Here is a 57,671-nt window from a genome sequence, read left to right as displayed (position 1 = left end):
TTGATTGGGTCATAATGTCGGGCGACGGATAAAGCGCAGAGCCTATTAATAAACGACTCTTTATTTGCTCTCCATAAATAGTTAAACAGTCTTTAGTTTGCATGAGCTTTATCCGCCTTGAATGGGTGACAGCAACTCAACACTGTCGCCTTCATTAAGTACATAGTTACTGTGCCGACTTTGTGGAATAAATTCGCCATTAACAGCCACAGCAAAAGGCGCGACTGCACCAAAACTTTGAAGTACCTCAACGAGTGCTTTGCTATTAACATTAAGTAGCTCGCCATTAATTGTAATGTTCATTTTTTCTCACTCTATTCGTGAAACTGCTTGCGCCACTAATGCCGGCGCCAACATATAACCATGTCGATACAAACCGTTAATACTAATTACATTACCAACTTGTGATACTTCTGGGCGGTTATCGCTAAATGCGGGGCGTAATCCAGTTTGAATACTAAGTAGTCGTGCTTCGGCAAACCCGCTGTGTACGGTATAAGCCGCTGAAAGTAACTCAAGAGTTGAGCGCACTGTTGCCGCGCCGCTGTCTTGTGACTCTATTTCAGTCGCACCAATTACATATTCACTGTTAGGTTTAGGCGCTATATAAATTGGATAACGCGGGTGCATTAAACGCACGGGCCGCGTTAAACTTACCTCTGGTGCGTATAACCTTGCTACTTCGCCGCGCACACCTCTAAGCGGTTTATCAACTTGAGTATTTTTAGCACCAAGCCCACGGCAATCAATAATGTAATCGAATGGTCGATTATTTATTTTGTTGTCGCTAATGGTTACGCGCTGATTAAATACAAACTTTACTTTGCGTTTGTTGAGCTGTGCAAAGCTGGCTTTATAAAATGCTTGGTTATCTATTTGCCCCTCGCAGGGTAAAAATAAACCTTGATTAAAGCGCCCTGCTGCAAGTTCAGGTTCAAGCATTGTAATTTGCTGAGCATTTATATGCTCGGCAGTATGATCAGCTAGCGGTTTTATACGCTGTGCAAAGCTTTGTAAATCGCCTTTGTCCTGTTGGTGCGCAATGACCAAAGTGCCTTGCTGCTGAAAAAAAACGTCACTTTCAAGTTCAGCAATAATACCCGGCCAGCGCTTCATTGAATCAAGACCCATTAAAGCTAAATCAGCCTCGCACAATACCGACTCAGCCAAGGGCGCAAGCATTGCTGCAGCCACTTTACCGGCGCTATTTGGGGTTTGCTCATCGTCAGCTTCAAACACCGTTACATGATGCAACTTACTTAGCTCAAGGGCAGCTAAGCGCCCTGCTAAACCAAAACCCACCACAGCAATGTTATAAAACATAAAACCTCCAAAGCAGTTATTAGTAGGTGCGAATTCACTCGCACTTCTTCAACTTTTAAAGAAGCGAGGTATAAAACCTCACCTACGTCTGCATCTAACTTTTAGCTATACCGCTTTGTGGTAAATCTCTGAGCCTGTTTGCTTAAACTCAGCTGATTTAGCTTTCATTTCGGCTTCTACATCAACCATTTTGATTTCAATAGCCTCGCCAGCATCATTTGGATCAATACCGCGTGTTTCTAAACCTTTAGCGTAATCGCGTACTTCTTGGCTAATTTTCATAGAGCAAAATTTAGGACCACACATAGAGCAAAAGTGAGCTACTTTGCCTGATTCTTGCGGCAAGGTTTCATCGTGATATTCACGAGCACGGTCAGGGTCTAAACCAATATTAAATTGGTCATGCCATCTAAACTCAAAGCGTGCTTTTGATAAGGCGTTATCGCGCTCTTGCGCGCCTGGGTGCCCTTTTGCTAAATCAGCGGCATGCGCTGCAATTTTGTAGGTAATTAATCCTTCTTTAACATCTTCTTTATTTGGCAGACCTAAATGCTCTTTAGGTGTTACATAACACAGCATTGCACAGCCGTACCATGCTATTTGAGCCGCCCCAATACCCGAGGTAATATGGTCGTATCCTGGTGCAATATCGGTGGTTAACGGGCCTAATGTATAAAATGGCGCTTCGTCGCAATGCTTTAATTGCTCATCCATATTGGCTTTAATCATGTGCATTGGTACATGACCAGGGCCTTCAATAAATACCTGTACATCGTGCTTCCACGCAATTTTAGTCAGTTCTCCTAATGTGCGTAGCTCACTAAACTGCGCTTCATCGTTAGCATCAGCAATCGAACCTGGACGAAGGCCATCACCTAATGAAAAACACACATCGTATTGTTTTAAAATTTCACAAATGTCTTCAAAGTGTGTGTATAAAAAGTTCTCTTTGTGATGCGCTAAACACCATTTAGCCATAATTGAGCCACCGCGCGACACAATACCGGTTACACGTTTAGCCGTCATTGGTACATAACGAAGTAATACACCGGCGTGAATAGTAAAGTAATCAACGCCCTGCTCGGCTTGCTCTATAAGCGTATCGCGGAAAATTTCCCACGTTAAATCCTCAGCCACACCATTTACTTTTTCAAGTGCTTGATAAATCGGTACTGTGCCAATAGGTACAGGCGAGTTACGTACAACCCATTCACGCGTTTCGTGAATGTAACGTCCCGTTGATAAGTCCATCACGGTGTCTGCGCCCCAGCGGGTAGACCACACCATTTTTTCTACTTCTTCTTCAATAGATGAGCTAACCGATGAATTACCAATATTGGCATTAACTTTTACTAAAAAGTTACGGCCTACAATCATAGGTTCTGTTTCTGGATGGTTTATATTATTTGGTAAAATAGCGCGACCACGGGCTATTTCATCGCGTACAAATTCTGGGGTAATAAATTCAGGAATACTCGCGCCAAACGACTCGCCTTTATGCTGCGCTGCTAATAATTCTTTACGAATTTCTGCACGTCCCATATTTTCGCGAACGGCTACGTATTCCATTTCAGGAGTAATAATCCCTTGGCGTGCGTAGTGCATTTGCGTTACGTTTTTGCCTGTTTTACCACGGCGAATTTTTGGAAGGTGATCAAAGCGAATATGATCCAGCCCTTCATCCGCCATACGTTGCTGCGAAAATTGCGACGTCACTGATTCTAAAACCTCGGTGTCGCCACGGCTTTCAATCCATTGTTCACGAAATTTTGGTAAGCCTTTGCGTACGTCTAGTTCAAAATTAGGATCGGTATACGGGCCCGACGTATCGTAAACACGTAGCGGATCGTTTGACTCATAAACAGGGTTTTCATCTGTGCCGCCAATAAACGTATCACTTAACGTAATTTCACGCATACCAACGCGCACGCCAGGTTGAGTGCCTTCAACGTATACTTTATGAGAATTTGGAAACGGTTGACCCGTTAAGTTATAAATATATTCAGACGCGGCAGCACGAGTTTCTCGGCGTGACGCTTTATTTGTAGTATTTGACATGACTTGCCTCATTGCTTAAGGGTTGTCTTGTCAGATATTCCGAGGAATAGAGAAAGATCGTAAAGTAGCGTACATGCTACTTTGCAGCCTAAAATAAAAAAAATCACTTTATTGTGCGCATAAAAAAAGACGCACAAGCGTCCCATTTTAGGCAGCTTGTTCCCTACGCAGGTATTAACCTGATCAGGTTCACGGATCCCGCTTTCGCGATCTCAGCCAAAAACTAATTACTTAGCTTTGGCACTCCGACAAGTATTGATATATAAATTCTGTTCGTTAATTTGAAGGTGTTATCCATCAAATCTGCGCTGAGTGTACGTCAGTTAAAAACTGCCCGCAAGGGGCTGTTTTTCAAAAACTTAAAATTATTTAGGGATAAACACAAATGTTTGCTCGCCTTGCATGACTAATTGCTGGTCTTGCATTTTAAGCTCTGCACCTTGCTTTAAGGCTTGTAATAACTGCTGCTCAAACTCATCAAGGTCTTCGCCGCACGACTTGCGCGTCATTCCTAATTTACTTACGGTAAGGTTACTTTCTTCAAGCGAGCCTTCACCAAAAAATTTGTTACAGCCAGCAAAACCGTTTACTTGCAGTGCTTCAATAAAGCTCATTGATGCATTAAACGAAGGTGGAATTGCTAAACCATCAACACGTGATAATTGCCATTGGGTGTATTTAAGCTGCTCACTGGTAACCGTCCCTGTTGATGCGCAACCAACACATAAACCGACTATAAGCATCGGTATTGCTGCTAATTTCATGCTACTACTAACTAATTGTCTAATTAATGTAATTGTAACAATATTTATGCCCTTTATCCGTTAAAAATGCATGTTTTAAATGTAAATTTTTGTTCTATGATAGTTCAAAATTTATGCGATTAAGTACTAAGTTGTAGTTTTAAATACGTTATCTATTTGCTCAGGTAAAAACGGTCTACCTTTTTCATTAACAGACGTTCCTATAACCAGTGCATTGAGCATTACTTTTTCATCGCTTTTACGTATAACCGTTTGCTTAAACGCAAATTTTAAACGACTAATACGCTGCGGCTCCACAGCCACATAAAATTCATCACCTGGTAATAGTGAATGTTTATAGTCCATTTCGCTGCGCATCACGACTAGGTTAATTTTATCTTTCGCTAATTGAGCAAAATCAATACCGTGTGCGTACAAAAATTCATGGCGAGCATGCTCTAAATAATTAAAATAAACACTGTTATTTACGATACCTTGTAAGTCACATTCGTAATCACGTACTTTGAAGTCAACTTTAAAGGTCATATTAGTAATCCTGATTATTTAACGTATAATTGCCGCGTTTATAGCACATGTGTTTAAATAATTGCTACCATACGAGTCCCTAAAATGGAGTTAAGTAACCCAATGAACTTACGTTTGTCTTTAATTACTGCCGCACTTTTACCGCTGCTTGGTGCACCAATTGCAGCTAACGCTGATGATAGCGACCTAGAAAGAATTGTTGTAACCGGCGATTTTCAGCGCGAAAGCATTCAAACTTTAAGCGCGAGTGCGAGCTTATTCAGCGAAGATGAAATTAATCAACGTGGTGCAAGTTACTTAGACGAAATGTTAGGCAGTACCGCCAATGTAAATTTTGCATCTGGTGCGTCGCGCGGTCGTTATATTCAAATTCGTGGCGTGGGACTTCGTTCACAATTTGTAGATCCTATTAATCCATCTGTAGGCTTAGTAATTGATGGTATTAACTATTCTGGCCTTGGTGGCAGCTCATTATTATTTGATATAGACCAAGTAGAAATTTACCGTGGTCCACAAGGTACACGCTTTGGCGCAGACGGTATGGCCGGTATGATCCAAATGGGTTCAGCTAAAGCCACGAGCGATCCAAGTTTAAAATTACAAGTAGGTGCTGGCACATACAACACCCGCGAAGCAGGCATTGCAGCAAGCACAGGCTTAACAGATGACACTAGCGCACGCGTTAGCTACTTTCGCAGAAAGTCAGACGGTTACGTAGATAACTTGTACTTAAATGACGAAACACAAAATCAAGACGAACAAGTAGCCCGCTTTAAAATAAACAGTCAGCTTACAAAGCATTTAAATACTGAATTAAACCTTCACTATATTGACATAAACAATGGTTACGATGCGTTTACGCTTGATAACAGCCGCAATAGTGTTGCCGATGAACCAGGCCAAGATAATCAAGAAAGCTACGCTATAGGTGTCAAGAATACTTACACGGGTTTTGACGCTTTTGATGTAAATCTAAACCTGTCGGCTATTGATACCGAATTACTTTACAGCTTTGACGAAGACTGGGTATGTAACGATACAAGTGAGCCAAAGTTATGTGCTGCTGGCTTACATCCAGATGGATACAGCTCAACTGATTTATACAGCCGCGATCGCGACGATCAGTCTGTAGATTTACAGTTTAATTCTAAAACGGGTAACTGGGTTGCGGGTATTTATTACCAAAACCGTGACGTTGATTTAGAGCGCCAATACACATGGTTAGCAAGCCCGTTTTCTTCAACTTACGAAACGAGTAACGTTGCAGTATATGGTCAAGTAGCGACTCCAATTGGCCCTAAAACAACATTAATTACAGGTTTACGTGTAGAGCAATACCAAGGCGACTACACCGATAGCAATGGCTTTATACAAGACACCGACGACGTAATGGTTGGCGGTAAAATAGCACTTGAATATCAAGTGATTGATCGCACTATGATCTACACCAGCATTACGCGTGGCTACAAAGCTGGCGGTATTAACTCAGAAGCGCTTGCTAAAGCCAAAGATGAAGGCTTAAACCTAAGCGCTGATTTTTTCCAGCAACACACCAGTTTCGACCCTGAATATTTATGGAGTGGCGAATTTGGTGTTAAAGGCTCATCGCTTGATGACAAATTTACGCTTCGCTTAGCTGCATTTTACATGCACCGCGACGATATTCAGTTAAAAGCATGGCAAGTAGAAGGTCAGCAATTTACCGGTTATGTTGATAACGCAAGTTCTGGTAGCAACTACGGATTAGAAGTTGAAGGTAGTTACCAACTAACTGATAATCTATTTTTAACGGGTAGTGCTGGTTACTTAAACACTGAAATAGATGACTTTGTAACGCAGTCTGGCTTAAACCAAGACGGTCGTGAGCAAGCACAGTCACCTAAATACCAGTATGCGTTTACTGCTCGCTATAACTTTACAAGTGAGCTTTACGGTATGATTGGTGTTGAAGGTAAGGACGACTACTACTTCTCAGATAGTCATAACTCACAGGCACCAAGCAGCAACTTAGTTAACTTAAGCTTTGGCTACGAAGCAGACATGTGGGCAGTTCGCGCGTGGGCTCGTAACGTGTTTGACGAGACAGTCCCTACACGTGGTTTTGAGTTTGGTAACGATCCACAAGATGGTTACGCAACGCATACCTACACACAATTAGGTGAGCCTCGTGTTGCAGGTGTTACGTTTACACTTAATCTGTAAAGCACAGCCGTTGGCTTTCAAATGAAAGCTACAGCAAGCAAATAAAAACACCGCGTTTAAATTAAACGCGGTGTTTTTATTTGTAGGTGAGGTTTTATACCTCGCTTTTTATAAAGTTAAATTACACGAGCGCGAAATAAATTCGCACCTACAAATATTCCACCTACGCCTACAAGCCAAGCATCACGCTCTTTGAACATCAAACGCTATTACGTCTTTAATTTTTTCTTTATTTGTTGCGAGCATTACCAACCTATCAATCCCCAGAGCAACTCCTGCGCATTGTGGTAATCCATGTTCTAGCGCTTTAATTAAACGTGTATCCATTGGTACTTGCTTTAAACCGTTGTTAGCGCGGTATGTGTTATCTTCATTAAAACGTTTAGCTTGCTCACTGGCATTTGTGAGTTCGTTAAAGCCGTTAGCCAATTCCATATTTTTGTAATAAAGCTCAAAGCGCCCTGCTACGCGTGCATCATGTTCACAAATTTGTGCAAGTGCCGCTTGAGAAGCTGGAAAATGATAAACAAAACACGGTTTTTCTTGTCCTATTGTTGGCTCCACTTTCATACAAAATAATAATTGCAGTAAGGTATCTTTATGCGTTTCATTTTGGGCTATATCAGCAAACCCCTGCTTACACGCTAGTTGCTTTAATTGCTCTATGCTTGCTGTTAAAGGATCGAGGCCGAGTGCTTGTTCAAACGCTTGCTGATAAGTAAGTCTAGTTGCAGGCTCGACACCTAAAACAAGTTGCATTAACTCATCCATTTCATCCATAAGTGTAAATTCATCAAAGCCTGGGCGATACCATTCCAGCATAGTAAATTCAGGATTATGATGGCTACCCGCTTCTTCATTTCTAAATGCTTTACAAAGCTGAAAAATAGCGCCTGAGCCTGCTGCTAACAAGCGTTTCATGGCAAACTCTGGAGATGTTTGTAAAAACAGAGGAAGCCCACCAGCATGCCCTGGACCTACAAATTTGGTATTAAAACTAGCTAAGTGCACATCGGTTACACTGGCAGCACTTAAGCTTGGCGTTTCTACTTCTAAAACATCACGTACATAAAAAAAATCACGGATGCTACGTAATATCGATGCGCGTTGTTTTAGTGTTTCAATGCTTGCGCTTGGGGCCCAAAGATCTGCTGACATATTTTCTCCAAAAAAAAATCCCAGCGTAAGCTGGGATTTTATAAACAATGTTAAAGCTTACTTAACACGGCTTACATATTCACCGTTACGAGTGTCTACTTTAATTACTTCGCCAATTTGTACAAATAATGGAACTCGTACCACAGCGCCTGTGCTAAGCGTTGCTGGTTTACCACCAGTACCCGCTGTATCGCCTTTAAGGCCAGGATCTGTTTCAGTGATCTCAAGCTCAACAAAGTTAGGTGGTGTAACAGCAATAGGGCTGCCGTTCCATAATGTAATTGTGCATAAATCATTTTCAACTAACCATTTTACTGAATCGCCTAGTGCTTTTTCGTCAGCAGCAATTTGCTCAAATGTTTCATTGTTCATGAAATGCCAAAATTCGCCGTCTGTGTATAGATACGCTAAATCAGTATCCATTACATCAGCACCTTCAACTGATTCACCCGATTTAAAGGTTTTTTCAAGCACCTTACCAGAGATAAGTTTACGGATACGAACACGGTTAAACGCCTGGCCTTTACCAGGTTTTACCATTTCATTTTCTAAGATACTGCAAGGCTCGCCGTCCATCATAATTTTTAGGCCGCCCTTGAACTCGTTGGTGCTATAATTCGCCATCGTTTCCTCTATTTATATTTTTTCGAGTAATCTACATGCCAATGATACAAAGAAATGAAGCAAATTTGCATAAAAACTGGCAAAAAGAATTAGCAAATGTAGTTACCTGCCCAAAAACCTTGCTTGAAATGGTCGGTTTATCGAGCCAAGTCCATGAAAACGACCTAAAAGCCCGTAGTTTATTTCCGGTACGCGTGCCTATCCCTTTTATAAAAAAAATACGCAAAGGCGATCCAAACGATCCTCTTTTGCTACAAGTTATGCCACGCCATCAAGAATTTTTGACTAAATCGGGTTTTAATAAGGATCCCCTACTTGAGCAAGATAACGACCAACCAGGCGTTTTACATAAGTACAAATCGCGTGTTTTAGTGATGTTTAAAACCGGCTGTGCTGTAAATTGTCGTTATTGCTTTAGAAGGCATTTTCCGTATCAAGAAAACCAACTCAATAAAAAAAGTCTGCTAGAAACACTGAGCTATATAAAATCAGATACCAATATAAACGAAGTGATTTTAAGTGGTGGCGATCCACTGATGGCCAAAGACGATGCAATAAGCTGGTTTTTGGATGAGCTTGAGCAATTACCACAAATAAAACGAATGCGAATTCATAGCCGTCTGCCAGTAGTTATACCGGCGCGAGTTACCGATGAGTTATGTGAGAGATTAGCAAAATCGCCATTAAAAATTATTTTTATTAATCACATAAACCACGCCAACGAAATAGACGCTGATTTTAAAGCTGCCATGCAAAAGCTTAAACAAGCAAACGTAACGCTTCTAAACCAAGCTGTAATTTTAAAAGATGTGAACGATACGCTCGATGCGCAAATAAATTTAAGCGAAGCGTTATTTGACGCAGACGTATTGCCGTATTATTTGTATTTGCTAGATAAAGTTGAAGGGGCGAGCCACTTTGATATTAATGAAGCGCAAGCAATTGAAATAATGGCAGAGCTATTAAAAGCTCTGCCTGGATTTTTAGTGCCTAAATTAGTAAGAGAAATCGGTGGTCAAAAAAGCAAAACACCTATCGATCTTAAGCTAATTTAAAACAGCATTTAAACGTATATATTTACGTTGTTACCCAATGATGCTGTTACCGATTTAGCCGGTGTTTGCGCACTTGACGATTGTGCAGCACCTTCAATAAGTGCAAGAGCCGCCGCGCCATCTGCTAACTGCTGCTTTTTAGATAAAGCAGCGCTGTAAAGCTCACTGCCTTGGCCTGAGCCAGAAACAGCGGGTAAACTTGTGCCTGATATATTCATATAACAAACCTGACTTTTAAATGTAATCCAAGTATTATGTCGGCAATGCAGTGCAAAGCTTTAGGAAAACCATGGATTCTATTATTGAACAACTCAATGCCAACTTAAAAATTGTTTACCGTCAGGCACTTGATGCTGACAAAAAACTCGACGAGCTTCAACAGCAAGGTCACGGTAAGTTTAAAGCCTTATTTACTGCCGATTCAGGCTTTAGCTTTGAAGCTAAACGTTTTAAGCCTTACGTACTCGACGTAGCTGCTGATGTTGAAAGCTTATCTAACGATGGTTTTGAAGAAGAAAAACTGAAAACAACCGTTATTAAGTTACAACAAATACTCACGTTGTTAGCTACTTTTAAGTAAAGCTTAAAAATAAAAATGCCGCTATTTAGCGGCATTTTTATTTTCAGTTAATCTAAACTTGGTAATATTTGTTCACCAAACCACTCTGTTAGTAAGCGTTTTTCGTAATAAAATGATTCGTCGCGGCCCATTTTAATTTTATCCATAAAGCCCATATCTTTAAGCTCCACATCAGTATCTTTACTTAGCACTGTACCGTCGTTATCGGTTAACGAATAATTTAACTTAATGCGTGGAAAGTAAATTGGTTTTACTACACGAATTTCGTCCATACCGCCATAACGCACATCACCTGCTAAATCTAAATCTGTAAACTCTACGTTTAATTTATAATCTTTTGGCAATTGCTCGGCTAGTTTAGCCATATGCTTTTCGAAACTTGCTGCCACACTTTTGTGATATGAGCTCTTTGTTTGGTTTGACGCTCGCACATCACGATAATCATTAAAGTCATGCCATTTAACAACAGACTCACCAGCATGGGCAAGCGCAGGTAATGCAATACACATTGTTGTTGCTATTTTTTTAACTAAATTCATATCTTTCTCCAAAGAGGTAGACCAATCACAAAAGTGTAGATTGGAGTAAACCTAGCATTAGCTATTACTAGACTCATTTTAGCACTTGTTTATTAACTATAACTTAATCTTACGTATAAAGTGTTACTTCTACTGAGTGAAATGTAATCAAAAGTGATTAATTTACCGTTATTAAAAAAAGATGTTATTTAAACTATAGAAATTACAGATAAAGCATGTAAATCACCTCTATTTATGGTGAAATTAACTCAATTGATAAAAGGTACCCACGGAGCTTTCATGACTATTTTAGTAACCGGTGGCGCTGGCTATATTGGCTCGCACACTGTTTTAGAACTTTTACAGCAAGGTAACGATGTTGTTGTTATTGATAATTTAAGTAACTCATCACAAGAATCACTTGCGCGCGTAAAGAATATTACAGGCAAAGAGGCCACTTTTTACCAAGGCGATATTCTCGATAAATTCTTTTTAGATTCAGTATTTGCAAAACACACGGTTGATAGTGTTATACATTTTGCGGGCTTAAAATCAGTAGGCGAGTCGGTAGCAAAGCCCATTGAGTACTATCAAAACAATGTACAAGGTACGCTTACGCTTGTTGATGCAATGCGCGATGCTGGTGTATTTAAATTAGTATTTAGCTCGTCAGCCACAGTATACGGCGACCCTGCAAGCTTACCAATTAAAGAAGACTTTCCTGTAGGCGGTACTACTAACCCGTACGGCACATCTAAGCTGATGGTTGAGATGATGCTACAAGATATCGCCAAATCAGATGAGCGCTTTGCGTTTGCTATTTTGCGTTACTTTAACCCAGTGGGTGCACATGAGTCGGGCTTAATTGGTGAAGATCCTAATGGTATTCCAAACAACCTTTTACCGTTTATCGCACAAGTAGCGGTAGGTAAATTAAAGCAACTCGCTGTATTTGGTGATGACTACGACACAGTTGATGGCACAGGTGTACGCGACTATATACACGTTGTAGATTTAGCTATTGGTCATTTAAAAGCGCTTGATAAAATTGCCAGCAGTACGGGTGCATTAGTTTATAACCTAGGTACTGGTAATGGTTACTCTGTACTACAAATGGTTAATGCATTTATTAAAGCAAGTGATCAAGCTGTACCTTATCAGGTTTCACCTCGCCGCCCGGGTGATATTGCAGCGTGTTATGCAGCGCCAGAAAAAGCACTTAATGAACTTGGCTGGGAAGCTGTGCGCGGTATTGATGAAATGATGCAAGATACCTGGCGCTGGCAGTCAAATAACCCTAACGGTTATAAGGGTTAAGTAAAACAAGCTTTGCGCTTACAATAAGTGCGCGGCATCAAGCCGCGCATACCGAGCATACCGAGCATTTTAAACACCGAATTCAATTTTATGGCTGCGTCGTAGGCGTAGAGCTTACTCACGCGAAAAGCACAGCTTTTAATTACTTATATCTAATATCCAATATTTAATAACGAGTATCTTCGTTATGTCTGCGCCCACTGCCTTAGCAAGTTATGATAAACCCCTGTTAATTGAATAATCTCTGGGCTATCTTCTACTTTGCTGCGCAAACTTTGAATCGACATATCTAAATCAAAGAGTAAACCACGTTTTTCGTCGCTGTTTACCATGCTCTGTAACCAAAAGAATGAGGCTAATCTGCGCCCACTCGTTACTGGCATTACACGATGTAAACTCGTTGAAGGGTACAACACCATACTGCCTGCTGGCAGCTTTACGCTGTGTGAGCCATAAGTGTCTTCAATAACAAGTTCACCGCCCTCATAGTCTTCGGGGTCATTAATAAATAACGTCATTGATACATCTGTACGAATTTTTACTGGCGTACCCGGCACTTGTCTAATCGCATTATCTACATGCACACCAAACGATTGCCCACCTTGATAACAGTTAAAAAGCGGAGGAAAAATTTTTGCGGGGAGCGCTGCCGACATAAACAAATTACTACGCGCAAGTGCTGCCATAATAATGTCGCCAAGCTCTTGGCATTCAGGGCTATTTTCAGGTAGCTGTAAGTTATTTTTTGCTTTGGTTGATTGATGCCCTGCGGTAATACTGCCATCGGCCCACTGCGCTTTAAGCAAAACCTCATGACAATACGCCACTTCTTCTTTCGTTAGTAGCTCTGGAATTTTAACTAGCATGTGCGCCCTCTCACATTTTCATCAAATAATTAAGGGCAGAGTTAACTCTGCCCTTTTATGCCGTACTTATTTTACTCTTAGAAAGAGTAGCTCGCTGTTAAGCTAAACTTACGACCATCACCTGGTACAAAGTGTCCACCACCTAACTGATCAACGTAATCTTTATCACCTAGGTTTTCACCATTAAACTGCAGACTCAAATCTTTTGATATGTCATACGCAACCATCAGGTCAAAAATAGTATAACCTGGCGCACGAGAGCGTGTTGACGTAGTCCCGTTGTAACGCTCACCTACATATTGCGCACCTAAACCAAACGATAATTTATCCGACATATCGTACGTAGTCCAAACACTCGCGCTATTTTTAGGCGTACGTGCAAGCTCGTTACCAATTTGAGTTGCGTCGTCGCCTAATGCTTTAGTTACTTCGCTATCTTGGTAAGTGTATGAAGCAATTACAGTCCACTCTTTAGTAATTAGCCCAGTTGCTGAAAGCTCTAAACCTTGTACGCGCTGTTCACCACCGAGTATTTCATCACTTGAGCTATCTGCAAATGGGTCATCAGTACGGGCATTGGTTTTTTCAGTACGGAAAAGTGCAGCATTAGTTTGCAGGCGACCATCCATTAGGCTCCATTTAGTTCCTAATTCATAACTACGGCTTTCTTCTGCATCTAAATCAGCTGCATTTGAACGCGTAGATACCGTTAGGCTTTCAGCCGATGGGTTAAATGAATTACCTGCGCCTAAATATACACTGCCATTTTCTGTAGGTTTATAAACTACAGCTGCATTCCAGCTAAATAAGTCGTCACTTGTAGAAATTAAAGCGCTTGGGTCATTGTAATCGTTGTGATAATCCGTAGTGAAGCTATCAAAGCGAATTCCGCCTGTAACTTCCCATTGCTTGTTAAGTGTCACTGTATCAAATGCATAAATAGCTTGGTTTTTAGCTTTAGCCTCAATGCTTGTACCGTCACGGCCGTACACACCCGTAAATGCAATTGTTGCATCAGGGTTGTATAAGTCGTTGCGTATTCCATCTTCAATTAGGTTATCAGGCGTAGTGGCAACAAAGTTATGGCGTGTAAACGTTTCATTTGCAAGCTCAACACCCACTACAACATCGTGAGTAAAGCCAGCAAATTCATAGTTACCAATTAAATCAACTTGAAGTGCAGCAAGTGAATTTTCTGTATCACGTGTTTTTTCATCTGCAAAGGTAATGTCAGTGTCTGTTGTAACAGAGAAGTAACGCGGTGCAGTTGTTACTGATTCACGTTTTACTTTACCTAAACGACCTTGAACACGTAACGTAGTATTTTGAGAAAAATCATACTCATAACGAGCTGTTGTTGAGTAGGCTTCAATATCTTCGTAATCACGATAAATATTACCGTAAAAATTATCAAAATCGACAGGAGAAGGTGAGCGCGCGCTATCTGCAAGTTCAGCTACTGGCGTATCACTGTAAACCCACGGAATGCCGTAATCTGGTAAATTGTCTTGGCGTTGATACTCTAGGTTTAAATCAAAACGGCTGTTTGTACCAAGCCCTGTTGCAAATGCAAACGCAACAGCATTTGTTTCGTTTTCAATATGGTCACGACCTGCAACATCACCTTTATCAGTAAGAAGGTTTATACGTAGTGCGCTTGTGTCGTTTACTTGAATGTTAGTATCAAAACGACCACGGTAATCGTTTTCTGTACCTAAACGTAGCGAAACGTCGTTAAAGCTGTCTAACTTCGCCTTTTTACTTTCTAAATTAACACTACCACCTGTTGCGCCACGACCAGAAACTGCTGAGCCTGGGCCTTTTGCAACTTCAACGGCTTCAATGTTGTAAATATCACGTGTATAACCTGCAACATCACGAATACCATCTACAAAAATATCATTTGTAGCACTAAAACCACGAATCGACATGCTATCGCCAGTAGGTGAACCACCCTCACCTGCTGCTAAAGAAATACCTGAAACATTACGCAAAGCATCACGTAAGCTATCTACGTTTCTATCTTTCATTACCGCTTGGTTAATTACTGTTACAGTTTTAGCTGTATCAAGTAGCGGTTGAGTGTATTTATGCGACGTTGATTTTTCAACAACATAGCTAGACTCAGTTACCGTTTGTGCTTTTACTACAGCCAGCTCTTGAACATCTTGTGCACTTGCCCAAGTTGAAAGCGTTGCTGTAACAACCGCTGCAATTGGCTTCACGTAGGTATTTACTTTATTCGATGGCTTACTCATGGTTACTCCGTAATTTTTATTAAGCACTTAACTATTGTTAATTTAAGGTACATATTTAATTTCGGCGAAATCCTACCACTCAAACAACGCAATGTAAACGATAACTGTTATCAATTGCATTGTTATGTGAATTCCTATATTGTATACACACTCAAAAATTAACAGTAATTACGTCCCTGTAATTGCTTGTCGTAACTTTCAGGATTGTTGTTAAGTAATGCGAAGCTTAATTAAACCAATTAGCGTAGTTATCGCGCTTTGTAGCACCATGGCAGTAAAGGCCGACACTGTTAGTGAGCTAGAACAACTCGTTAATAAATGGCTACAAATAGAAAATCAAAACACAGAATTAAATACTCATTGGCTTGAACAAAAAAGCAGCATGGAGCAAACCTTAACGCTTCTAAATGCTGAGCAGCAGCAACTTAGCGAGCTTAATCAGCGTAGAAAAAAAAGCACCAGTGAGCTTGCCCAAAAACGCGAACAGCTTGTTACTAAGCAATCAGAACTTGAAAATGATCAACAGCAATTAAATGATCAACTAGCACGTATTTCTGGGCAATTACTTTCATTACAAGTGCAATTACCCCCGCCACTTTTAAGTAGTTGGAAAAACACTGGTGATTTAAGCGACTCACAGCTCAGTACAACTGACAAATTACAAACAGCGCTAAAAATGCTGACTCTACTTAATGATTTTCAACAACGTATTTCAATTCACGAAATGGCTATTAAGCATCCTGACGGGCAAGAAGTGTGGGTAAAGCAGCTTTATTTAGGTGCAGCACAAGCATGGTTTGTAAGCGAAGATTTAAGTTACGTAGGTATTGGTTTTCCAAGTGACTTAGGTTGGCAGTGGGAATTTGACCCAAGCATTAATGCTGAGCAAGTTGCACTGGGTATTGCTGTACAGCAAAAAAAGCGCGCTGCTGATTGGGTAACACTCCCAATATTAAGTTATGTAAATAAAAACCAGCAAGGGGCTAAATAATGGCTACTAACAGCATAATTAAAGTATTTAGCGCCACAGTTTTACTTTTAAGTGCAAACATTTCTTTTGCAGCTAGCAGTGATGATGCTAAACAAAGTATTTTAACTGATATTAAAACAGCGCAACGTACTCTAAGTAAAACTCAAAATAGTATTTCAAAAGAGCAAGCGACCCTTGCAAAGCAAATTTTTACCAAGCAGCAATCGCTCAGTAAATTACGCGAACAAGCCGCAGTTAATCGCCGCCTAGCTGACGAAAACACATTAAGCCTCGATCAGTTACAAACCCGATTAGACACTTGGCAACAGCAACAGCAATATCAATTAAACTTACTTAGCCGTTTTGTGCGCCAAAATACCAGCAATAGTACCGGTAATAATGCAGGCAATGGTTCAGGTAATAACAACGCGACTAATAATCAAAATGAGTTATTAAGCCGCGTTATATCGCAAATTAATAATCAAGAACAGGCACTTTATCCGCAGTTTAAAAAACAATCGATTGTGCTAAGTAATGGCGAATTAAGCCAAGCTAATACCCTTCAAGTAGGGCCTGTTGCATGGTTTAGTACGCAAAAACCTAAACTTATGGGCTTATTAAATTTGGATGATGAATCTAATGCATTAAAAGTAGCGTTAGTACAATCTACAAGTGACGATAACCCACTCGATAATACTTTAAAGCAAAACGGTGTAGGCTCAACATTACTTACTTTTGATCCTAGTTTAACGCACTTAGTAACTAGCCAAGCCCAACAAGAAAGTCCGCTTGAACACCTAGAGAAAGGCGGTTTATGGGCTATCCCTATTATTTTATTTGCCTGCTTTGCACTAACCATTGCGCTATTAAAAGCCGCGCAACTACTGCGTTTAAGTAAAATTAAAATGCACTCTCAAATGCAATTACAGCAACTTTTTAAAGCTGAAAATAGCAGTGAATTTGCAGGTATGCAGCAGCAGCTATTTAACTTAACGCTGCAAAGCGAAAAAGGCCAAGTACGAGACGATCAATTATTTAATCAGTTAATTCACGATAAGCATAAACTCGATAACTTTATTGGCGCTATTGCCGTTACAGCTGCAGTAGCTCCACTACTTGGCTTGTTAGGTACTGTTAGCGGCATGATTGAAACATTTAAAATGATGACCTTGTTTGGCTCAGGTGACCCAGAAGTTGTATCGGGCGGTATTGCACAAGCACTTATAACAACCGAATTGGGTTTAGTCGTTGCCATCCCTGCATTGGTATTAAATGCATTGCTATCACGTAAAGCAAAAGCGTACTACAGCCAACTAGAAGGCTTTGCATTACAGCTAAGTCAACTAGAAAAAGGAGAAACCAATGTTTGAAAAAATCGTTAGTAACCCTATTTGCTGGTGTATTCTTTTACTCGCTTTATTTGTATACCAGCTGATTTTTCATGACTTACTGCACCTTAAACAATACCAAGCGCAGCGCAAAGGCTACTGGCAAGAGGTAAGCTCTATTTTAACTGCCGCTCTTCCGCTACTTGGTTTATTAGGCACCATTGTTGGTTTGCTTGATACATTTAAAGTAATGGCGCTGGGCCATAACGAGTTAATGAGTGACGCCATTGGTGATGCATTGCTAACAACTCAATTGGGCCTTGTGTGCGCTATTCCCGCGTGGTTAATGCAAGCTTACTTAGCGTATTCGCAGCGTAATCCTAAATTACATACGTTAAGTAAACAGTTAGGGTAACACTATGCAATCACGATTAAAGCACAAGCTAGAGCAAGAAGCGGGGCAACATATCGATATGTCGCCACTACTTGATGTGGTATTTATATTGCTAATATTTTTTATTGTTACAACCGTATTTGTACGCGAAAGCGGTGTTGAGGTTGATAAACCACAAGCCGTATCGGCCAGCCGTCTTGAGCAGCAAGTTATATTTTTAGCAATAACCGACAACCAACAAGTATTTTTTGATGGTAGCCAAATTGGTGTTGCTGGCGTGCGTAGTAGTGTCGAGCAAATGTTAAAACAGCAACAACGCCCTGTGGTTATTCAAGCTGATAAAACAGTACCAACTGAATTACTTGTTCAAGTAATTGACGAAGCAAAGCTGGCAGGCGCGGCGCAAGTTAACTTAGCTACGAAGCAATAATATGCACACGATTAACTCGCTTCAAAAAACAAAAAACAATCGCCATCCACTGTTTGCATTTGGCCTTAGCCTCATTGTACTTAGTGCTGCATTACTGCTTTTATGGCTTGGGCAACTTGCCGAACATCATATACAAGACAAAGTGGTTGTACGTGAGGTTGCCATGGTGGCACTGCCACCGCCCCCTCCTCCATCAATATCGCAACAGCAAACAAGTGAGCCAATGCAAAGCTTGGCGGTAGAAGGTGCAGGCGCGTCTATTCAAGCCGTAAAAATTAAGATCAACAGCAATTTAAGTATTGTAAAACCCGATACACCTAACGTAAAAGTAAGCGCGCCACAATGGCAATCAATGAGTGTAAATTGGGATGCATTTAGCCTAAGCGACCTTGATAGGCCGCCCGTACCACTCACACCTGTAAAAGCGGTAATACCAAAAAGTTTAACCCGCCAAGGTGTCGATGTATTTATTGTAAAGCTCGATGTTTTTATAGATGAAAACGGTAAAGTTACTTTAATCGAAGTATTACAAAACCCATACCCTGAAATTAAACCCGTTGTCGACAGCATCATAAAAAAAATCCGCTTTAGTGTACCAAAAAAAGAAGGTAAAGCGGTTCGTACTCGCTTCACTTTACCAATCGAATTTAAACCTTAAGCCTATTAAAATGAAAAACATGAACGTAATTAAAACGCTAAAACCATTAACTCGCGCAGTTATCACTACTTTAATGTACTCATTCCCTTTATTAGGTGTAACTAGCATGCATGCTAGCGCCATAAGTACGCCACTAAAAGTAACGTTATCGCCTAGCGATCCAACATGGCAATTAGCTATAAATAATAAATTACTGGGTCCTACAGAAGTTCTTATTGAACCGACCGAGCGCGGTTTTGCTCGCCAAGTGCAACCACTTTTACAAGCAGGTAATTACAGTGAAGTCGCTGCGCTATTTAAAGGCCGTGATATAAGCCAAGATAGCACTGCTTTAAACTTATTACGTGCACAAGTACTGCTTTCAACAAAAGACTTTAATAACGCTGAACTAGCTTACTTGGCGTGTTTAAAAGCTTCACCTGATTTAGTAAAAGCACACCAAGGTTTGAGCCTTTTATACATGCAACAAGCAAAGTATGATAAAGCGCAAACACACTTAGTTCATAGTATTGAGCTTGGCCAAGCTGACGCACAAAGTTATGCGCAACTTGCTTATATACACGTGCAGCACAGCCAGCCTTGGAGCGCAGTAGCGGCGTACCGCCAAGCACTGATGCTAGCGCCAGAAACAAGCCAATATCAACAAGGGCTATTGTTTGCGTTAATTGAATCGGGTGATTTAAGCCAGGCAAATGCATTATTAAAAGAGTTACTCAATAAAACCCCTGATAAAGCTGAGCTTTGGTTGCAACGTGCACAAACAGCGTTACAACTTGATCAAAAAAAGCAAGCGCTTGCTGCTATTGAAGTGGCCTTAAAACTCAACCCTAAAGATACCAGCAACCAGCTTTTAGCAGCTCAGTTGCACTTAAGTGAAGGTAGCAGTGAACGCGCTGTTAGTTTATTAAAGCAAGGTTTAAAACACGCCACTAAACAGCAGCAAGTTGAGGTTATTAATACCACGGTGCAAACTTTAGGCTGGCTTGTATCTCAACAAAAATGGGATTTAGCTAAAGATCTAATAGGCAGCGCAAAAAGATTAACTAAGCAACTACCCCGTGATGAACAAGCCCAGTTTTCTGTATACAGCGCACAAATTGCTATGCAACAAGGTAATACTAAACGTGCTCTTAAAAGCTTAAATAACGCACTTAAAATAAACCCGAATTTAGGTGATGCCCTACTTAGTTTAGCGAGTATTTATCGTGATAAAAATCAGCTTACGCAAGCTAGATTAATGTATGTACGCGCACAGGCTCTGCCTGACTATCAACTATCTGCATGGCTTGGGTTATCGCAAATAGCGATTGATTCTAAAGACTACTCAAGCGCGCTAAAGCATCTTAGAAAAGCATTACAAGCAAACCCACAACGCCAGGATTTAATTACTAATATTCGCGCCCTTGAGAATATAGTGCGCCAAGAAGGGTAAGTTTAACACCGTGGTTAAACTTTCCTGTAGACACAGCTTGCTGGCGTGACGAGCAAAGCTCGTAATTTCTATGCTTTAATGTTTTCTCATTTACTCCTCTTTGTGCAATAAGATCTTAAGTGATTTATTCACAAAGAGGTTTAGAGGGTGCTTCGCTTTAGAGAAACCAATAAGTAATCAGTTATAAATATTAAAAGCTGCGCTTCTCACGTGAGCAAGCTCGTTTACAATATATATTAAAGCGTTACCAATTTTGCATTTCGACTATGCGTGATTGTGTGCGTGCATATTCAAAGCTCAACTTTTTACCTTTATACAAATGTTCAATGTCGGTTTGCGCATTTATTACCAGCAACTTATGGCAATCGTAAAACTCATCTACTAAGGCAATAAAGCGCCGTGCTTCGTCGTCAAAAGTATGCTCATCAAGTGTTTGCTTTTCGCGTTGGTAACTATCTTCTATACCATGAACAATAACTTTACCCGTTGCTTTAACACCCATTTGCGGCACGTTCGATACATATAACACATCAAATTGTGTTGCTAACAACATATAATCGTTAGCACTACGAGGGCCTGAGCATAACGCCATAAAATCAATCATCAAGGCGTTATCTGCTTTTAATAAATAAGGTAAATCGCGGCCATGCACAGTAATTGTATTGCTACATGTTACAACCGGATACGAAGCTAAAAACTCATTTTTAAAATCGTGATTTGATAAATTAATAAAATAGTGACGACTGTTTTTACCATATCTAAAGCGGTGATCATCCTCCCCTGCCACGTTAATTATATGGCAATGGTTATTAATTAAATCGATAGTAGGTAAAAATCGCGCCCGTTGCAGGCCGTTGTAATAAAGTTGCTCTGGCTTTGCGTTCGATGTGGCCACCAGCACAACACCTTGTTCAAACAATGCATTGAACAATCTGGACATAATCATGGCATCGCCAATGTCGCTCACAAAAAACTCGTCAAAACACAATACACGAATATTTTTAGCCCACTGTTTTGCAATTAGAATGAGTGGATTTTTTTGACCTTGTAGCTGCGAAAGTTGGGCATGCACTTGTGCTATAAAATGATGAAAATGCAGCCGCTGCTTTTGCTCAATAGGTAGGTTTTTATAAAATAAATCCATTAACATGGATTTACCACGCCCTACGGGTCCGTATAAATAAACACCTTTTATTAAAGTCGCTTTTTGCCACCATGATGTGTGAGCTTGAAGTTGCTCGCTTAGCGTATTTAAAGCTTCCACTGCATTTTTCTGCGCAGCATCAAAACACAGTTCACCTGTGTCTATTTTTGCTTGGTAAAGGCTTAAAATTTGTGTGCTGTGCACTGTCATGGTATTTCACTATCGGCTATAATCGCGCCCATTGTAGCCGACTAAAAATGTGAACCAAAATGAAATTCCCTTGCCGCTTAGATAAATTTATTAGCCACTTAGCTGAAATACCGCGTACCCAAGCTCGCGCGAGTATTAAGCGAAAAGAAGTAAGCGTTAATGGCGAAGTAATCACATCACATAATTTTCAGCTAGCCCAGCAAGATGAAGTACTGCACCAAGGTGCGCCTTTGGTATTTTTAGGTAAGCGCTATTACATGCTAAATAAACCTGTTGGCTATGTATGTGCTAACAGTGACGAGCTACATAAAACTGTTTTTGACTTACTTGATGAGCCAAATATGAGCGACTTTCATGTAGCAGGTCGTCTTGATATAGATACCACAGGGTTAGTTATTATTACTAATGATGGCGATTGGTCACATAAAATTACGTCGCCTAAAAGCAATAAATTTAAAACCTACCTAGTCGAAACCCAAGAGCCTATTACCGATGAAGCACTTGAGCAATTACGAACAGGTGTCATGCTGCATAACGAAAAAGATTTAACCCGCCCAGCTATAGCAGAGAGACTTGCTAATTACGGCCTGCGTTTATCAATAAGTGAAGGTAAATATCATCAAGTTAAGCGTATGCTTTACGCTGTAGATAACAAAGTAGTTGAGCTGCATCGCGAGCAAATTGCGGAAATTACCCTAGATGAAAACTTGGCTAGTGGTGAATATCGATTATTAACAGCGCAAGAAATTAAGCTATAAAAGTGCTTTAAAGGAGCTAAGGCTTGGATTATTAGTTAAAACAATATAGCCAAACTTTTACTTGAGCCTGTTGGCCTGCTCTACTAAAATAGCGACCTTCAAAATTACTAAGGTCGGCCGTGTTAGTTAATTACAATCCCCCTATGAGTCCGTATTTAACGATACTTTTTCAGGATGACGACTTACTGATAGTTAATAAACCAAGTGAGTTATTAACTGTCCCAGGTAAAGATCCTAAACATGCCGACAGCTTAATTAATCGTGTTAATCGTGTTTTTCCAACAGCGAGAATAGTGCACCGCTTAGATATGGCGACTTCTGGCATACTGTGCCTTGCCATGAATAAAGCAGCGCACAGACATTTAAGTATGCAGTTTCAAGAGCGCGAAACAGCTAAACGTTACATAGCACGTGTATACGGACAACTTGAAGCTGAAACAGGATCAGTAGATTTACCCCTTATTTGTGATTGGCCTAATCGCCCAAAACAAATGGTTGATCACGACAGAGGTAAACCTTCGCTTACGCATTTCAAAATACTTGAGCGTGAAGAAAATGCAACCCGTGTAGAGCTAACTCCCATCACTGGTCGCTCGCATCAACTACGTGTGCATATGTTAAGCCTTGGTCATCCTATTTTAGGTGATAGACTTTACGCCCACAAAGAGGCACTTGCTGCCGCTCCTCGCTTACAATTACATGCACAAATGCTGCAATTAAAGCACCCCGTAACTGAGCAAGTACTTACTTTTGAAGCCGAATTAGAGTTTTAACAGGTTCAAATTCACTAGCTAATTCGCTCTATCTATTAAACTTTTAGATAACCTTGCCGATACCTAACTAATTGTCATTAGTTAGGTGCGTTATGCTATTTCCACGGTTTTTAAAAAGGGCTTTTTATATACAGCTCAGCTGTGCCCTACTTTTAGCTAACCCCATCAGCGCGGCTGAACATATTGCCCCACCTAATCTATCAAGCATTGAAAATAGCGACATTGAGCGACTACTTCCAAGCGATGAAATAAAGCCTATATTGGCGGGTGAAACAGAATTTTTAAGCCTTTACAGCGAGTATATGAGTAGTAATTTTAGAGGTATAGTAATACTTATACCCGACTGGCATTCTTCACCTACCAATAATTCAGGTATGAGCTACTTGCGCAAAGAGCTTAATAATTTAGGTTACAGCACCTACGCAATGACAGTACCCGACATTGATTGGCAAGCAAGTAAAATGGCCGAAGCAATGCCCAGCGAAACCGAAGCTGCTCCTAGTAAAGCCGAGGAACTTGCATCACCCGACACAGCAAAAAACGCCCAATCGCAGCCTGCAAAAATAAAAGAAGAACCTCATTACGTTAATGCAATTGAAAAAGTAACTGACGACATACTTGATAACTATAAAATAAATCTCATTTCTCGATTTAATGCGCTGTATCAAACCGCTATGGAAGATTCGAGTAATATAGTAGTTATAGCACAAGGCACGAGTGCAGGTGTGTTATTGGAGTACTATGCAGATTTTCCGGACGAGAGAGTTGAGGCATTTATCAGTTTAAGTAGTTACTTACCTAATACAAAGCGTAACGAAAGCTTGAGCCAAACAGCATCACTTGTTACACCCGCCTTACTTGATATTTACTATGCAAATGACAGCACAGACATTTTAATGAGCCTTAAAAATCGTCAGCGCTGGGTTGACCGAAATGCAAAATTTGATTACCGCCAACGCCAGTTGTTTGGCCTGCGCGATCAACCCGATCAACACGCACGCCTAACAAAAGAAATAGACGGCTTTTTACGCCGACTTTTTTAAATACTCATAAGCAGCTTGAATATCTTGGCTCTTTTTAACAGCCAGTTCCATCATGTGTTTTGGTAAACCTTGCGATACTAATTTATCTGGATGATGTTGCGACATAAGTTTACGGTACGCTACTTTTATATCACGCTGCGTTGCATCGCTACTTAAGCCTAATAACGCCAATGCTTGCGCACGGTTCATATTATTATTTGGCGGTACATGGTGGCCAGAACCCTCACGGTAACTACTACTTTGACCTTGGTTTTGTTGCTGCTGATTAAAGCGCTGTTGTTGCTTTCTAAAGTTAAACTCTGCTTGGTAGCGCTTTAATGCAAATGCAAAGTGTGTTTTAGAAATGCCTAGCTGTTTACTTACTTCTGCTAATAATTGCTTTTCTTGTTCGGCTAGCACTCCATCAGAAAACGCCATTTGAATTTGTATTTCTAAAAATAACTGTATTAGATCGTTTCGTTTAGCAAAGCGTTCTTTAAAATCGTGTACTGTTTCTTTAAGTGAAAAGTCGCTCTCTTTACCTGACTGAAATGCATGTTGTGCTTCGCGGCGTTCTTCGCCCTTTAAGCCCATTTCATCCATAAACAAGTTAGCCGCTTTTATATGTACTTCGCTGACTCGACCGTTCGACTTCGCAATGTGCCCCATGACAGCAAAGCAGCTTGAAAAGAATAAAGCTTGGCGCTCGTGAACATCATCACCACTAAATAAGCTAGAAAAACCGCCTGCTTTATCAAAGTTATTTTTTAAGCTTTTATCAAATAAATGACCTAGGTATAAACCTAAAATGGCACCAAATATTTTGCCAAACATAAAACCAAAACAAAAACCGAGAATTTTTCCCCACATCTATAATACTGCCTTCTTAAAAATTGAGTTGTTACGCCTCAAGGCGCGTGTTTAATTGGTTTAAACGCTCTGGTGTACCAATGTCATCCCACTGCCCTATATAGAGCTCAGTAGAGACTAAATGTTCATTTAGCTTTTCACGTAAAATAGGCCCTAAAGGGCGAATACCTTGCGTTAACCCTTTAAAAAAATCAGCCTGATATCTGCCAATCCCCGAAAATGTATATTTTTGACTCTCGGCCGATAAATGGCTCAATGCAAAGTCGCCATCTGGATTGTGTGGCGGGTTTTCTATAAGCACTATGTGCGCCTCACCGGGCTGTAAATGAAGTTGCATTAGCGCACTTACATCATAGTCGGTGTATACATCGCCATTTACTACAATGAACGAGTCACCCAACAGCGGTAACGCTTCAATTATACCGCCAGCCGTTTCAAGGCCACCTTCAACTTCTTGGCTATAAAGTATATTTACGCCAAATTGGCTGCCATCTTTAAAGTAGTCTTTTATTTTATCACCTTGCCACGCAAGGTTTATTACAATATCGGTAATACTGGCAGCTTTAAGATTATTTATATGGTGCTCAATAAGTGGTTTTCCTGCCACTTTTAACATTGGCTTTGGCATATTTTGCGTAAGCGGCATCATACGCTGTCCGCGCCCTGCAGCTAAAATCATCGCTTTCATGAGCGCTCCTTTGCCAACTTTTCAGTCACTTTTGGCACTATGGTATTTTTTGTCCACTCACTCAATGCTTTAAGCTCTGGGTAATTTGCCGCTACTTCAATAATGTAATCAAGAGTCGGTAGAATATTATCTAAATAACCTGTTTTACCATCGCGTAAATACAATCGACAAAATATACCCGCAGCTTTTAAGTGGCGCTGTAATCCAGTTAAATCAAACCAATATTTAAACTCATCAAATGAAGTATTAGCCAGTAAATTTTGAGCCGTAAATTCCTGATAAGCAAAATCAAGCAAGCTTGTTAACTCTTTTTGAGGCAGTTTAAAGTAGCAATCGCGTAGTAGCGATACCAAGTCGTAGCAAAGCGGCCCACGTACAGCATCTTGATAATCTATAATTGCCCACTGGCCGTTACTGTTCATAATATTACGGCTATGGTAATCGCGATGAACGGTAACAGTGGGCTGCTCAAGCATGGCCTTTATTAATAGCGCTGAACTTGTTTGCCACATTACGTTTTGCTCTGCGTTTAGTGGCTCATTAATAAAGTCATTCACTAACCACTGGCTAAATATATCAAGTTCTAGTGTTATAAAATCTTCGTTGTACGCTTGCATAGCAGAAGCTGCCGGCGTTTTAGCCCATTGAGCGCTTAAACTAATTAATGCTTGATAGTGCTCGGTGCGGTTTGCATCATCAAGCATGTCAGCTAGGTGCGTACTCCCTAAATCACTAAGAACAAAAAAGCCTTGTTTCTCATCACTTGCAATAATAGTAGGAAGTAAAAAACCTTGCTCAACAAACACCTGATTTAGTGAAATGTAAGGTTCGTTATTTACTTTTTTTGGATCTGAGTCCATCACTATTAAATGCTTATTATCGTGATTTAAACGGTAATAACGGCGAAAGCTAGCATCACCTGTGATCGCGTTTAAAGTATGCGACTTGGCATTAAGGTGTATGTTTATAAATTGTTGTAAATTCTCAAAGCGTGTCATTTTATAAGATATCTATTTTTCACTAAGTTAATTAGGTCAATTACTGTAATTGCCATTATTTTCCTTTATTATGTGTATATTATATTAAACACACAGTATTAAGGTCGATAAATGAGCAAAACCTGGGGCATATTGATGCTAAGCGTAGTTAGCGCACCATCGCTTGCCGAAACTGAACTGACACACAACCTTTGTGGCATTTCAATGCAAACCAGAGCTTGGCAACCACTTGAAGGCCTTAACCTTGGTGAAGTTGATATTCAAGCTGATGATGTTGAGCTACTTGGCACTCAAAGCGCTGAATTTACCGGCAATGTTGATATTAACACCCTTAAGATGAGTTTGTCCGCACAAACTGCGTTGATAGACAAACAGCGTGGTTTATTAAATGCAACGGGGCCAATTACTTATCAAGATTACGTAAGTAAAGTAAACAGCACCGGATTAAATGCCGATTTAAATAATTCAGAAGTCAGTTTGTTAGGCGCCGACTACAGCCTAACCGAACAACAAGGTAAAGGCGGCGCTGAAAAGCTTACTGTTAATCAGTCTGGCCTATTACTCATGAATGCAAGCTTTACTACTTGCCCAAGTGACACCCCAGTATGGGAAATTGAAGCTGACGAAATAAACCTTTCACGCGAAGAAGGTTGGGGCGAAACATATAACGCCGTATTACGTATTCTCGATACACCGGTTTTATATTTACCTTATTTTACATTCCCGCTGGATGAACGCCGTAAATCGGGTTTACTTACCCCGACTATTTCAAGCTCTGATAAATACGGCCTTGAAACAATTACGCCGTACTATTTAAATATTGCACCTAATTTTGATGCCACTATTACGCCTCGTTATATGTCTAACAAAGGGCTACAACTACAAACCGAATTTAGATACCTAACAGAGCAACATGAAGGCTTAGTAGGGATTGAATATTTAGATAGTGATGATTCAGAGCCAGACTTGAATGAACGCTACATGTTTCATTGGCAACAGCAAAGCTACCTAGGTGAAAACTGGCGCGCAAACGTTGATGTAACCAATGTAAGCGATGATAACTACATCACCGATTTAAGCTCAAATTACGCAAGTAAAACCGATACACAGCTGTATCGTACTGGTTCACTTACTCATTTAGGTGAAACATGGCGCACCGATATTAAAGTACAAAACTTTGAAGTACTGGGCGATCACTTAGAGTCATACACTGCTATACCGCAAGTTAATTTTACGCAAACTGCCCCTTGGCGTTTTGATAATTTTGACTTTAGTGTGTCTGGGGAGATTAGCCATTTTACTAATGATTCATCAGAAGTGGCCATAGACAGCGCAACTCGTGTACACGTAGAGCCAAAAGCCCGCTACAACTACGCAACGCATGCGTGGTCATTTTTATCTGAAGTGAGCTTATTACAAACTAATTATAAGCAAAGCGGAAACTTAACAGGCACGCAATACAGCGATACCATATCGCGTACTATTCCTAAAGTACGTTTGTATTCTCAGCTTAATTTTGAGCGCGACGCATCTTACTTTTTTGAAGATGCTATACAAACACTAGAGCCGCAAATTCAATATTTATATACACCTAATAAAGACCAGTCAGACATTGGCTTGTTTGATACAACCAAGCTACAAGACGATTATTATGGTTTATTTAGAGACGTGCGCTTTTCAGGTGTTGACCGCATAGCAGCAGCGAATCAGTTTACTTTAGGTGCTACAACGCGCCTATTTGATAAAAAACAGGAAGAAGTATTTAATTTTAGTGCCGGCCAAATATTTTATTTAAGTGACGATGCCAAGCCAACAGAGCAAGGCTTGAACTCAGACACTAATTATAATGCACTATTTGCAGCTCAAACCATGTTACATTGGCACCGCCGTTGGTACCTCGCTGGAGGTATTCAATACGATACAGATGGCAAGCAAATGGTACAGTCAAATGTAACGCTTGATTATAAAGGTGATAATAATCAGCTAGTACAATTGAACCATCGCTATGCAAATGATGTCTCAGGAAATACAATCGAGCAAGCAGGTGTATTTACAAGTATTCCTATTAGCGACGAATGGCAATTTATTGCAAGCTATCATCGAGATCTTGAAAACAACAGAAGTATCGAAGTATTGAGCGGATTACAGTATGAATCATGCTGTTGGGCTATCCAAATTACTGGGCACCGCCAAATTGAAACAGATTTAAATCAATCAATAGGCCAAGAACAAGCAACTTTTGATTCAGGTATTAGTTTGAATTTTGTATTAAAAGGACTTGGCAGTAAAAGCCGTTATGATGCACAAAAATTATTACAACAAGGTATTTTTGGCTATCGTAGACCGTATTTTCTTAGTAACTAGTATCACAACAGTACTATCAGCAAGAGTAGTAAAAAGAATATGAATTTAAAAAAATTATTAACATCAGCAGTTTTAAGTGCCAGCCTTTGTCAAAGTGCAATGGCCGCACCAGTAGAAATAGATAAAGTTATTGGCGTTGTAAACCAAGGCGTAATTTTAAAAAGCGAAGTAGACACCATTATTAATCGTGTTAAAAAGCAAGCCGAAGAACAAAACCAGCAATTACCAAAAGATGAAACTCTTCGTGTACAAGCCGTTGAGCGTTTAGTAAATCAAGCCCTTATGATACAAATGGCTGACCGTATGGGGTTACAAATCTCAGACAGCCAACTCGATCAAACCCTTGCTAGCATGGCACAAGAGCAAGGTGGCACAATTGCAGATTTACGCCGTACTATTGAAGATTCGGGCGAAAGCTTTCAAGCTTACCGTGAAGAAATTCGTAAAGAAATTACAACGCAACAAGTAACACGTGCAAGTGTCGATCGCCGTATTTATATTAGCGAACAAGAAGTTGATAACCTTTTAAAAATTATGGAAACCCAAGGTCAAAGTGCTGAAGAGTACGACATTGGTCATATTTTAATAGATATCCCTAACGATGCGAATGCAGACGAAATTGCTGGCGCAAAAACACGCGCAGATAAAGTTATTGAGCTATTAAACGATGGCCAAGAATTTAAACGTATTGCTATTTCATCATCAAGCGGCTCTAAAGCACTTGAAGGTGGACAGCTTGGTTACATGGGCATTAACGAAATGCCATCGCTTTTTGCTGAAGCAGTAAAAGGCCAAAAGAAAGGCGCTATTGTTGGCCCTCTTCGCTCTGGTGCTGGTTTTCATATCATTAAAGTACAAGATGTTCGTGGTCTACAAGTTGTAGAAACAACAGAAGTACGCTCACGCCATATACTAATTAAACCTTCGATTATTTTAAGCGAAGAAAAAGCACGCTCTATGCTTGCTGGCTTTGCAAAAGACTTACGCGCAGGAACGGCCGACTTTGGAAAGTTAGCTAAAGAATACTCAGAAGATCCAGGCTCTGCACTTAAAGGTGGCGAGTACGATTGGACTGATCCAACAACTTACGTACCTGCGTTTAAAGATACATTGCTTTCTCTTAAGCAAGACGAAATAAGCGAACCGTTTAGAACACAGTTTGGTTGGCATATTGTTCAGTTACTTGGTAAACGTGTAGCTGATAAAACTGAGCTAGCTAAACGTAACCGTGCTCACGGTATGTTGTTTAACCGTAAATTTAAGGAAGAAAGTTTTAACTGGCAGCAAGAAATGCGCGAGCAAGCTCACGTTGAAATTTTCCCTATAGACCAATAAATATGACCCTAAGAATAGCTATTACACCGGGTGAACCAGCCGGTATTGGCCCAGATTTGCTACTCACGCTTGCTCAGCAAGCGTGGGATGTTCAACTTATAGCGATTGCCGATGGCAAACTATTAAAAGAGCGTGCAAAACATTTAGGCTTAACAATAAACTTAATTAAATTTGATGATAATGCCCCCGCCATCGCAGCACCTGCTGGCAGCTTGTATATTCATCAGGTTGATTTAGGGGTTGATGTAGAACTAGGCGTACTAAACGACGGTAACGGACAATACGTGTTAGATACCTTGCGTATAGCAAGCGAAAAAAACATGGATGGCACCTTCGATGCAGTCGTTACGGGCCCGGTTCACAAAGGTATAATTAACAAAGCAGGTATTTCGTTTAGTGGGCACACTGAGTATTTTGCGCAGCAATCAAATACTGCTGATGTAGTTATGATGCTTGCAACAGAGGGCTTACGCGTTGCACTTGTAACCACGCATATTCCACTAGCGTATGTATCGCGTGCCATTACACCTGAGCGTTTAACTAAAGTAGCGGGTATTTTAAATCACGACTTACAAACTAAGTTTGGTATAGAAAAACCACGTATTTTAGTGTGTGGCTTAAACCCGCATGCAGGTGAAGATGGCCATTTAGGTCGTGAAGAAATAGAAACAATCACGCCAACGCTTGAGATACTTAGAAGCGAAGGTATGAATTTAATTGGCCCACTACCGGCCGATACCTTATTTCAAGATAAATACCTATCTGAAGCAGATGCAGTGCTTGCTATGTATCACGATCAGGGATTACCTGTGCTAAAATACAAGGGATTTGGTAAATCGGTAAATATTACCCTTGGCTTACCATTTATCCGCACTTCAGTTGACCACGGTACTGCACTCGATTTAGCAGGGACTGGTACAGCTGACGTTGGCAGTTTTGAATTAGCGATCCGCGAAGCAATTAAGCTCGCCCAAGAAAAAGCACAAAATCAATGACCGATAAAGTACATTTAGGACACCGCGCTCGTAAGCGTTTTGGGCAAAACTTTTTATTTGATGAATCTATCATCGATAAAATAGTCTCTGCGATCGATCCTAAACCAGAAGACAACCTAGTAGAAATTGGCCCCGGCCTTGGCGCAATTACTGAGCCAGTAGCTGAATTAAGCGGTCATTTAACGGTTGTTGAATTAGATAAAGATTTAGCGCAACGATTAATTGAACACCCATTTTTGGGTCCTAAATTAACCGTTAACCAAGGCGATGCAATGACGTTTGACTTTGCAAGCTTGGTTCGCGATGACAAAAAATTAAAAGTGTTTGGTAATCTACCTTACAACATTTCGACACCGTTATTGTTTCATCTTTTTGAATTTTCAGATCATATTGAGCACATGCACTTTATGCTTCAAAAAGAAGTAGTAAAACGCATGGTAGCTGGCCCAGGTAGTAAAACATTTGGCCGCTTAAGCGTAATGACTCAATACTACTGTAATGCAATGCCGGTTGTTGAAGTACCACCTGAGTGCTTTAAACCAGCGCCAAAAGTTGACTCTGCTGTTATACGTTTAATACCTAAGAAGCCAGAGCAACGTACAGCAAAAAGCGTTAAAATATTAAACACAGTGTGTTTAGAAGCCTTTAATCAACGCCGTAAAACACTGCGTAACAGTTTAGGTAATTTACTAACTGCAGAAGAGCTTACTAGCATTGGCATTGATATAACGCTGCGTGCTGAGCGCTTATCTTTACAACAATTTATTGATATAGCTAATTGGATTTATGACAACAAGCAGTAATATTGGATCGCCTGTAAAGGTGTCTGTAGAAACATTTTACGTAGAAGGTCAATCTCAACCTGAGCTTGAAAAATACGTATTTGCTTACTCAGTAACGATTAAAAACCATAGTTTATGTAGTGCAAAATTACTGAGCCGCTATTGGTTAATTACCGATGCAAATGGCAAAGAAGTAGTAGTAGAAGGTGAAGGCGTTGTTGGCGAAATGCCAGACATTGGCCCAGGCGAAAGCTATAAATACACCAGCGGTGCAATTTTAGATACACCTGTAGGCACAATGCAAGGCCATTACACGTTACGCAACGAATTTGGCTCTGAGTTTCAGGCGCCTATTAATGTGTTTCGTTTGGCTTGTCCTAACATTTTGCATTAAGCATTTAGATGGCAGATTATGCGATAGGTGATTTACAAGGGTGTTTTAGTGAATTTAACACCCTTTTGCAACGAGTTGATTTTAACCCAAGCAAAGATCACCTTTATTTAGTTGGCGACATAGTTGCCCGCGGGCCAGACTCCCTAGCCTGCTTAGACTACATTTACCAACATCAAAATAGCATGACCATCACTTTAGGCAATCACGACCTTCACATGGTTGCCTGCTACTTTCTTAACAAACCTACCAATCCAAAAGATAAACTAAACCCAATATTTGAAAGCCCAAAATTAGCGCGTTACATCGCCTTTTTACAAACCCAACCATTGGCCTTAGAGCTTATAAAACATAACTGCTTTATTTCTCATGCCGGATTAAACCCCGATTGGTCTATTGAAGATGCGCTAAAACACGCACAATTTGCACAAAGCTGTTATCAATCAAACAATGCTAAAGCGTTTTTTGAACACATGTATCAGCCTCATCCTATTGAGTGGTCAAGCAATCTTGATGACTTTGCAAAATTTAGATACATAGTTAACTATTTTACCCGCATGCGCTTTTTAACAAGTGATAACACACTCGAGCTTAATGAAAAGGGTGCAATAACCGATAGCCAAACACTAATCCCTTGGTTTAACCATCCGAATATAGCTAAAACGAAACACGATATTATTTTTGGCCACTGGGCAGCACTTGAAGGTAGGACAGGTAATCCACGAGTTCACGCCTTAGATACAGGCTGTGTGTGGGGTAACACCATGACCCTAATGGAGCTAAGTACTAAAAAAGTAATTGTAGAAAAATCCTACCTTTCGTCTAAATAAACTGAAAAAAAACAATACATCTGTTAGATTTATCAATTAATAGTTAAAATTAGTTAAAGTAATTGATTTTAATTACTTAACTTATTGGTACAAACGCCGATAAGTCTTAATTGAAGTACTTTTGAGTGGAAATCTTATGAACCTGACAGTAAGCCAGCGTATTTGGGGTGGTTTTATATTTATCACACTATTATTATTAATAATTGGTGGTAATTCCTTAATAAAAATTGCAAATATTGACCGTTCCACTCAAAAAGTGAATCAACTATCACTTCCAGCACTCAATAAAAGCTCAGAACTACAAGCCGAATTTATTTTAATGAGTAAAGCCGCTCAAGCGAGCTTTTACACTACATCAGCCAATGAACTTGCACCAATAAAAGCACATGTTCTTGAGCAAAAACAGTTATTCAATACCCTTCATCGTGAACTTCAAGACGTAGTAAAAGACGATGTTGCACTTAATCAAAGCAGCCAAAATGTAGAAAAAACCTATTTGAGCTTTTTAAGTACGGTTGAAAATTTATTAGAAGATAAAAGCAAACAACTCGCATTAAACAAAACATTAAAAGCACAATTAGAAAATATAGAGCTAAGTGCAGAAGATGCTAACTCTGTTGTACTCGATATTATCGACATTGACGGGTTTGAACAAAACCACCCTCGTGCTTATCAAGCTGCAAACAATTTAGAAAACAACTTTATGTCGGTAGTTAATAATAGTACTGACATGCTCACTGTTAAAACCCTTAATACACTCGATATAGTGAAAAATGAGCAAACTTATTACCTTGAAGAGGTTACACGTACCGTTGATTTAATTAAGCCAGCAATAGAGCAAACTCATAGCGACTTATATTCAAGTCTAAAAGAGTATGTTGATATTTTAGAAAGCAATATCAAGGGGAGTAATGGCTTAGCTGCAAACAAAAAGCGTTTAATTGATTCGATTACCCTAACAGAATCAGAGCTTGCCCAATCAGAGCAAGCCACTAAAATGGCACTTAACCAAATTGATGAGTTAGTTAATCAAGCAAGTGACGTTGCGTTCAAATTACAGCAAGGCGTGCGCAGCGACGTAGACTCTGCAAATTTATGGACGTGGGTTGGTATGATTATAGCCACCCTTTTAGCTGTAGCTATTGCTATTATTACTGTTAGTCGTATTACTAAACCACTTGCTGAAGTTAACCGAATTTTAGATATTGTTGCCAGTGGTGACATGACACAACGCTTAGACGACAGCGCTAAAGACGAATTTGGCGAACTATCTAAAAGTTGTAACACCTTAATTGATAACTTACGCAGCCTAATTAAAGGCATTATTTCACGCTCAACTCAGCTAGCTGCAGCATCAGAGCAAACATCTGCCATTACCGCAGAATCAAGCCAAGCAATTCGTAACCAGCAAGCACAAGTTGAACAAGCAGCCACTGCAACGACCGAAATGAGCAGTACATCACAAACGGTTAGCAACAGCGCTCAACAAGCACTTAACGAAATTAAAAATGCTGATAAAGAAGCTGAGCGTGTTAAAGGTATTTCGAATAACAATAAAGCCACGATTGAACAGTTAGCACGTGAAGTAGACGACGCCTCACAAGTAATCAATAAACTACATCAAGATAGCGCATCAATAGGCAGCATTTTAGATGTAATACGCGGCATAGCTGACCAAACCAACCTACTTGCACTAAATGCCGCAATTGAAGCTGCACGCGCTGGTGAATATGGTCGCGGCTTTGCTGTTGTAGCGGACGAAGTTCGCTCTCTAGCGAGTAAAACTCAAGAGTCTACACAAGAAATACAATCAATGATTGAATCGCTACAAACTGGCGCAGAAGCTGCTGTAACGGCAATGAGTAAAGGTAAGCAACGTGCCGTATCATGTGTTGAGCAAACCGACCTAGCAAGTAGCGCACTTGATTCAATTACATTTGCAGTTTCGCAAGCTCACGATGTAAGTGAAGAAATCTCGACTGCTGCACTTGAGCAACAACAAGTAGCACAAGAAATTAGCGAACGCCTTGAGTCAATTGTAGCCATCGCAGAGCAAACAGCCGAGGGGGCAAACCAAACTAATATCTCAAGCTCAGAAGTAGCAAAACTGGCCGAAGAGCTTCGCTTGTCGGTAGACGAATTTAAAGTTTAGGTTATTAGAATACAAAAACCCCTATGATACGGTGTATCATAGGGGTTTTATTTATATGTTAGAAATAACAATTACTAGCGTACAAAGTAAAACGGCTTTAACAGCTTTTCTCTTTTATTCGACTAATCACTGCCAAACAAATCACGTGTATACACTTTATCAGCAATATCACTCAGTTCTTCAACCATACGATTTGATACAACAACGTCAGATATTTCTTTGAACTCGTTGAGATCTTTAATTACGCGTGAATGATAAAACTCACTTTCTTCAAGTACAGGCTCGTAAACCACAACCTCAATACCTTTCGCTTTAATACGCTTCATAATGCCTTGAATCGCTGATGCCCTAAAGTTATCAGATCCAGTTTTCATCACTAAACGGTACACACCAACCACTTTTGGATTGCGCTTAATTATTGAATTTGCAATGAAATCTTTACGCGTCGTATTTGCATCAACTATCGCACCAATAATATTATTGGGTACATTTGCATAATTTGCGAGTAATTGCTTAGTATCTTTAGGTAAACAGTAGCCTCCATAGCCAAACGATGGATTATTGTAATGATTGCCTATGCGTGGATCTAAACTAACACCTTGTATAACTTGCTTACTGTTTAAGCCATGTGATTCTGCGTAACTATCTAACTCGTTGAAGTAGGCAACTCGCATTGCAAGGTAAGTATTAGAGAACAACTTAATAGCTTCCGCTTCAGTTGAATCGGTAAATAATACTTCAATATCTTTTTTGATAGCACCTTGCTTGAGTAAGTTAGCAAATATAGCTGCTCGCTCACTTTGCTCACCAACGACAATTCGCGACGGATATAAGTTATCGTGGAGTGCTTTACCTTCACGTAAAAACTCTGGTGAAAAAATTAAATTATCTATGCCTAGCTGCTCTTTAATGCTTTGTGTAAAACCAACTGGAATAGTTGATTTAATTATCATTACGGCCATTGGGCTATGCGAGATAGCATCTTTAATAACAGCTTCTACAGAGTCTGTATTAAAGTAGTTATTTTCTACATCATAATCAGTAGGTGTAGCAATAATTATAAAATCAGCATTTTTATAAGCAGCTATTTTATCCGTTGTTGCAGTGAAATTCAAATCACTGCGTGTTAAAAATTCACTTATCTCGGTATCAACAATCGGGGACTGTTTATTATTTAAAAGCGCAATTTTATGCTCGTCAATATCAAGCGCTACAACTTCATTATTTTGTGCAAGCAGCATTGCATTAGAAAGACCAACATATCCGGTGCCGACAATAGTGATTTTCATATCATTCCTTTTAAAACTCGGTACTTATCCGGCTAATTTTAACAGAGCCTCACGCGAAAGCGAAGACGTGCGAATGATTTATTATAAGAGTGTCATAACACGATTTATGGATCGTATAGTACAACAGAGTGAGGAGGTTAAGCTTTAAAAGTAGAATTATCTATGAGTAAAGAAGCGTAAAATCAATGCAAAAAAAAGCCGCATAAAATGCGGCTTTCATCAGGGTATTAACCCGATATTACTAACAAATTAGTTCCCACCAGTAGCGCCAGTAGCGCCAGTAGTAGTATCACAAGTTAATGCTTCAGTTTGTGGCTCATCAGTGCCATCAGCAGTGATAGTGTACGTTTTAGTACCAATAGCCGCTAAAGTACCTTGGAATTTAACTGATACTTCGTAGCTTGCACCTTCGATTAAATCGTTAAGTGCATAACTTCCGTCAGCGCCTTTAGCTACTCGCTTAGCTTTACCTGTACGACCATATTTAACTAGAGCACCAGAACCTGGAGTTGTTAAAGCTGTATCATTGCTACACTGAGCGGTTAAAGCTAACGCTTCAGAAACATAGCTAATATCTGCTGGTGCAGTAAGCGCAACGTTCACATCGCCACATAAAGCAACTTCGCCAGTTGATGCAAACCATGAGTTACCATCACTATCTTTTACAGCTACACTAGCACTTGCGTCGTCAGCAAGGCCATAAGCAGCAACTTTAGCTGCTGAAATTGTGTAGTTTTCTTTAACAGTTAAACCACCAAAGCTGAAATCTGAAGAACTAGCAGATAATTTTAAACCTGCAGCTGGGATAGCATCGCCAGTAAATAAGAAACGCACTGGTGAAGCACATACAGCTGATTCAGTTGTTGCAGCAAAGAATGTTAAATGGTCAGTCATGAAGCTAGCATTGTAGTAACTGCTATCTGCAGATAAATCACCGATTGTTACGTCTTGAGTCTCTGACGTCCAAACACCCGTTTCTTCGTTTTGTGAAGAAAGGCTAAGCGTCTCACCTGTAGCAAAACCTTTATCTGCAGGTACTGCCATGTTTACTGTGATTGGGCTTGAGAACTTCTTAATCGAAGTACCTGTCTCATCAGACATGTTAACACTTGCTACTGCAACTGCTTTTTTAACAACTGTAGTACTGCCAGCATTTAAGCCTTCAGGTGTAATTAAAGCGCCTGCAGTTCCACTTGTATCAGCAGCTGTAAGTGCAATTTTAACAGTACTACCAGTAATTACATTACCATCAGCATCTTGAAAAGTAGTACCCGCTGGTACATTAACTGATGCAGCTGCTTTACCTTGTGCTACTGCAGCTGTAACTACTTCAGCTGAGCTACCACCAGATACTGTAACGTCTGTAGATTCAGCGGCAACGCCATCAGCAGTTAACGATGTTAAGCCTAGTTGCACTTCAACTGAATCATCACCTAAATCGCTAAGGTCAATAATAAACGTTTTTGTTGCATAACCGTCAGCCACTACAACTGCAGTTACTTGAGTAATACTAGCACCATCTTTAAGCTGGAAAGTAAAGCTACCATCTTCAGAGTCAATAGAAGATGTAACGTTACCATCAACATCTACTACATTAGTAGATGCAGTACCACTTTCAAAAAATGATACTTTAGCTGCAACAACGTCAAATGAAGTGCCATCTACAACGTTACCAGCCACAACACCCGAAAGCTCGATAGGCGCTTCTGGTGCAACAACTACAGCAACTGGTTCTTCAACCGGCGGTACTGGATCGTTGTTATCATTGTCGCTACAACCACTTAATACAAGTGCTGACGCAACTGATAAAGCTAGTAGAGTTTTTTTGTTAGTAAACATAGGGAGTCCTTTTTTTCCATTTCAATAAACATTTTAAGTAGATAACACATACCTACTAGATAAAGTGTAACAGCTCAATTATAACGCACAAACACAAGGTTAAATTATAACCAACACATGTGCATTTAAACAATACATTATTAATATATTATTAAAGTTTTACATAAATTTCATTGCAGTAAAATATAAGTAAAATAGCAGTGTTACGCTTATGAAAATCTTAATTTCAAATATAAGGAGCAACGCTACAATCCAGTACTTTATGCTTTGATTAAACACCTTTAATAAAGCTATACCAAAAAATTGGTTTTAGTTAACGGTAATATAACATTAATTCGGAAACTTAGTTAGCACATAATATGCACACCAAGAATAAATATAAGTCAAAAATGAATTTATGCTACATAACTCTCTAAAAATATAAAAAAGAAAGTAGCGACGCTATACGCTTATCATTTAACGATGAAGTTTTAACTTGAAACTTCATCGTTCAACCACACTAAAAAGCAACGCGTGAACACTCTTTGAAAACTGCTCAATAGGAGCCGGTTAAAAAATCAAATCAGCCTTTCATTATTCTAAAGCCCTGCAACTACCTATCTTTATTGCTGAAACAATTACTATTAAAAAGATTAAGATTTTGTCTAGACGCGGATAAGTCGTTTATTTTTGCCTAAACACTAAAAAGAGTAGCTACTCCCCCTTAAACTCTTAATTTTCCTGCGTTGCGCGCATGATCGTTAATATTTACGTGTAGTTTGAAGCTAAAAAATTGTATCAAAATAACTTCCAATTGTTTTTTAAGCGACCCATCCTCAAACAATATCTGTGATCACCTTGATTACACGCTCATTTATTCTGTATTTAATAAGGGTTTATTGGCTATTTTCACATTTAAAGAGATAGCTTCTTATCTATTATTATCAATGTAATAACATTAACCTAACATTTTAAAAATAAATGCCTGCTGAATAAAACTTAATGTTAAATAATATGAACATTATAAAAAAGGCATATCATATAATATGCCTTAAAATCAAAAGGTTGAACGGTGAACTTTATTTATATTCTAAATAAACTTCTTTAAGTCTCGATAAGTTACCATAAACATAATCACTAGACATACGGCCTTGGTTTAAAAAGGTTTTATCTAAACTTACAGCACTACTAGGTGTATAACCTTGGTTGAAAACCAATCTATTATGTGACTCACCTATTTGTGTACTGATTGAGTGACGCCAAGCCTGTGTGCCCTTAATTTGTCCATAAGAACTTACATTCATATCTTTACGTGGTGTTAAAGGAATACTGATCGCGACACCCGCTTTACGGGTAGCAGTATCTTCTGCGAATATTGATATATAACTGTCGCCAAACCAAAAACGACTTTCAACTTTTACACCTGTATCTTTACTCCAGAACTCCCCAGCTGTTGCATGCAATGTTATATCTTGCTCAACCCAGTTATATTGATAAGAAAGCGTTTTATAGTCACGATTACCATTATAATTTTGATATTCAAAGTAGCCTAAATTGGCTGTTACTTTATGACGTCCAGCCTCACTTAACCAAGCTGTTTCATTCGTGATAGCAGTGTAGTCATACGTTTCTTTAAAATAACCAATTTGTGTTTGGTTATAAAAACCAAATGGTAATTCGAATGTTTGATAAAACAACGCACGATCAAACCCTGTTGGCTCACGTAAACGTCTAAATGACCCATCCTTTTCGAAATCATCACTATTCGCTACATGTACTTGACCACCTACCAGCACACCAGCACCTTGCCATAGTGGCACTTCAACATCAGCACGTATTGCAAGCGAAAAGTCGTATACACCAAGCTCACTCGCATAGCTATTTGTTAAGGCAGGTCCAAAAGTAACGCGCGGTTTAAAGTAGGGACTATTAGCACGAGTTAAACCTACCCAAGTAAGTGCTTTAGGCATAGGTTGAGGGGATTTAGTAATATTTAAATCAGGCGTGGTATTACCGTTGATAAACTCACGATAGTTACTCACTAAACCTGTGACACTCATAAGCGGGATATCGTACTTAGAAAGTACAACATTAAACTGTGCATTACTTGGAGTAACATACTCAGCGATTCGCCCGAGAACTAAGCCAAGCGCATCAATGTCATTACGATTAAATATCGAGTTTTCGAACTTAACAACTATTTGGTTTTGCTTGTTATAGCCTACAAGTAAATTTTCAAAACCATCATTAGCTAATTCAGCTTTAAGTGCAGCCACTTGAACATTAATACGCTTTGAAGTGTCACTTTTAGTAGATGAATGACTACTCGTATTACTCTTTTGAGACGTTCCTATATAGCTAACGTTTTGCTCTGAAGCACTTTTATAAGCCGCTTGTTGATCACCCTCATCCGTTGTTGAGCGATTTATAGTTAGAGGTGTCTGCTCTGGTGGCACGTTGGCATTTACAGTATTGCTCTTTATATAAGCGGCAGGAGCCGCTTTAGTTAAGTTTTGATCAACACTACTCGTAAAAGGTAGACTAAAGTTAATACCCCAGTATGTGCCTTCTTCATCAAAATCACTATTACTGTAAAACCGGCTTGTTAATGTAAGCGTACCTACATCGTATAGCCACTCTTTAGGCACGGTAATACGCGCGGCTGCATTTTCAGCCTCGCCATCATGCTCTGCTTGCAAAGTGAACCAATCAAATAATTGCCACTCAATACCCGCAAAAGCCCCATCCATCTCACCAGTTAGGCGATCACTTTTAGCCATGCCTAAGCTAAATCTAAAATCGCCGACTTCCTTAGAGGCAACCACATAGTACGTTTCATAATTGTTAGCAGCACCACCAATATCTTTACCGCCGACAGCTACGCTAAACCAATTTTTTGGAATGTATGGCAGTTGATACTTCGCATTAAATGATAAATCTCGTGTTTGACCATTGCCTTCAGTATAAAAAAGATTGTCATGCATCGTGCTAGAGGCAATTTGTCCGCTCGCCTCAAAATTTTGAAATATACCCGCTGATAAAATAAAATTATGGCCATCAACGTATTTTTGACCAATTAGATCAAGCTGGTTATTATGGCCCATATCGACCATACCTTTACGTAGTACCTCGGCGGTAGGTATGTTGATCAACCCAGTATAACCAGTAAACGACTGAAAGTTATTTAGTTCATCGGCTGCAAAGGCTGGTAAACAAAGTGTTGCCAAACCACCTACAAATAAAGGTTTAATCCGGTGCATAATACAGATCCATTTATTAAAATTTAAACATTTAAGAATTAACGCTAATATAACATACCCATAACTCAAAGCTGTAAATTTACGCTATCATTGTATGAGTTTAATTTCTAACTAAGTATCAAACGTCGACAGTAAGCGGCTCTTCGACATCGTTTCGCTCTGATCACCGCGGTTTCTGGGCGGTATTTGAAAGTTCCACTTAACCATGCATCCACTTACACATGGTTCGACACGCTTCCAATATTGCTCTCAATAAGAGACACGTAGATCAACAAAAAAATAAGCCTAAATACTATTATAGAGTGAGCAATTTCATCACGAATAATCAATCGTGTTTAGCGCCAATAGTGACAAGCTCATACCCACGTGAGCGCGCCTTGTCAATTAACCATCAATTGTGCACATTCTCTAAATTTGAGTATACTTAATTATAATGATAATTTAGGAGTGGGCTTATGAACCTAATACAAATTGCGACGCTCTGCGTTTTAATTTTATCAGCAATCGTTCTCGTCAGCGGGTTATACATTTTATACAGGACCCCGGTCAAAGCACAGAATTAACTGTGTAACATTGAAGTCAGTGCGCTATTTCATACCATTGTCCTGATTGTTCGGCACCGGGTGTAAAGTCGCATACGGCTTTACTGATAAAGTTTTCACCTTGGTGTTGTTGTATTCGCGCTGCTGTAAAATGTCATGCTCTTTGGGTATTTAAGCCTATCTATTAGTAAGTTTACTCGTTGGTTTTAGCGCGAAAATTTCTTTATGTAAGCGAGATAGCAAGCGATGAGAGATAGTCTTAGTCGCTCTAGATGCTCGTCACGAAATAACACGCAGCTCTCTCATACCTCAAAATAAAAGTGTACTTTTTACCTTATCGCCTTTCTCTATACATATCATTTAGCTTTCTTTCTTCAATAACCCAGCCGTAAAAAAAATGAGATTTATTGTTGTGTAAAGTCACTTTTAAGTACGTAATTCCGATGTTTTTTTTAAGTTCTATACTTTGGATATCATCTTTGTGTATATATTTTTTCATCCCAGCACGAGAATGAATTATACCTAATCTAGAAATATCTAACGTCCCTGATTTAAGTAGATATATAAAACAAAAAATAATGACTGGGGTAATTTTAAATGCTAGCGAAAAACTTTCAATTTTTAATATAAAAAACGATATTACAGAGATTATTGAAAGTACAAAAGTATGTATCTTATAGTTTTTTTTAGTTTCTATAGAAGCCATGAAGGTATTCTTTTATTTATTTTTAGAGCATTCTAATGAATTAACTAAATAAAACCTTCTGATAACCTTCTGAATTCAAGTGATTGATAAATAGAGATTTAAACTATAACACCTATTAGCTTTTCAATTATTTAGCTAGTTGGTATAGTCGCGCGTAATTAGACGACATATTCCCTTGATACCAAAGGAATCACACGAGTAAATTTCAAACCCTATGCAGCGTTTCATCACTCACTAAAGGGACGTTTATATAGCGTGCGATTAAAGTTGCGATTGTTTTCATTTGCGCGCTATTAGCTCCTTCGACAAGTAGATAGCGTGCTCCTTGGTTAGTTAAAATCCTTATTTCACCACTTTGAAACGGCTCGTCCTGACTTTTTGCATTTACAATTTTTTTTAATAACTCTACTTTGACGATCTCTTTAAAAGGGATTGTCTTCTCTAAACCCATTAATTTTTTTTCAGACATTATGAATCTGTATTCTTTACTGCTTTTTTTAACTAACCTTCCTAAACCAATTAATGTGCCCCCCCCTATAAATAAAGCAAATGCAGCAAAAACATCAGCAACGGCAAAAAGCATATATATACTGGCAATTAGAATAACCGCCCCAAAAAATAAACAACCTATATAAGCTAGTTTATTTGATTTTGACGCTTTGAGTATTAAGTGTACACCTGACTCATGCGCTGAGTGTGTAACATGAAGTGTTCCACCCGTATTAAGGGGCTCTAATGAGCCCCTTTGGGTAGACTTATTAGTATCCAAGTCCACCAATTGTTTCTCCTACTGTATTATTTTGAATAGAGCGAACCTCTGGCATATTCGTCGGTCCCTGCTCTTTACTTGAAACGAATCGTATCACTGCATCACACCCAGTCACTAATGTCTGGTTCATTGCAACATCGCCTGTATCACCGGTAGATAAATCGACTATAAACTCATCTTTTCTGAGGCTATTTGTATTATCAAAAGACCAGTTTATTTCACCGTTAAGGTTACCTGAAGTATCTGTGTACACACCAAACAAACTATAGTTCATTTGTGCGCCACCGTAATCTTGAGCTTCACCAAATACAAAAACCTCTGACGTTAAGTTTTGGTCTAAATCAAACTGCTCCTCAACAACATACTCTCTGCCAGTACAAGCAATATACATGCTCCATTCAGACTCTTCTTTCGTGTTTGTTGTTGCACAAGATGATTGTGACAGCTCAGAGCTATTTCCTCGCGCATCAAAAGCAGCTATTGAATAACAATATTCAGTATCAGGTGATAATTGAAGAATAGTCGCAGTCGACTCTACTGACACTTCCTTAGCATAAGGCGTATTACTATCATATGCATAGACTGTATACCCATCAACGCCTGTATCATCAGTTGCCCCACTCCAGGTTAATTTAATCGCTGTAGATGACAGTGGCTCTGCTGATAACTGCGTTGGCGCGGTTGGAGCAGTGACATCTGGCGCTTCAACAATAGCGCATACTTCACTAGACGCTGGTGATTCATTGCCTAAATCATCTTCTGCAATAATAAAATAACAATGTTGTGTGTCAGCAGTCACATTTGAATCTTCGTATTGTGATTCATAAATGCCATTTTCTAAAAACACGCTATCTTTATAAATTTTATAACTGATATCAGCATCACTATCAATGAAGTCCCAATCAACTATAAAGCTTTCATTTCCTGTTGTCGTAACCGTTAATTCCGTTGGCGCACTCAGCACCGAGGCCCCACATGAGCGGCTGAGGCTATCTATCTGTTTTTTAAACTTAAATAAACTCGATGTGTAATCAAACCTTTTTGTGATCAGTCTAAAAGAACCTTTAAAGCTTATATCTAGTTCAAGAAAAGTATTAACATCAAAAACACAGTTATTATTATTTACTAATGGGATTGCTTCGATGCCTAGCTTTAATGAGTTTCCAACACCTGGCCCTGCAATACCATATAAGCGACTAAAGTAGGCAATCTCTGGGCCTGCTTTCGCCTCTGCTTTAAACTCAACAGTGGTAAATGGATCATTTGCATCCACATTAAAGTCAAGCCCTTTGATCCCTTCAAACCCTTTACTTTCTGTATATTGTGCCCCAGCGACGATGTCCAATTTAGCCACTAAACGCGGTTTTATTGCTACGCCAACGGATGCATCAGCAACCAAAGACAATTGCACTTCAGGCTGAATGACAATAATACCTAGTGTAATAGGTGCGAATCTGATTGGCAGTGTCACATTCTTTTTCAAGGCGGCAACACTAACAGGTCCACCAATATCTAAGCCGAGCTCACTGTCCACATCAATGTGTGCTACGCTTCGAAAATGGCTTATAGTCGCTGGAAAGTCTATTTTTAATGAGAAGTCAGGGTTTACAGTTAACTTTATTGCACCTGTTGCACTGATTTGATCATTCTTAGTACCTATATCACCGTCGGCATCATGAAGTATGAGGTTTGTAACCGCGAATTCAATAGGGGTCGCACTCGCTACTTGGTTTTGTGCTTGCAGTGACTGTTGTGTTGTTAGTACTTTCAATCCTTGCGGTAACGATGACTGCTGCACATTTTCAGCTGTTAATGCTTGTTGATAAACAATTGCACCTTCAGTGATTAATTGATCTAGCGTCGCTTCTTCTGTTTTTATGACCCTTAGTGAGCCTTGATTACCCAATACTTCAACAACTCTTTTTAAGAAGAAGTTCTCCAACCCATCCCCTTTATCTATTCCGTTTGATACAAGAATACTACCAATAACCACTTTACTTAGATCAGTACTCCCATCAAACGTAATAACACCTGTTGTTTCATTGTAATCTCTAATTGATGATTTTTGCTGTTCATCAAGTACAACCACGTTATCAGCTAAGGTTAAATCGACACCTGATTCATTTGGAGAGAAGGTTAAAGATAGAGAGACGTCGCCTTGCGGTGTTAGTTGACAGACATTAGCATCTTGCGCAGTTTCACATCCACGCCAGCTTAAAAACTGCCAATCATTCGTTGGGGTTGCTTTTAGTGATAGTGCAGCCCCTAGCTCAAGATCAACTGAACAAATATTACTACTTGAGCATATTAAGGGACTCGCATTGTCTAACAGCTCAACTATGCCATCGCCAAACGAATCTATCGTTACTGTGATTTTCGAAGGTGAAACTGTTACTTGTTTTTCAGTTGTTGCGGTATTGTTAGAACTATCAGTGGCTGAATATACAATTGTATAATTACCAGGCTGTGTCAAATCAATGCTATTTGAAATTATGACTTCAACTTCATCATCGTAATTATCGACAGCCTGTGCACCATATTCGCGGTACTCTGTTCCTTGCTCAAGCGTAAGCGGTTCTGAGTTTAATAGAGTTATAACTGGGGCTGTTGTATCAACGACTATAACCGTTCTTATTACTTCAGCGCTATTTCCCGCTTTATCTGTTGCTGAATAAGTAATGGTATAACTACCAAGAACATTACTATCAACATTACTATCAATGGATACTGATACGTCGTCATCAGTGTCATCTGATACAGAATAACCTGGCTCAACAAAGTCTGTATTCACTTCAACTTCAATTTCAGCACCATTTGTAAGTGTAATAATAGGGGACGTGGTATCTTGGACGGTATCTACTTTGGTGGCTGGTTTATCATCCGAACCTCCACAACCTGCCAATGCTAAACTACACAATGGCAATATAAGTAACTGCTTCAACTTCATACATATCTTCCTTTATATGAACGCAAGAAAGTCGTAATTTGAAAATAATTATTCAAAAACCTTCAACTAACGCAGTCCCTTGCATTCAGTTAACATTAAGCTGCAATATTAATTTATAAAACTTAACAAATCAATGCTATCCACTTGTTATTACTAACTTAAACGCTAATAGATTAGAGAGTACAATAGAAAAAGTGCTAACACATTGACAAAAATAGTTTGTTTTTTTCACATATTAGACGCTAATTTATATAACTATAATTTGGTTATTTGGGTAAGACTCACAAGGTTTTTATCCGTATCAACGTCAATTATTACATCGTTAAATAGGATGTAATATGACAAAAAGCCGCTCATAGCTCCCCTTCACATACTTGATTTAAAATACGTTGAGCAGTAAATTTAATTAATATATTTCTCTCGATACACTTATTAATACTATTTTTAAGTTGATTACTGCTTAACGAAACGTTTTTAACAGTCAATAGAATACGACCAGTGTTTTGAGTAGTCATGGAATGGATAAAAATACCAATGCGCCCTCCCCACTTAAAAAAATTTTAATTAATATCACACCCTGAATATTTATCTAATTACTATAGTGATTTGCTTTGCTCTCAAAAAACGCCACTACTCATTGAGCTAACGGCAAACGAAATACACCAACAGCCTAAGTAACTTAGCCGAAAATTATAGCGACAATAACCAGTTAACAGCAGTCATTGAACTTAGTGAAAAGTAATTAACTATTAGGACTGAATTATATAAAGCTAACCACGCTTCTAGCTTACAAGGATACATAAATGCGTATGACGGACAAGCTCAATGATCGCATGATGAGGGTGAAACATGGTTTGAAGGTGCGCCTGCACAGTCATTCATAGCCAAAGGAGAGTAAGCGCTTATTTGGGTCGATTTAGATTCAGTACACCAACGGAGATAGCGGGTGAGCAGGCATGGTCAGAAGCTCGTTACTATGCGCGTCCAGTATCCCAAAGGCCAGTGATGGAGCAGATACGTGCACCTCATCTCGTTGAAGTGGGCACGACTATATATGCGAAGGACAAGTGTTAAACCTCAACGGTCGCGTAGATTTACCCATTAAATATGAATACGTATTGCCGAATGGCCAAATGAAAACGACGTCTCGTTTCAATACACGCCTACTGAAAGTGATCTTGACAACAACAACAACAACAACAACCGGTTGAAGTTTGTGTTAAAGGCGTGGATAGATAGTTACAAAGAGGCTACTTATCGTGAAACTCAACGCGACTGGATCGTTTAATTAGTAGTGGTCTCATAAAAAATCACGAGGAAATCCCTTGATCTTTACGACGTGAGATTAATACCAAAAAACCGATATTGAGCGTATTTATTAATGTTGTTATGGGGTGAGCCAGGTCTTCAGCCATATCCCTTATCAGTAAAGAACTACACGAATGATTCGTGTAGTTCTTTACTGTGAATTGTAAGATAATTGATTGGATACCTCTTTACTCTCGGAAGTATATTCATACAAATCGACTAATAATAACGGTTTCGAATAATGGAAGCCCTGAAATAAATCGCAACCATACTCTATAAGACACTGTTTCTGCTCAACAGTTTCGATGCCCTCTGCAAGTAACGTCAAGTTTAGATTTTTACCAATTGAAATAATATTTTGCACCATTTTCAACGATTGAACATCATGCATAATATCATCCACAAAGCTCTTATCAATTTTCAACTCGTCTATGGGTAATGTGCGAAGCAAATTTAAAGACGAATAACCCGTACCAAAATCATCAAGTGAAATACAAATGCCTTCATCACGAAGCTGGTTAAGTATCGGGAGCACTTTATTAATATCATCGATAAAAAGACTTTCAGTGATCTCAATAGTAATTCGCTTTGGGTCAATATTGTGGCGGTTAATGGACTGTTTAAGCATCGTAATAAAATCAATGTGGGAAAATTGTTGAGCCGAAATATTGATTGCTATTTGAAAAGTTAAATTTAAGCTTTTTTGCAATGCACTCATTTCTTTCAATGTCGTTTCAATAATATAGTTACCAATTTTTGGCATTAGGCCACAATATTCAGCAATGGCGATAAATTTATCAGGGGGTACAAAGCCCAACTTCTCATCTTCCCATCTTACGAGAGCTTCAACGCCGTATAGGGTGTTATTTACATCTACTTGCGGTTGATACACCATGTAAAAGCACTCAAGCTCAGCAGCTACACGTAAGCGCTCTTCTATTTCCAAACGACCCATGTAAGTTTGCGCCATGCTGAAAGTGAAGACATTAAACGTATTCCCTTCTTTTTTTGAGTTATACATCGCAATATTTGCAGAACGTAAAAGCAGCGTTAATGTTTTTCCATGCTCGGGTGCTTTAGCAATGCCTAAGCTACAGCCAAGACGCAACTCACTTTCCCCAATCTTAAAGGGTAACGCTATTGCCTTAATGATGATTGATGCTTTACGGTGCAGCTCGGACGTATGTGTAACGCTCGTTAAAATGATAAATTCATCACCGGCATAGCGAATAAGGAGTTCATTAGTGCATTCTAACTTTTTGAGTCGAGCCGTTACCTCTTGTAGAACGCGATCGCCCGACAAGTTGCCATATCTATCGTTGATTAATTTAAAGTGGTCGACATTAATTAAAATCATCGCAAATGGTTTCTGACTTGTCTTGAACCAGTCACTCATGTGTTTTGTGAAGTATTGTCGATTAGGCAGTGTCGTTAATTCGTCATGGTGAGCTTGGTAGAAAAAGTCATTGTCTCTTTGTCGTTGTTTAGCGGCCATTAAACGAATAATGTAAAGTGCGGCTAAATTAATGAAGATAAAAAGTGAAAACTGAATTAAAAAAGGCGTAATTAAGAGCGATATAATGTCACTTTTAAATATTATGGACTTGATCCATAAACCATAGGTATCAAGCCGAGCGATAACAACTTGAGCACGCTTGTTGTAAAAAAGATACGGTTCAAAAGACTCTTTCTTGTATGGGTATTGGCTAACAACAGCATCCACTAGCGGAACGGATTTTCCTATTTTCTCAGAAAAAACGAATGGCTTATTTGTGTAAGCACTGGGGTAATCAAAGTGGGAAGAAATGAATTGGCGATAACCATCATCGCGTAACACAGTCAGCGTATTATAGGCGGCATAATGCTGATGGTTGTTAAACAGCCTTGCATCCGTAACTCTAAGCCCGATGGCAATCATAGCGACAGGCTCACCGGACTCTGACCGTAATGTTTTACGTAAGGGGATAATAAGCTGCCCATCTACACGATACGTGCGCCCAAGCACCATATGGTCACTATTTAAAGCGTTTAAAAAGCTATCGCGTGTTTCGTCATAATCCAATAAATTAAAGCGAGGGTCTATCTCAATGTGCGGTCTCACTAATTGAGGTTCACCTTTCAGATTTGAAATTCCCACCATAGCTATATCAGGATTCGCGTTAAGAAGTTCCTCAAATTTAGCTCCAATTTTTTCGCTATCAATAAGCCCATGGCCATTAACAATAGACTGCTCAAGTAACAACATCATTATTTCTTGCGAACTAAGTAACGAGTCCACACTACTTGCAAACCTAGTTACGGTGGATAATTGCCGTTCAGCATGAATATTTTTTAAATTATTCCACTGAGACCAAATAGCAGCAGAAAAAATGAGAGAAGTCGCCCCGAATATAAATAAGAACCCGATGGGTAAGCGTTTAATTATTGTCACTATGGTTCCTCAAGAACTCTAAATACAGTGGAAATACAGACTTAAAAGGCGCTAAAAATAAATAGTAATGATTTAAATTCGTGCGGAATATAGCACACCCCGACAAAATCACTCCATAAGTGGTACAAGCTACACGATAATCCATGATTAAGTATCAATTATAGACATGTAACTACCTGTAAATGAGCCCCCATAGTGTGGGGTTTAAAGGGCCGAGTGCCATTAGTAGCTTAAATGAAAAGTACGCGCGTATGGTTTTAAGTGGCTATTAGCTTTAGACACAGAGCCCACTTTAATTTGAAACTGCAAAACGCCGCGCTCGAGTAAATACGTTTCAATAAATGTAGCATGTGACATTCCAAGCTTAAAATTATAATTAGACGAGCCGGTATCATCACCAATTATTCCAAGTGGATTGTCTTGGCATTACCGCAGAGCTATAGGAAATTATCTGAACCTAATATTCTCAAGAGACACACTATATGCCTGATTATCTTATTGACGATCTAAAATAAGGCATTGTAGGCAGTATATTTATAAAATTAGGTATAAAGCACTTAAACTACATTATTTATCAAATTGTAACGCCGCTTTTTTTGTATTTTTATCAGACAGTTTAGGCGTATAGCGGTAACATGTTTAGCTGATCATAAACGCATGACAGGCTAATGATATACTCATTTTATTCGCGTAAATGACTTCGTGTGCAAAGTAGTTTTCGCTCAGAAACCTTTACCACTTTTTTTGCCATTGCTTCCTGAATAACCTCAGCTTTGAGACGCTCTTCAGCTTACATCTTTTTTAAACGTCGATTTTCATCTTCAAGCCCTTTCATTCGCGCCATTAATGAGGCGCCCATACCATCATATTTGGTGCGCCATTTATAAAATGGTTGAATTACTCATGCCATGTTCGCGACACAGCTCAGGAATAGGCACGCCGCTTTATGCTTGTTTTAAAATGGCAAGGATTTGGCTGTCCGTAAAATGTGCTTTTTCATAGTTTTCCCCGGTATTTACAATAAGAGAAAATTCTACATTTGGCTTCTATTATTTTTAGGGGGGATTACCTATGCACTATAAATTTTTATTTGAAATACACGGTAGGAATGTATACTATTTCTCGGTTAGTCAGTTGTAGTACTTATCAAATTGGACGATGAGTTGACATGGAAGTAAAACATATTCATTTCCCATTATCCCTATCCAATATGTACCCGCTGTTTTAAAAAGTATCAAACGCTAGAGCGTTATCAAATTTAAAGACACAACTAGCGCGCTATCACATTTGTTAACAGACCGGTTGTTATGCTTCGCCGTGCACGCCAATAAAGATAGGAACAAGTGAAATAAGCTTAACTCTGCTGTTTGAGTTTCATCTAAAACTAAATGCGATAAATAGCGCTCTACTATGATTGCTATTGATGCGAGAAAAGCAAACCACTTAAGAACTCAAGTGACTTCACCTTAGCGTAACTGTTGATTGAAGATACCCGTTTGTGAGCGCCTGTTCATAAGCCAAATAAAGCTAATAAAACTCTATTGCGAACTAAAATATTAAAGGGACTGAAATATATGATGAAGTGTGATGTTATCTACAGAGGGATCAGTAATAAAAATAATATCGCTAGCCTTGCAGGTGTAATTAAGCGTTGTTTCCCAGGCGCATCTAAAGCAGATGTCATCGGCTATTTAAAGCAAGATGATCTCGTTCTTTTTACGGATTTGGACGAAGAAAAAGCCAATAAAATTGAACAGGCTATTATAAAATTTGGGGGAAAAGTTGAGCTTCAATTTAAACATAATAATGAAGACCTTTTTAATCTTGAAGACATTGAAGAAGTAGATGACTTAGCCGCAGAGGAAGAAATTGAAACTGTTGCCGTCGTTGAAGACATTTCAACCATAGAAGCGGATGCAGCCCAAGAATCAGCCAATGAAAATGACACAATAAAAGTAGACACCTTTCTAATAGCAAAACCGTGGAAACGTGTCGCGGCCTTGTGCGTTGATCAACTAATAACGATGGTCTTTACGTTTATCATTACGTATTTGATACTGACCTTTTTTCCAGCCACACTTGAAAGCGTAAAATACCTTGGATTTGTGTTAAGTCTTGTTTATTTCACGCTGATGACTGGCAATTTATCAGGCGGAAAAACAATTGGTGCAAGGTTATTAAAAATAAAAGTAATAGATGAACACTCGGCTCCATTAAACTTACTTAACGCCTTCATAAGATCCATTGTATTCTTAGTCGGTTTCGCCTTTTTCTTGATATCAGCGATAAGCATTTTCTTCAACCCTAAGCGTCGAGGGTTCCATGATTTAATGTCGGGGGCTTATGTTGTTCAAGAGGAAACAAGCAGCTTTATTAGCTCTAATGCTTTTACTGTAAAAGCACAAAAAATGGCATTTGAGCAACTCAAAAGAGCGCAAACAATTGGTATGGTAAAACTACAAGAATCTGTAGTACAAATAAATTCATCAATACCTTATCTAGAGAATGCGGGCTACATTATTGAAGATCTTGAGATGGAAGTCGGTGTATCACCGAAGGTTAATGTCATTATTAAAATGAACAGTGAAACGACGCTATCAATGGAAGAACTAGAAGAGAAAGTTAAAGATAAACCTGTCGTGGCAATGTTAGTTCGCGCAATCAAAATGAGTGCTGATTTACAGAGAAAAGTTAACATCAGAAGTATGAAAAGCGTAGGTATGGAAATTAGTCTCGCCGTAACACCATCTGTAAAACTATTATTTACGAGATAGGTCGATGGCATATACTTATAAACTCGTTTTTAAAGGTGGTATTGCCCCTGATAAAAATCTAGAAAAAACTGTTAATGAGTTTGCATCACTCTTTAAGATTTCAGTCACTAAGGCTGAGCAATATTTTAATGGCAGGAGCTATGTATTAAAGAAAGATCTAACTCATGAAAAAGCCCAGTACATGTCTGAGACGATGTTAGAAGCAGGCATTATCTGCTATATAATGGGTAATGAGGATGCAAGTAATCGTTTTGCATCAAAAGGAGATGTAACAGCTAAAAAAACGTTGATCAAAAACCGAGCGACATTAAGTCAGCATGTTACCTCCTTTGCGGGCACTAAAGATCTGGCGGACTTCAACATCAAACTACTTTTCTCTGATGTGTTTAAGAAAAGAAATGATGAAGAGCTTGAAGAGTATTATTCAGTTGGAACGGTGACAACAACACCTGATATCAATGAAATAACATCCGAATTCCCAAGACCTTGGTTATTTATTCGGCTTTTTGGATTGATGCTACTAACCTACTTTGGCTTTATTTACTCATTTGAATATTGGGAAAATATTAAACTATTGCCCGGCTTAATTTTTGTTGGCACGTTTGCAATGCCTTTAAGTGTACTCGTTTTCTTTTTCGAGACAAACGTGCCAAGGAATGTCTCATTAATAAAAGTGTTTAAACTCGTTCTACAAGGCGGGATACTGTCGCTTATTTTTTCTTTACTTATGTTCCAATTAACTTCTGACTTAAACTGGCTAGGCCCACCTGTTGCAGGTTTAGCTGAAGAGCCAGGGAAATTAATCGCACTTCTATTAATAGCAAATGCAGTCAGGTATCCCTATATTTTAAACGGTTTATTATTTGGAGCTGCTGTTGGGTGTGGTTTTGGTTCATTTGAAAGTGCTGGATATGCGTTTGAAATCCTTTTAAGTCAGAATTATACCTCAATGATAGACAATATTAATTTACGAGGAGTCTTGTCACCTTTTGGGCATATAATTTGGACCGGTATGATAGGCGCTGCATTATGGAAGGTTAAGGAGGGCAGACCGTTTATGGTAAGTATGTTATTTAATTATACTTTTGTGAGGGTTTTTCTAATAGCAACACTTTCACATATGTTATGGAATAGTGGAGACTGGCTCTTACCTTGGATCATTAAAGCCTCTTTTATTTCAGTCGTTGGTTGGATCGTTATATTTTCTTACATTAACGAAGGCGTATTAGAGCTGAAATTTTTAAAAAATAACACCGCGACTGAAGAAATACAGTGATCACCATCCACTAGCCGAAATTGAAGTAAACACATATGGGCTTGCCATAGTTTGCTAAACACCACTAAATTCAGAGCGGCCATATCGAACCGCCCACTATTTTATTTTAGTGGGCGTTGATGAATTAATCTCCGCTTTTTTTATCTTTACTCATACCAGTTAACATAGCTTTTTCATTCTTTACAGGTTGATTCTGTCTACTATCTAAATGACTATCTGGAGATTCTATAGCATCTCTATTATTTTTAGCATCTCTATCATCTTCAACTGATTCAGCCTCTAAACTTATCCCAGTGTTTTTAGTTAATACATCTAGATAACCCAAATTGTCATTACACATCTTTATCAATTTAACAATATCTGATAACTCCTTACCTTTGACAAAAAACATGCGCTTAGCTAACTCATCGACTTCTCTTTCCATAAAAGCTCGTCCCGCTGAGGAATAGTCGTTCACAACTTCAGGTTTTTTAGTATCTAAATAAGTTTTTATTGATTTTTCTGTCGGCAAAGAACCCAGCATTAAAGCCATTAATATAAACCCATCATTATTACTCTCTCTGCCACCATCAATTTTACTTCTAGATATCAGCAAACCAAGAAAAAGCCAAGCTGCATCCGCAATTTCGATAGGCTCTTTGCCGGATTCGCTATCCACTTGTTGAAAAGATGTTATGCGCATAAGGTCTTTATAAAAGTGTTCAAATAATAGCGTTGAGCGCAACTCCATTAATCCAATACCAAAGTTCCTCGTCCCTAAACTACCAATGACTTTTAGAATATTAAAAAAAACATTATCTTCCTCAACAATTGCTATAAGGTTTTTTCGTGTTTCTGTAGAGTTAAAATATTTCTTCGTGAAATCTTCATCTGAAAATACGATTGCCTTTTCAGTATATTCACTTGAAACAATCTGCAATACAGAGCGATAAACCGAATCCTTAAATGCTTCGTCAATCGTATCAATTAGTATTTCAATTTTTTCCTCAAGTTTCGTCTGAAGTTTTTCCTGCTGTTGCCGATGACGTTGCTCGTTTACTTCCACCATGCCCTTATCTGTTCTATTTTTATCTATTGAGTTCATTAAGTGAGATACTTTACTCAATTTGTTTAAATCATTTAAATTTTTAGCATGAAGCAACACAGCTGCACACGCTCTTTTTGCATCCACAGTAGAACGCGTCAATTTTGAGTTAAGTTCAGACACACGTTCAACATGCTTACCTAAAAGGTTTACATGTTCTCTAATAGAGTCATTCTCTTGAATTTTTTTTGCGACCCCCGCTATACGGATCGCAACTAATGCCCCTGCAAAACCTAATGCCCATCCACCTAGCGCATCAAAAAGCCCTGTATTTTCCTGTGTTAAATAAGGCTTTACTAGAGAAGCGGGTAATAGTTCCCACTTAATTGTTAACCAAAAGAAAGCTAATGTAATAGTCCCAAAAAAAAGAGTCAGATATATCAACTCACCAACAGGGCTATAAATAGCTCGCTTAAATTGATACGACATACTATTTTCAGCTTTAGCGCTCATTATATTCCACCCATTTCAGTGGCCGCTTTATCCTGATTTTCTTCTAGAATCGCTTCAATTGCTCTTCTTTGTTCCTCACTTAATCCAATCATTTTTTCCTTGGTCTTGCTTATCCAGGCAGCACTCTCTCTCTTTTTATTATAATTTGTAATGAGTTTATTCAGTTTTTCTTCTGCAGCCTCGCTATCCGTCAACACTAAAGAAAAGAGCTCTTTGTAAGTTTCTTCTACAAACGACTGAATAAAAGTGACTATACGATGAATTTGAGTGATGTGTATTTCCCCTTTTTCAATAGGAATATCAATAGATATTCTTAATTCGCCATCGCTAGGGTCAAGTGACATTGCTAAAAATTTATATTCAAACTGATACCACGCTATAATCGAAGCAATAAAATGATATGATGCTTTACTAAAGTCAATCTTATATAGCCAAGGTGTGCTAAAACGCAATAAACTGTCATCAGAATAGCTGATAATAATGCGAAAATTAGGATAACTTTCTTCATTCATATAAACGCTTGTTTCAAAACCAAATATATATCGTTTATTTTCTTTATCATGTTTGTTCGCATAACCATGGTGTTCAAAATACTTGTCAAGAACCTCCACCACGGTTAGCTTTCCTGTCACAGGCCCTATAATACTATTCGCTGAAGAAGAGCTTGAATTCCCGAACTCCTCAAGTTCTTTGTGGGCTAATTTTATTGCATTGATGAGGGTTTTTTCTGCTTTTTGAATAAGTACTTCAAACTGAGAAGTAAAATCCTCATGAGGTGTTTCAACCGCACTATACACAGCAGCGAAACCATCAGAATCGATCATAAGAATAAAGTCAGAATCGCTCTCTTTATTACGAATATCGCTTTCATTTTTAAGTTCTAAATACCTGTGAGCTAAATTTTTTAATATTTCATCATCATATACATGAAAAAGTAAGTGCGCTTTTTCCTCATTGCCATGTACAGCGATTGATAAAGGAAGGGTCCCTTCACTTTCAACTCGAGTAATAGTGCAAGGTGCTTCTTCAGACGTCACACTCCACGTATCATGTTGCTCTGCGATATGAACTAATAGGCTTGAATAGATTTCGATTAAACTCATAAATGATTCCCTTCAAAGAAATAAGAAATGTCGACTAATGACAAAAAATTAATATTTATAAATCGCAATACAATATTTGATAAACGATTACAAATATTAATATATCAGATACGCATTACAATCAAAGCATTAACTTAAA

Annotated in this window: 48 protein-coding genes, 1 pseudogene and 1 riboswitch (1 of these 50 running past the window's edge); of the genes and pseudogenes, 22 read left to right on the top strand and 27 right to left on the bottom strand. The window is 39.1% G+C overall.

Going from position 1 to position 57,671, the window contains the following annotated elements:
- From CXF89_RS02065 to CXF89_RS02040, 6 genes are all read right to left on the bottom strand, one after another.
- Positions 1-103 carry the 5' portion of a thiazole synthase gene (locus tag CXF89_RS02065; protein ID WP_121953672.1) on the bottom strand. The gene continues 689 nt to the left of window position 1, outside the view, so only the first 103 of its 792 coding nucleotides appear in the window; the start codon lies at positions 101-103; the stop codon falls past the left edge of the window.
- Between the two features lie 5 nt (positions 104-108).
- The gene (gene thiS / locus CXF89_RS02060) at positions 109-303 is read right to left on the bottom strand and encodes a sulfur carrier protein ThiS (protein WP_002960781.1); all 195 of its coding nucleotides are present in this window, start codon (positions 301-303) and stop codon (positions 109-111) included.
- Positions 304-309: 6 nt separating this feature from the next.
- Complete coding sequence (locus tag CXF89_RS02055) at positions 310-1,323, bottom strand: FAD-dependent oxidoreductase (RefSeq protein ID WP_121953671.1); 1,014 nt, start codon at positions 1,321-1,323, stop codon at positions 310-312.
- A gap of 105 nt (positions 1,324-1,428) precedes the next feature.
- On the bottom strand, positions 1,429-3,381 hold the full coding sequence (gene thiC, locus CXF89_RS02050) for a phosphomethylpyrimidine synthase ThiC (RefSeq protein ID WP_121953670.1): 1,953 nt from the start codon (positions 3,379-3,381) through the stop codon (positions 1,429-1,431).
- A gap of 143 nt (positions 3,382-3,524) precedes the next feature.
- Positions 3,525-3,639, bottom strand: a riboswitch (TPP riboswitch).
- A 107-nt stretch (positions 3,640-3,746) separates the two neighbouring features.
- Entirely contained in the window at positions 3,747-4,145 is a 399-nt protein-coding gene (locus tag CXF89_RS02045) for an META domain-containing protein (protein ID WP_010555269.1), read from the bottom strand.
- A gap of 126 nt (positions 4,146-4,271) precedes the next feature.
- A complete protein-coding gene (locus CXF89_RS02040) occupies positions 4,272-4,670 on the bottom strand; it encodes an acyl-CoA thioesterase (RefSeq protein WP_010555268.1) in 399 nt (132 codons plus the stop codon).
- 84 nt (positions 4,671-4,754) lie between these two features.
- Here CXF89_RS02040 and CXF89_RS02035 point away from each other — a divergent pair, with 84 nt between their 5' ends.
- Complete coding sequence (locus CXF89_RS02035) at positions 4,755-6,872, top strand: TonB-dependent receptor (RefSeq protein WP_180961370.1); 2,118 nt, start codon at positions 4,755-4,757, stop codon at positions 6,870-6,872.
- A 183-nt stretch (positions 6,873-7,055) separates the two neighbouring features.
- On the opposite strand, the gene epmA is transcribed toward CXF89_RS02035, so the two are convergent.
- Both epmA and efp read right to left on the bottom strand, forming a co-directional pair.
- Positions 7,056-8,030: an elongation factor P--(R)-beta-lysine ligase gene (epmA, locus tag CXF89_RS02030; protein ID WP_121953669.1), complete on the bottom strand. Its 975-nt coding sequence runs from the start codon at positions 8,028-8,030 to the stop codon at positions 7,056-7,058.
- A gap of 57 nt (positions 8,031-8,087) precedes the next feature.
- On the bottom strand, positions 8,088-8,654 hold the full coding sequence (efp, locus tag CXF89_RS02025; protein ID WP_010555265.1) for an elongation factor P: 567 nt from the start codon (positions 8,652-8,654) through the stop codon (positions 8,088-8,090).
- Positions 8,655-8,695: 41 nt separating this feature from the next.
- Here efp and epmB point away from each other — a divergent pair, with 41 nt between their 5' ends.
- On the top strand, positions 8,696-9,709 hold the full coding sequence (gene epmB / locus CXF89_RS02020) for an EF-P beta-lysylation protein EpmB (RefSeq protein WP_121953725.1): 1,014 nt from the start codon (positions 8,696-8,698) through the stop codon (positions 9,707-9,709).
- 8 nt (positions 9,710-9,717) lie between these two features.
- Here epmB and CXF89_RS02015 read toward each other — a convergent pair whose 3' ends face one another.
- The gene (locus CXF89_RS02015) at positions 9,718-9,927 is read right to left on the bottom strand and encodes a hypothetical protein (protein ID WP_002960797.1); all 210 of its coding nucleotides are present in this window, start codon (positions 9,925-9,927) and stop codon (positions 9,718-9,720) included.
- Between the two features lie 71 nt (positions 9,928-9,998).
- Here CXF89_RS02015 and CXF89_RS02010 point away from each other — a divergent pair, with 71 nt between their 5' ends.
- Positions 9,999-10,289, top strand: a complete 291-nt coding sequence (locus CXF89_RS02010) for a hypothetical protein (protein WP_007585044.1) — start codon at positions 9,999-10,001, stop codon at positions 10,287-10,289.
- A 47-nt stretch (positions 10,290-10,336) separates the two neighbouring features.
- On the opposite strand, the gene CXF89_RS02005 is transcribed toward CXF89_RS02010, so the two are convergent.
- On the bottom strand, positions 10,337-10,828 hold the full coding sequence (locus CXF89_RS02005) for a DUF3016 domain-containing protein (RefSeq protein WP_010555263.1): 492 nt from the start codon (positions 10,826-10,828) through the stop codon (positions 10,337-10,339).
- Between the two features lie 279 nt (positions 10,829-11,107).
- Here CXF89_RS02005 and galE point away from each other — a divergent pair, with 279 nt between their 5' ends.
- Positions 11,108-12,124, top strand: coding sequence for a UDP-glucose 4-epimerase GalE (gene galE, locus CXF89_RS02000; RefSeq protein ID WP_007585049.1), 1,017 nt, complete (start codon positions 11,108-11,110; stop codon positions 12,122-12,124).
- A 185-nt stretch (positions 12,125-12,309) separates the two neighbouring features.
- Here galE and CXF89_RS01995 read toward each other — a convergent pair whose 3' ends face one another.
- Complete coding sequence (locus tag CXF89_RS01995; RefSeq protein ID WP_007585050.1) at positions 12,310-12,990, bottom strand: Fe2+-dependent dioxygenase; 681 nt, start codon at positions 12,988-12,990, stop codon at positions 12,310-12,312.
- A 77-nt stretch (positions 12,991-13,067) separates the two neighbouring features.
- The gene (locus CXF89_RS01990; RefSeq protein WP_121953668.1) at positions 13,068-15,248 is read right to left on the bottom strand and encodes a TonB-dependent receptor; all 2,181 of its coding nucleotides are present in this window, start codon (positions 15,246-15,248) and stop codon (positions 13,068-13,070) included.
- Positions 15,249-15,465: 217 nt separating this feature from the next.
- Here CXF89_RS01990 and CXF89_RS01985 point away from each other — a divergent pair, with 217 nt between their 5' ends.
- From CXF89_RS01985 to CXF89_RS01960, 6 genes are read left to right on the top strand one after another with little or no spacing between them, the layout of a single operon-like run.
- Positions 15,466-16,239 carry a DUF3450 family protein gene (locus CXF89_RS01985; protein ID WP_121953667.1) on the top strand — a complete coding sequence of 258 codons (774 nt, stop codon included), beginning with the start codon at positions 15,466-15,468 and terminating at the stop codon, positions 16,237-16,239.
- Positions 16,239-17,588, top strand: a complete 1,350-nt coding sequence (locus tag CXF89_RS01980; protein WP_121953666.1) for a MotA/TolQ/ExbB proton channel family protein — start codon at positions 16,239-16,241, stop codon at positions 17,586-17,588. Before CXF89_RS01985 ends, CXF89_RS01980 begins: the two co-directional genes overlap by 1 nt.
- Positions 17,581-17,961 carry a MotA/TolQ/ExbB proton channel family protein gene (locus CXF89_RS01975; protein ID WP_002960812.1) on the top strand — a complete coding sequence of 127 codons (381 nt, stop codon included), beginning with the start codon at positions 17,581-17,583 and terminating at the stop codon, positions 17,959-17,961. Before CXF89_RS01980 ends, CXF89_RS01975 begins: the two co-directional genes overlap by 8 nt.
- 4 nt (positions 17,962-17,965) lie before the next feature.
- Complete coding sequence (locus tag CXF89_RS01970) at positions 17,966-18,370, top strand: ExbD/TolR family protein (protein ID WP_036981164.1); 405 nt, start codon at positions 17,966-17,968, stop codon at positions 18,368-18,370.
- Between the two features lies 1 nt (position 18,371).
- Positions 18,372-19,028, top strand: coding sequence for an energy transducer TonB (locus CXF89_RS01965; RefSeq protein WP_121953665.1), 657 nt, complete (start codon positions 18,372-18,374; stop codon positions 19,026-19,028).
- 19 nt (positions 19,029-19,047) lie between these two features.
- On the top strand, positions 19,048-20,460 hold the full coding sequence (locus CXF89_RS01960; RefSeq protein WP_121953724.1) for a tetratricopeptide repeat protein: 1,413 nt from the start codon (positions 19,048-19,050) through the stop codon (positions 20,458-20,460).
- Positions 20,461-20,704: 244 nt separating this feature from the next.
- Here CXF89_RS01960 and zapE read toward each other — a convergent pair whose 3' ends face one another.
- Positions 20,705-21,814 carry a cell division protein ZapE gene (gene zapE, locus CXF89_RS01955; protein ID WP_121953664.1) on the bottom strand — a complete coding sequence of 370 codons (1,110 nt, stop codon included), beginning with the start codon at positions 21,812-21,814 and terminating at the stop codon, positions 20,705-20,707.
- Between the two features lie 59 nt (positions 21,815-21,873).
- Between zapE and rsuA the strand changes: the two genes are divergently transcribed.
- From rsuA to CXF89_RS01940, 3 genes are all read left to right on the top strand, one after another.
- On the top strand, positions 21,874-22,572 hold the full coding sequence (rsuA, locus tag CXF89_RS01950; RefSeq protein ID WP_121953663.1) for a 16S rRNA pseudouridine(516) synthase RsuA: 699 nt from the start codon (positions 21,874-21,876) through the stop codon (positions 22,570-22,572).
- A gap of 119 nt (positions 22,573-22,691) precedes the next feature.
- Positions 22,692-23,345 (top strand): bifunctional tRNA pseudouridine(32) synthase/23S rRNA pseudouridine(746) synthase RluA, encoded by a 654-nt coding sequence (gene rluA, locus CXF89_RS01945; protein ID WP_024589793.1) that lies wholly within the window; start codon positions 22,692-22,694, stop codon positions 23,343-23,345.
- Between the two features lie 92 nt (positions 23,346-23,437).
- Positions 23,438-24,388, top strand: a complete 951-nt coding sequence (locus CXF89_RS01940) for a DUF3530 family protein (RefSeq protein WP_121953662.1) — start codon at positions 23,438-23,440, stop codon at positions 24,386-24,388.
- Here CXF89_RS01940 and djlA read toward each other — a convergent pair.
- From djlA to CXF89_RS01925, 3 genes are read right to left on the bottom strand one after another with little or no spacing between them, the layout of a single operon-like run.
- Complete coding sequence (gene djlA, locus CXF89_RS01935) at positions 24,371-25,237, bottom strand: co-chaperone DjlA (protein ID WP_121953661.1); 867 nt, start codon at positions 25,235-25,237, stop codon at positions 24,371-24,373. The two genes, CXF89_RS01940 and djlA, sit on opposite strands and share 18 nt — an antisense overlap.
- A 31-nt stretch (positions 25,238-25,268) precedes the next feature.
- Positions 25,269-25,925, bottom strand: coding sequence for an N-acetylmuramate alpha-1-phosphate uridylyltransferase MurU (gene murU / locus CXF89_RS01930; RefSeq protein ID WP_121953660.1), 657 nt, complete (start codon positions 25,923-25,925; stop codon positions 25,269-25,271).
- The gene (locus tag CXF89_RS01925; RefSeq protein WP_121953659.1) at positions 25,922-26,923 is read right to left on the bottom strand and encodes an aminoglycoside phosphotransferase family protein; all 1,002 of its coding nucleotides are present in this window, start codon (positions 26,921-26,923) and stop codon (positions 25,922-25,924) included. The genes murU and CXF89_RS01925 overlap by 4 nt, the downstream gene beginning before the upstream one ends.
- Positions 26,924-27,034: 111 nt before the next feature.
- On the opposite strand from CXF89_RS01925, the gene lptD reads away from it, so the two are divergent.
- From lptD to CXF89_RS01890, 7 genes are all read left to right on the top strand, one after another.
- Positions 27,035-29,287 carry an LPS assembly protein LptD gene (gene lptD, locus CXF89_RS01920; protein WP_121953658.1) on the top strand — a complete coding sequence of 751 codons (2,253 nt, stop codon included), beginning with the start codon at positions 27,035-27,037 and terminating at the stop codon, positions 29,285-29,287.
- Between the two features lie 39 nt (positions 29,288-29,326).
- The gene (gene surA / locus CXF89_RS01915) at positions 29,327-30,622 is read left to right on the top strand and encodes a peptidylprolyl isomerase SurA (protein ID WP_121953657.1); all 1,296 of its coding nucleotides are present in this window, start codon (positions 29,327-29,329) and stop codon (positions 30,620-30,622) included.
- Between the two features lie 2 nt (positions 30,623-30,624).
- Positions 30,625-31,617: a 4-hydroxythreonine-4-phosphate dehydrogenase PdxA gene (gene pdxA, locus CXF89_RS01910; protein ID WP_007585088.1), complete on the top strand. Its 993-nt coding sequence runs from the start codon at positions 30,625-30,627 to the stop codon at positions 31,615-31,617.
- Entirely contained in the window at positions 31,614-32,420 is an 807-nt protein-coding gene (gene rsmA / locus CXF89_RS01905; RefSeq protein WP_007585090.1) for a 16S rRNA (adenine(1518)-N(6)/adenine(1519)-N(6))-dimethyltransferase RsmA, read from the top strand. Before pdxA ends, rsmA begins: the two co-directional genes overlap by 4 nt.
- Complete coding sequence (apaG, locus tag CXF89_RS01900) at positions 32,404-32,793, top strand: Co2+/Mg2+ efflux protein ApaG (protein WP_007585091.1); 390 nt, start codon at positions 32,404-32,406, stop codon at positions 32,791-32,793. The genes rsmA and apaG overlap by 17 nt, the downstream gene beginning before the upstream one ends.
- Before the next feature lie 8 nt (positions 32,794-32,801).
- A complete protein-coding gene (locus CXF89_RS01895; protein WP_121953656.1) occupies positions 32,802-33,620 on the top strand; it encodes a symmetrical bis(5'-nucleosyl)-tetraphosphatase in 819 nt (272 codons plus the stop codon).
- A 136-nt stretch (positions 33,621-33,756) separates the two neighbouring features.
- The gene (locus CXF89_RS01890) at positions 33,757-35,772 is read left to right on the top strand and encodes a methyl-accepting chemotaxis protein (RefSeq protein WP_121953655.1); all 2,016 of its coding nucleotides are present in this window, start codon (positions 33,757-33,759) and stop codon (positions 35,770-35,772) included.
- A 122-nt stretch (positions 35,773-35,894) separates the two neighbouring features.
- Here the strand turns inward: CXF89_RS01890 and CXF89_RS01885 are convergent, their stop codons facing one another.
- From CXF89_RS01885 to CXF89_RS21320, 9 genes and pseudogenes are all read right to left on the bottom strand, one after another.
- A complete protein-coding gene (locus CXF89_RS01885) occupies positions 35,895-37,061 on the bottom strand; it encodes a nucleotide sugar dehydrogenase (protein ID WP_121953654.1) in 1,167 nt (388 codons plus the stop codon).
- Between the two features lie 249 nt (positions 37,062-37,310).
- Positions 37,311-38,900 carry a hypothetical protein gene (locus CXF89_RS01880; protein WP_121953653.1) on the bottom strand — a complete coding sequence of 530 codons (1,590 nt, stop codon included), beginning with the start codon at positions 38,898-38,900 and terminating at the stop codon, positions 37,311-37,313.
- Positions 38,901-39,958: 1,058 nt separating this feature from the next.
- Complete coding sequence (locus tag CXF89_RS01875) at positions 39,959-42,139, bottom strand: YjbH domain-containing protein (protein WP_121953652.1); 2,181 nt, start codon at positions 42,137-42,139, stop codon at positions 39,959-39,961.
- Positions 42,140-43,015: 876 nt separating this feature from the next.
- Positions 43,016-43,387, bottom strand: coding sequence for a hypothetical protein (locus tag CXF89_RS01870; protein ID WP_121953651.1), 372 nt, complete (start codon positions 43,385-43,387; stop codon positions 43,016-43,018).
- A 205-nt stretch (positions 43,388-43,592) separates the two neighbouring features.
- On the bottom strand, positions 43,593-43,970 hold the full coding sequence (locus tag CXF89_RS01865) for a hypothetical protein (protein ID WP_145990796.1): 378 nt from the start codon (positions 43,968-43,970) through the stop codon (positions 43,593-43,595).
- A 175-nt stretch (positions 43,971-44,145) separates the two neighbouring features.
- Positions 44,146-47,103: an immunoglobulin-like domain-containing protein gene (locus CXF89_RS01860; protein WP_121953649.1), complete on the bottom strand. Its 2,958-nt coding sequence runs from the start codon at positions 47,101-47,103 to the stop codon at positions 44,146-44,148.
- Positions 47,104-48,562: 1,459 nt separating this feature from the next.
- The gene (locus CXF89_RS01855) at positions 48,563-50,842 is read right to left on the bottom strand and encodes a bifunctional diguanylate cyclase/phosphodiesterase (protein WP_121953648.1); all 2,280 of its coding nucleotides are present in this window, start codon (positions 50,840-50,842) and stop codon (positions 48,563-48,565) included.
- Between the two features lie 222 nt (positions 50,843-51,064).
- Complete coding sequence (locus CXF89_RS21325) at positions 51,065-51,199, bottom strand: hypothetical protein (RefSeq protein ID WP_257983176.1); 135 nt, start codon at positions 51,197-51,199, stop codon at positions 51,065-51,067.
- Positions 51,200-51,484: 285 nt separating this feature from the next.
- Positions 51,485-51,864 (bottom strand): annotated as a pseudogene (locus tag CXF89_RS21320) (transposase); the annotation flags it as partial.
- A 552-nt stretch (positions 51,865-52,416) separates the two neighbouring features.
- Here CXF89_RS21320 and CXF89_RS01845 point away from each other — a divergent pair.
- Together CXF89_RS01845 and CXF89_RS01840 are read left to right on the top strand one after the other, a co-directional pair.
- Positions 52,417-53,616 (top strand): RDD family protein, encoded by a 1,200-nt coding sequence (locus CXF89_RS01845; protein ID WP_121953647.1) that lies wholly within the window; start codon positions 52,417-52,419, stop codon positions 53,614-53,616.
- Between the two features lie 4 nt (positions 53,617-53,620).
- On the top strand, positions 53,621-54,892 hold the full coding sequence (locus CXF89_RS01840) for a PrsW family intramembrane metalloprotease (protein ID WP_121953646.1): 1,272 nt from the start codon (positions 53,621-53,623) through the stop codon (positions 54,890-54,892).
- 124 nt (positions 54,893-55,016) lie between these two features.
- On the opposite strand, the gene CXF89_RS01835 is transcribed toward CXF89_RS01840, so the two are convergent.
- Positions 55,017-56,429 (bottom strand): hypothetical protein, encoded by a 1,413-nt coding sequence (locus CXF89_RS01835; RefSeq protein WP_121953645.1) that lies wholly within the window; start codon positions 56,427-56,429, stop codon positions 55,017-55,019.
- Entirely contained in the window at positions 56,429-57,532 is a 1,104-nt protein-coding gene (locus CXF89_RS01830; RefSeq protein WP_121953644.1) for a hypothetical protein, read from the bottom strand. Before CXF89_RS01830 ends, CXF89_RS01835 begins: the two co-directional genes overlap by 1 nt.
- Between the last annotated feature and the right edge of the window lie 139 nt (positions 57,533-57,671).

It is taken from the genome of Pseudoalteromonas sp. MelDa3, from assembly GCF_002863625.1.
Taxonomy (GTDB): Bacteria; Pseudomonadota; Gammaproteobacteria; order Enterobacterales; family Alteromonadaceae; genus Pseudoalteromonas; species Pseudoalteromonas arctica.
The sequence above is the reverse complement of the archived record's forward strand: the minus strand, read 5'-3'. Positions and strand labels throughout refer to the sequence as shown.

Coding starts and splice junctions, on each gene's coding strand:
- thiS (WP_002960781.1), bottom strand. CDS start 303: ATGAACATTACAATTAATGGCGAGCTACTTAATGTTAATAGCAAAGCA.
- CXF89_RS02055 (WP_121953671.1), bottom strand. CDS start 1,323: ATGTTTTATAACATTGCTGTGGTGGGTTTTGGTTTAGCAGGGCGCTTA.
- thiC (WP_121953670.1), bottom strand. CDS start 3,381: ATGTCAAATACTACAAATAAAGCGTCACGCCGAGAAACTCGTGCTGCC.
- CXF89_RS02045 (WP_010555269.1), bottom strand. CDS start 4,145: ATGAAATTAGCAGCAATACCGATGCTTATAGTCGGTTTATGTGTTGGT.
- CXF89_RS02040 (WP_010555268.1), bottom strand. CDS start 4,670: ATGACCTTTAAAGTTGACTTCAAAGTACGTGATTACGAATGTGACTTA.
- CXF89_RS02035 (WP_180961370.1), top strand. CDS start 4,755: ATGGAGTTAAGTAACCCAATGAACTTACGTTTGTCTTTAATTACTGCC.
- epmA (WP_121953669.1), bottom strand. CDS start 8,030: ATGTCAGCAGATCTTTGGGCCCCAAGCGCAAGCATTGAAACACTAAAA.
- efp (WP_010555265.1), bottom strand. CDS start 8,654: ATGGCGAATTATAGCACCAACGAGTTCAAGGGCGGCCTAAAAATTATG.
- epmB (WP_121953725.1), top strand. CDS start 8,696: ATGATACAAAGAAATGAAGCAAATTTGCATAAAAACTGGCAAAAAGAA.
- CXF89_RS02015 (WP_002960797.1), bottom strand. CDS start 9,927: ATGAATATATCAGGCACAAGTTTACCCGCTGTTTCTGGCTCAGGCCAA.
- CXF89_RS02010 (WP_007585044.1), top strand. CDS start 9,999: ATGGATTCTATTATTGAACAACTCAATGCCAACTTAAAAATTGTTTAC.
- CXF89_RS02005 (WP_010555263.1), bottom strand. CDS start 10,828: ATGAATTTAGTTAAAAAAATAGCAACAACAATGTGTATTGCATTACCT.
- galE (WP_007585049.1), top strand. CDS start 11,108: ATGACTATTTTAGTAACCGGTGGCGCTGGCTATATTGGCTCGCACACT.
- CXF89_RS01995 (WP_007585050.1), bottom strand. CDS start 12,990: ATGCTAGTTAAAATTCCAGAGCTACTAACGAAAGAAGAAGTGGCGTAT.
- CXF89_RS01990 (WP_121953668.1), bottom strand. CDS start 15,248: ATGAGTAAGCCATCGAATAAAGTAAATACCTACGTGAAGCCAATTGCA.
- CXF89_RS01985 (WP_121953667.1), top strand. CDS start 15,466: ATGCGAAGCTTAATTAAACCAATTAGCGTAGTTATCGCGCTTTGTAGC.
- CXF89_RS01980 (WP_121953666.1), top strand. CDS start 16,239: ATGGCTACTAACAGCATAATTAAAGTATTTAGCGCCACAGTTTTACTT.
- CXF89_RS01975 (WP_002960812.1), top strand. CDS start 17,581: ATGTTTGAAAAAATCGTTAGTAACCCTATTTGCTGGTGTATTCTTTTA.
- CXF89_RS01970 (WP_036981164.1), top strand. CDS start 17,966: ATGCAATCACGATTAAAGCACAAGCTAGAGCAAGAAGCGGGGCAACAT.
- CXF89_RS01965 (WP_121953665.1), top strand. CDS start 18,372: ATGCACACGATTAACTCGCTTCAAAAAACAAAAAACAATCGCCATCCA.
- CXF89_RS01960 (WP_121953724.1), top strand. CDS start 19,048: ATGAACGTAATTAAAACGCTAAAACCATTAACTCGCGCAGTTATCACT.
- zapE (WP_121953664.1), bottom strand. CDS start 21,814: ATGACAGTGCACAGCACACAAATTTTAAGCCTTTACCAAGCAAAAATA.
- rsuA (WP_121953663.1), top strand. CDS start 21,874: ATGAAATTCCCTTGCCGCTTAGATAAATTTATTAGCCACTTAGCTGAA.
- CXF89_RS01940 (WP_121953662.1), top strand. CDS start 23,438: ATGCTATTTCCACGGTTTTTAAAAAGGGCTTTTTATATACAGCTCAGC.
- djlA (WP_121953661.1), bottom strand. CDS start 25,237: ATGTGGGGAAAAATTCTCGGTTTTTGTTTTGGTTTTATGTTTGGCAAA.
- murU (WP_121953660.1), bottom strand. CDS start 25,925: ATGAAAGCGATGATTTTAGCTGCAGGGCGCGGACAGCGTATGATGCCG.
- CXF89_RS01925 (WP_121953659.1), bottom strand. CDS start 26,923: ATGACACGCTTTGAGAATTTACAACAATTTATAAACATACACCTTAAT.
- lptD (WP_121953658.1), top strand. CDS start 27,035: ATGAGCAAAACCTGGGGCATATTGATGCTAAGCGTAGTTAGCGCACCA.
- surA (WP_121953657.1), top strand. CDS start 29,327: ATGAATTTAAAAAAATTATTAACATCAGCAGTTTTAAGTGCCAGCCTT.
- pdxA (WP_007585088.1), top strand. CDS start 30,625: ATGACCCTAAGAATAGCTATTACACCGGGTGAACCAGCCGGTATTGGC.
- rsmA (WP_007585090.1), top strand. CDS start 31,614: ATGACCGATAAAGTACATTTAGGACACCGCGCTCGTAAGCGTTTTGGG.
- apaG (WP_007585091.1), top strand. CDS start 32,404: ATGACAACAAGCAGTAATATTGGATCGCCTGTAAAGGTGTCTGTAGAA.
- CXF89_RS01895 (WP_121953656.1), top strand. CDS start 32,802: ATGGCAGATTATGCGATAGGTGATTTACAAGGGTGTTTTAGTGAATTT.
- CXF89_RS01890 (WP_121953655.1), top strand. CDS start 33,757: ATGAACCTGACAGTAAGCCAGCGTATTTGGGGTGGTTTTATATTTATC.
- CXF89_RS01885 (WP_121953654.1), bottom strand. CDS start 37,061: ATGAAAATCACTATTGTCGGCACCGGATATGTTGGTCTTTCTAATGCA.
- CXF89_RS01880 (WP_121953653.1), bottom strand. CDS start 38,900: ATGTTTACTAACAAAAAAACTCTACTAGCTTTATCAGTTGCGTCAGCA.
- CXF89_RS01875 (WP_121953652.1), bottom strand. CDS start 42,139: ATGCACCGGATTAAACCTTTATTTGTAGGTGGTTTGGCAACACTTTGT.
- CXF89_RS01870 (WP_121953651.1), bottom strand. CDS start 43,387: ATGGCTTCTATAGAAACTAAAAAAAACTATAAGATACATACTTTTGTA.
- CXF89_RS01865 (WP_145990796.1), bottom strand. CDS start 43,970: ATGCTTTTTGCCGTTGCTGATGTTTTTGCTGCATTTGCTTTATTTATA.
- CXF89_RS01860 (WP_121953649.1), bottom strand. CDS start 47,103: ATGAAGTTGAAGCAGTTACTTATATTGCCATTGTGTAGTTTAGCATTG.
- CXF89_RS21325 (WP_257983176.1), bottom strand. CDS start 51,199: ATGTCACATGCTACATTTATTGAAACGTATTTACTCGAGCGCGGCGTT.
- CXF89_RS01845 (WP_121953647.1), top strand. CDS start 52,417: ATGATGAAGTGTGATGTTATCTACAGAGGGATCAGTAATAAAAATAAT.
- CXF89_RS01840 (WP_121953646.1), top strand. CDS start 53,621: ATGGCATATACTTATAAACTCGTTTTTAAAGGTGGTATTGCCCCTGAT.
- CXF89_RS01835 (WP_121953645.1), bottom strand. CDS start 56,429: ATGAGCGCTAAAGCTGAAAATAGTATGTCGTATCAATTTAAGCGAGCT.
- CXF89_RS01830 (WP_121953644.1), bottom strand. CDS start 57,532: ATGAGTTTAATCGAAATCTATTCAAGCCTATTAGTTCATATCGCAGAG.